The 54,479-nt window shown below is 67.2% G+C and carries 59 protein-coding genes (2 of these 59 cut by a window edge); 29 read left to right on the forward strand and 30 right to left on the reverse strand.

Annotation, left to right across the window (positions count from 1 at the left end; all coding sequences use genetic code 11):
* A protein-coding gene (locus HNO88_RS11455; protein WP_221419978.1) for a class I SAM-dependent methyltransferase crosses the window boundary here: on the forward strand, window positions 1-663 show its 3' portion. It extends 132 nt beyond the left edge of the window; 663 of the gene's 795 nt are visible here — the last part of the coding sequence; its start codon lies beyond the left edge, outside the window; it ends in the stop codon at window positions 661-663.
* Window positions 664-973: 310 nt separating this feature from the next.
* Here HNO88_RS11455 and secA read toward each other — a convergent pair whose 3' ends face one another.
* The 3 genes from secA to HNO88_RS11470 form a co-directional block, all read right to left on the reverse strand.
* Entirely contained in the window at window positions 974-3,712 is a 2,739-nt protein-coding gene (secA, locus tag HNO88_RS11460; protein WP_184245224.1) for a preprotein translocase subunit SecA, read from the reverse strand.
* 97 nt (window positions 3,713-3,809) lie between these two features.
* Window positions 3,810-4,088, reverse strand: coding sequence for a hypothetical protein (locus HNO88_RS11465; RefSeq protein WP_184245226.1), 279 nt, complete (start codon window positions 4,086-4,088; stop codon window positions 3,810-3,812).
* A 63-nt stretch (window positions 4,089-4,151) separates the two neighbouring features.
* Window positions 4,152-4,370: a hypothetical protein gene (locus HNO88_RS11470; protein WP_184245228.1), complete on the reverse strand. Its 219-nt coding sequence runs from the start codon at window positions 4,368-4,370 to the stop codon at window positions 4,152-4,154.
* Window positions 4,371-4,468: 98 nt separating this feature from the next.
* Here HNO88_RS11470 and HNO88_RS11475 point away from each other — a divergent pair, with 98 nt between their 5' ends.
* Entirely contained in the window at window positions 4,469-6,289 is a 1,821-nt protein-coding gene (locus HNO88_RS11475) for a DUF885 domain-containing protein (RefSeq protein ID WP_184245230.1), read from the forward strand.
* A 136-nt stretch (window positions 6,290-6,425) separates the two neighbouring features.
* Here HNO88_RS11475 and HNO88_RS11480 read toward each other — a convergent pair whose 3' ends face one another.
* A complete protein-coding gene (locus HNO88_RS11480) occupies window positions 6,426-8,039 on the reverse strand; it encodes a phosphoenolpyruvate carboxykinase (RefSeq protein WP_376768770.1) in 1,614 nt (537 codons plus the stop codon).
* Window positions 8,040-8,263: 224 nt separating this feature from the next.
* Here HNO88_RS11480 and HNO88_RS11485 point away from each other — a divergent pair, with 224 nt between their 5' ends.
* From HNO88_RS11485 to HNO88_RS11515, 7 genes are read left to right on the forward strand one after another with little or no spacing between them, the layout of a single operon-like run.
* Window positions 8,264-9,034 (forward strand): response regulator transcription factor, encoded by a 771-nt coding sequence (locus HNO88_RS11485; RefSeq protein ID WP_184245234.1) that lies wholly within the window; start codon window positions 8,264-8,266, stop codon window positions 9,032-9,034.
* Complete coding sequence (locus HNO88_RS11490; RefSeq protein ID WP_246381621.1) at window positions 9,027-10,595, forward strand: sensor histidine kinase; 1,569 nt, start codon at window positions 9,027-9,029, stop codon at window positions 10,593-10,595. The genes HNO88_RS11485 and HNO88_RS11490 overlap by 8 nt, the downstream gene beginning before the upstream one ends.
* Entirely contained in the window at window positions 10,592-11,026 is a 435-nt protein-coding gene (locus HNO88_RS11495; RefSeq protein ID WP_312857061.1) for an HPr kinase/phosphorylase, read from the forward strand. The genes HNO88_RS11490 and HNO88_RS11495 overlap by 4 nt, the downstream gene beginning before the upstream one ends.
* A gap of 44 nt (window positions 11,027-11,070) precedes the next feature.
* Window positions 11,071-12,015, forward strand: coding sequence for an RNase adapter RapZ (gene rapZ, locus HNO88_RS11500; protein WP_184245238.1), 945 nt, complete (start codon window positions 11,071-11,073; stop codon window positions 12,013-12,015).
* Window positions 12,016-12,063: 48 nt separating this feature from the next.
* Window positions 12,064-12,468, forward strand: a complete 405-nt coding sequence (locus HNO88_RS11505) for a PTS sugar transporter subunit IIA (protein WP_184245240.1) — start codon at window positions 12,064-12,066, stop codon at window positions 12,466-12,468.
* On the forward strand, window positions 12,465-12,743 hold the full coding sequence (locus HNO88_RS11510; RefSeq protein WP_184245242.1) for an HPr family phosphocarrier protein: 279 nt from the start codon (window positions 12,465-12,467) through the stop codon (window positions 12,741-12,743). The genes HNO88_RS11505 and HNO88_RS11510 overlap by 4 nt, the downstream gene beginning before the upstream one ends.
* Window positions 12,744-12,747: 4 nt before the next feature.
* Window positions 12,748-13,548: a TrmH family RNA methyltransferase gene (locus tag HNO88_RS11515; RefSeq protein WP_184245244.1), complete on the forward strand. Its 801-nt coding sequence runs from the start codon at window positions 12,748-12,750 to the stop codon at window positions 13,546-13,548.
* Between the two features lie 137 nt (window positions 13,549-13,685).
* Here the strand turns inward: HNO88_RS11515 and HNO88_RS11520 are convergent, their stop codons facing one another.
* From HNO88_RS11520 to recR, 3 genes are all read right to left on the reverse strand, one after another.
* Window positions 13,686-15,308, reverse strand: a complete 1,623-nt coding sequence (locus tag HNO88_RS11520; protein ID WP_184245246.1) for a DNA recombination protein RmuC — start codon at window positions 15,306-15,308, stop codon at window positions 13,686-13,688.
* A gap of 79 nt (window positions 15,309-15,387) precedes the next feature.
* Window positions 15,388-15,957, reverse strand: a complete 570-nt coding sequence (def, locus tag HNO88_RS11525; protein ID WP_184245495.1) for a peptide deformylase — start codon at window positions 15,955-15,957, stop codon at window positions 15,388-15,390.
* Between the two features lie 82 nt (window positions 15,958-16,039).
* A complete protein-coding gene (gene recR / locus HNO88_RS11530) occupies window positions 16,040-16,636 on the reverse strand; it encodes a recombination mediator RecR (protein ID WP_184245248.1) in 597 nt (198 codons plus the stop codon).
* Window positions 16,637-16,688: 52 nt separating this feature from the next.
* On the opposite strand from recR, the gene fmt reads away from it, so the two are divergent.
* Complete coding sequence (gene fmt / locus HNO88_RS11535; RefSeq protein WP_184245250.1) at window positions 16,689-17,594, forward strand: methionyl-tRNA formyltransferase; 906 nt, start codon at window positions 16,689-16,691, stop codon at window positions 17,592-17,594.
* Window positions 17,595-17,618: 24 nt separating this feature from the next.
* Here the strand turns inward: fmt and HNO88_RS11540 are convergent, their stop codons facing one another.
* Window positions 17,619-18,158 carry a cupin domain-containing protein gene (locus tag HNO88_RS11540; RefSeq protein ID WP_184245252.1) on the reverse strand — a complete coding sequence of 180 codons (540 nt, stop codon included), beginning with the start codon at window positions 18,156-18,158 and terminating at the stop codon, window positions 17,619-17,621.
* A 100-nt stretch (window positions 18,159-18,258) separates the two neighbouring features.
* Between HNO88_RS11540 and truA the strand changes: the two genes are divergently transcribed.
* A complete protein-coding gene (gene truA, locus HNO88_RS11545) occupies window positions 18,259-19,026 on the forward strand; it encodes a tRNA pseudouridine(38-40) synthase TruA (protein ID WP_184245254.1) in 768 nt (255 codons plus the stop codon).
* A 140-nt stretch (window positions 19,027-19,166) separates the two neighbouring features.
* Window positions 19,167-21,455: a putative bifunctional diguanylate cyclase/phosphodiesterase gene (locus HNO88_RS11550; RefSeq protein WP_184245256.1), complete on the forward strand. Its 2,289-nt coding sequence runs from the start codon at window positions 19,167-19,169 to the stop codon at window positions 21,453-21,455.
* A gap of 260 nt (window positions 21,456-21,715) precedes the next feature.
* On the opposite strand, the gene cobS is transcribed toward HNO88_RS11550, so the two are convergent.
* Together cobS and HNO88_RS11560 are read right to left on the reverse strand one after the other, a co-directional pair.
* The gene (gene cobS / locus HNO88_RS11555; protein ID WP_184245258.1) at window positions 21,716-22,708 is read right to left on the reverse strand and encodes a cobaltochelatase subunit CobS; all 993 of its coding nucleotides are present in this window, start codon (window positions 22,706-22,708) and stop codon (window positions 21,716-21,718) included.
* 58 nt (window positions 22,709-22,766) lie between these two features.
* Window positions 22,767-23,402: a winged helix-turn-helix transcriptional regulator gene (locus HNO88_RS11560; protein ID WP_221419979.1), complete on the reverse strand. Its 636-nt coding sequence runs from the start codon at window positions 23,400-23,402 to the stop codon at window positions 22,767-22,769.
* 177 nt (window positions 23,403-23,579) lie between these two features.
* Between HNO88_RS11560 and HNO88_RS11565 the strand changes: the two genes are divergently transcribed.
* The 8 genes from HNO88_RS11565 to HNO88_RS11600 all read left to right on the forward strand — a co-directional run bounded on the left by HNO88_RS11565 (window position 23,580) and on the right by HNO88_RS11600 (window position 28,624).
* Window positions 23,580-24,008, forward strand: coding sequence for a VOC family protein (locus HNO88_RS11565; RefSeq protein WP_184245262.1), 429 nt, complete (start codon window positions 23,580-23,582; stop codon window positions 24,006-24,008).
* 17 nt (window positions 24,009-24,025) lie between these two features.
* A complete protein-coding gene (locus HNO88_RS11570; protein ID WP_184245264.1) occupies window positions 24,026-24,706 on the forward strand; it encodes a glutathione S-transferase family protein in 681 nt (226 codons plus the stop codon).
* A gap of 1 nt (window position 24,707) precedes the next feature.
* A complete protein-coding gene (locus HNO88_RS23185) occupies window positions 24,708-25,451 on the forward strand; it encodes a DUF1428 domain-containing protein (RefSeq protein ID WP_184245266.1) in 744 nt (247 codons plus the stop codon).
* A 2-nt stretch (window positions 25,452-25,453) separates the two neighbouring features.
* On the forward strand, window positions 25,454-26,254 hold the full coding sequence (locus tag HNO88_RS11580; protein WP_184245268.1) for a VOC family protein: 801 nt from the start codon (window positions 25,454-25,456) through the stop codon (window positions 26,252-26,254).
* Window positions 26,255-26,368: 114 nt separating this feature from the next.
* Window positions 26,369-27,007, forward strand: a complete 639-nt coding sequence (locus HNO88_RS11585; RefSeq protein WP_184245270.1) for a glutathione S-transferase family protein — start codon at window positions 26,369-26,371, stop codon at window positions 27,005-27,007.
* Window positions 27,004-27,492, forward strand: coding sequence for a VOC family protein (locus HNO88_RS11590; protein ID WP_184245272.1), 489 nt, complete (start codon window positions 27,004-27,006; stop codon window positions 27,490-27,492). Before HNO88_RS11585 ends, HNO88_RS11590 begins: the two co-directional genes overlap by 4 nt.
* Entirely contained in the window at window positions 27,489-28,154 is a 666-nt protein-coding gene (locus HNO88_RS11595; RefSeq protein ID WP_184245274.1) for a glutathione S-transferase family protein, read from the forward strand. Before HNO88_RS11590 ends, HNO88_RS11595 begins: the two co-directional genes overlap by 4 nt.
* Window positions 28,155-28,165: 11 nt before the next feature.
* Entirely contained in the window at window positions 28,166-28,624 is a 459-nt protein-coding gene (locus tag HNO88_RS11600; protein WP_184245276.1) for an SRPBCC domain-containing protein, read from the forward strand.
* 22 nt (window positions 28,625-28,646) lie between these two features.
* On the opposite strand, the gene HNO88_RS11605 is transcribed toward HNO88_RS11600, so the two are convergent.
* Window positions 28,647-29,201 (reverse strand): cytochrome b, encoded by a 555-nt coding sequence (locus HNO88_RS11605; RefSeq protein ID WP_184245278.1) that lies wholly within the window; start codon window positions 29,199-29,201, stop codon window positions 28,647-28,649.
* 90 nt (window positions 29,202-29,291) lie between these two features.
* Here HNO88_RS11605 and HNO88_RS11610 point away from each other — a divergent pair, with 90 nt between their 5' ends.
* Window positions 29,292-29,990, forward strand: a complete 699-nt coding sequence (locus tag HNO88_RS11610) for a prolyl hydroxylase family protein (protein ID WP_184245280.1) — start codon at window positions 29,292-29,294, stop codon at window positions 29,988-29,990.
* Between the two features lie 286 nt (window positions 29,991-30,276).
* Here the strand turns inward: HNO88_RS11610 and HNO88_RS11615 are convergent, their stop codons facing one another.
* Both HNO88_RS11615 and HNO88_RS11620 read right to left on the reverse strand, forming a co-directional pair.
* Window positions 30,277-30,789: a DUF1003 domain-containing protein gene (locus HNO88_RS11615; RefSeq protein ID WP_184245282.1), complete on the reverse strand. Its 513-nt coding sequence runs from the start codon at window positions 30,787-30,789 to the stop codon at window positions 30,277-30,279.
* Complete coding sequence (locus HNO88_RS11620; RefSeq protein WP_184245284.1) at window positions 30,764-32,392, reverse strand: lysine--tRNA ligase; 1,629 nt, start codon at window positions 32,390-32,392, stop codon at window positions 30,764-30,766. Before HNO88_RS11620 ends, HNO88_RS11615 begins: the two co-directional genes overlap by 26 nt.
* Window positions 32,393-32,517: 125 nt before the next feature.
* Between HNO88_RS11620 and HNO88_RS11625 the strand changes: the two genes are divergently transcribed.
* Complete coding sequence (locus HNO88_RS11625) at window positions 32,518-33,405, forward strand: mechanosensitive ion channel family protein (RefSeq protein WP_312857062.1); 888 nt, start codon at window positions 32,518-32,520, stop codon at window positions 33,403-33,405.
* A 91-nt stretch (window positions 33,406-33,496) separates the two neighbouring features.
* Here HNO88_RS11625 and HNO88_RS11630 read toward each other — a convergent pair whose 3' ends face one another.
* Together HNO88_RS11630 and HNO88_RS11635 are read right to left on the reverse strand one after the other, a co-directional pair.
* The gene (locus HNO88_RS11630; protein ID WP_184245286.1) at window positions 33,497-33,784 is read right to left on the reverse strand and encodes a DUF2218 domain-containing protein; all 288 of its coding nucleotides are present in this window, start codon (window positions 33,782-33,784) and stop codon (window positions 33,497-33,499) included.
* The gene (locus HNO88_RS11635) at window positions 33,781-34,368 is read right to left on the reverse strand and encodes a PadR family transcriptional regulator (RefSeq protein ID WP_246381625.1); all 588 of its coding nucleotides are present in this window, start codon (window positions 34,366-34,368) and stop codon (window positions 33,781-33,783) included. The genes HNO88_RS11630 and HNO88_RS11635 overlap by 4 nt, the downstream gene beginning before the upstream one ends.
* 909 nt (window positions 34,369-35,277) lie before the next feature.
* Between HNO88_RS11635 and HNO88_RS11640 the strand changes: the two genes are divergently transcribed.
* Together HNO88_RS11640 and HNO88_RS11645 are read left to right on the forward strand one after the other, a co-directional pair.
* Entirely contained in the window at window positions 35,278-38,037 is a 2,760-nt protein-coding gene (locus tag HNO88_RS11640) for an ATP-dependent DNA helicase (protein WP_184245290.1), read from the forward strand.
* A gap of 55 nt (window positions 38,038-38,092) precedes the next feature.
* Window positions 38,093-38,650, forward strand: coding sequence for a SixA phosphatase family protein (locus HNO88_RS11645; protein ID WP_184245292.1), 558 nt, complete (start codon window positions 38,093-38,095; stop codon window positions 38,648-38,650).
* Between the two features lie 10 nt (window positions 38,651-38,660).
* Here HNO88_RS11645 and HNO88_RS11650 read toward each other — a convergent pair whose 3' ends face one another.
* The 5 genes from HNO88_RS11650 to rpmF all read right to left on the reverse strand — a co-directional run bounded on the left by HNO88_RS11650 (window position 38,661) and on the right by rpmF (window position 41,735).
* A complete protein-coding gene (locus HNO88_RS11650) occupies window positions 38,661-39,050 on the reverse strand; it encodes a MerR family transcriptional regulator (protein WP_184245499.1) in 390 nt (129 codons plus the stop codon).
* A gap of 35 nt (window positions 39,051-39,085) precedes the next feature.
* Window positions 39,086-39,382, reverse strand: coding sequence for an integration host factor subunit alpha (locus tag HNO88_RS11655; protein WP_184245501.1), 297 nt, complete (start codon window positions 39,380-39,382; stop codon window positions 39,086-39,088).
* Between the two features lie 111 nt (window positions 39,383-39,493).
* On the reverse strand, window positions 39,494-40,462 hold the full coding sequence (locus HNO88_RS11660) for a beta-ketoacyl-ACP synthase III (protein WP_184245294.1): 969 nt from the start codon (window positions 40,460-40,462) through the stop codon (window positions 39,494-39,496).
* Window positions 40,462-41,523: a phosphate acyltransferase PlsX gene (plsX, locus tag HNO88_RS11665; RefSeq protein ID WP_184245295.1), complete on the reverse strand. Its 1,062-nt coding sequence runs from the start codon at window positions 41,521-41,523 to the stop codon at window positions 40,462-40,464. The genes HNO88_RS11660 and plsX overlap by 1 nt, the downstream gene beginning before the upstream one ends.
* A gap of 32 nt (window positions 41,524-41,555) precedes the next feature.
* Window positions 41,556-41,735 (reverse strand): 50S ribosomal protein L32, encoded by a 180-nt coding sequence (gene rpmF, locus HNO88_RS11670; protein WP_184245297.1) that lies wholly within the window; start codon window positions 41,733-41,735, stop codon window positions 41,556-41,558.
* Window positions 41,736-41,904: 169 nt separating this feature from the next.
* Here rpmF and HNO88_RS11675 point away from each other — a divergent pair, with 169 nt between their 5' ends.
* Window positions 41,905-42,297, forward strand: coding sequence for an MAPEG family protein (locus HNO88_RS11675; protein ID WP_184245299.1), 393 nt, complete (start codon window positions 41,905-41,907; stop codon window positions 42,295-42,297).
* An 11-nt stretch (window positions 42,298-42,308) separates the two neighbouring features.
* On the opposite strand, the gene HNO88_RS11680 is transcribed toward HNO88_RS11675, so the two are convergent.
* Both HNO88_RS11680 and HNO88_RS11685 read right to left on the reverse strand, forming a co-directional pair.
* Entirely contained in the window at window positions 42,309-42,971 is a 663-nt protein-coding gene (locus HNO88_RS11680; RefSeq protein WP_281384010.1) for an MBL fold metallo-hydrolase, read from the reverse strand.
* Between the two features lie 233 nt (window positions 42,972-43,204).
* The gene (locus tag HNO88_RS11685; RefSeq protein WP_184245301.1) at window positions 43,205-43,837 is read right to left on the reverse strand and encodes a S24 family peptidase; all 633 of its coding nucleotides are present in this window, start codon (window positions 43,835-43,837) and stop codon (window positions 43,205-43,207) included.
* 96 nt (window positions 43,838-43,933) lie between these two features.
* Between HNO88_RS11685 and HNO88_RS11690 the strand changes: the two genes are divergently transcribed.
* Window positions 43,934-44,122, forward strand: a complete 189-nt coding sequence (locus tag HNO88_RS11690) for a hypothetical protein (RefSeq protein ID WP_184245303.1) — start codon at window positions 43,934-43,936, stop codon at window positions 44,120-44,122.
* Window positions 44,112-44,657 (forward strand): hypothetical protein, encoded by a 546-nt coding sequence (locus HNO88_RS22300; protein ID WP_246381626.1) that lies wholly within the window; start codon window positions 44,112-44,114, stop codon window positions 44,655-44,657. Before HNO88_RS11690 ends, HNO88_RS22300 begins: the two co-directional genes overlap by 11 nt.
* On the opposite strand, the gene HNO88_RS11700 is transcribed toward HNO88_RS22300, so the two are convergent.
* The 5 genes from HNO88_RS11700 to HNO88_RS11720 all read right to left on the reverse strand — a co-directional run bounded on the left by HNO88_RS11700 (window position 44,603) and on the right by HNO88_RS11720 (window position 48,592).
* Entirely contained in the window at window positions 44,603-45,544 is a 942-nt protein-coding gene (locus HNO88_RS11700; protein WP_184245305.1) for an NAD(P)-dependent oxidoreductase, read from the reverse strand. The genes HNO88_RS22300 and HNO88_RS11700 overlap by 55 nt on opposite strands.
* Window positions 45,545-45,629: 85 nt before the next feature.
* Window positions 45,630-47,066, reverse strand: a complete 1,437-nt coding sequence (gene cysS, locus HNO88_RS11705) for a cysteine--tRNA ligase (RefSeq protein ID WP_184245307.1) — start codon at window positions 47,064-47,066, stop codon at window positions 45,630-45,632.
* Between the two features lie 31 nt (window positions 47,067-47,097).
* The gene (locus HNO88_RS11710; protein ID WP_184245309.1) at window positions 47,098-48,006 is read right to left on the reverse strand and encodes an EamA family transporter; all 909 of its coding nucleotides are present in this window, start codon (window positions 48,004-48,006) and stop codon (window positions 47,098-47,100) included.
* Window positions 48,003-48,344: a type II toxin-antitoxin system PemK/MazF family toxin gene (locus HNO88_RS11715; RefSeq protein ID WP_184245311.1), complete on the reverse strand. Its 342-nt coding sequence runs from the start codon at window positions 48,342-48,344 to the stop codon at window positions 48,003-48,005. The genes HNO88_RS11710 and HNO88_RS11715 overlap by 4 nt, the downstream gene beginning before the upstream one ends.
* Window positions 48,332-48,592, reverse strand: coding sequence for an AbrB/MazE/SpoVT family DNA-binding domain-containing protein (locus HNO88_RS11720; RefSeq protein WP_184245312.1), 261 nt, complete (start codon window positions 48,590-48,592; stop codon window positions 48,332-48,334). The genes HNO88_RS11715 and HNO88_RS11720 overlap by 13 nt, the downstream gene beginning before the upstream one ends.
* A gap of 314 nt (window positions 48,593-48,906) precedes the next feature.
* Here HNO88_RS11720 and HNO88_RS11725 point away from each other — a divergent pair, with 314 nt between their 5' ends.
* Window positions 48,907-49,173, forward strand: a complete 267-nt coding sequence (locus HNO88_RS11725; RefSeq protein WP_184245314.1) for a hypothetical protein — start codon at window positions 48,907-48,909, stop codon at window positions 49,171-49,173.
* 50 nt (window positions 49,174-49,223) lie between these two features.
* Here the strand turns inward: HNO88_RS11725 and cobT are convergent, their stop codons facing one another.
* The 3 genes from cobT to HNO88_RS11740 all read right to left on the reverse strand — a co-directional run bounded on the left by cobT (window position 49,224) and on the right by HNO88_RS11740 (window position 52,824).
* Entirely contained in the window at window positions 49,224-51,038 is a 1,815-nt protein-coding gene (gene cobT / locus HNO88_RS11730; RefSeq protein WP_184245316.1) for a cobaltochelatase subunit CobT, read from the reverse strand.
* Window positions 51,039-51,304: 266 nt separating this feature from the next.
* Window positions 51,305-51,955, reverse strand: coding sequence for a fructose-6-phosphate aldolase (fsa, locus tag HNO88_RS11735; RefSeq protein ID WP_184245318.1), 651 nt, complete (start codon window positions 51,953-51,955; stop codon window positions 51,305-51,307).
* Between the two features lie 122 nt (window positions 51,956-52,077).
* Complete coding sequence (locus HNO88_RS11740; RefSeq protein ID WP_184245320.1) at window positions 52,078-52,824, reverse strand: DUF4197 domain-containing protein; 747 nt, start codon at window positions 52,822-52,824, stop codon at window positions 52,078-52,080.
* 84 nt (window positions 52,825-52,908) lie between these two features.
* Here HNO88_RS11740 and HNO88_RS11745 point away from each other — a divergent pair, with 84 nt between their 5' ends.
* Window positions 52,909-54,479, forward strand: the 5' portion of a protein-coding gene (locus HNO88_RS11745) for a primosomal protein N' (RefSeq protein ID WP_184245505.1). Its footprint extends 607 nt past the window's final position; only the first 1,571 of its 2,178 coding nucleotides appear in the window; the start codon lies at window positions 52,909-52,911; its stop codon lies beyond the right edge, outside the window.

Below are 54,479 nucleotides of genomic sequence, written 5' to 3' on the forward strand. Positions count from 1 at the left end.
GTGCTGGACGTGGGGTGTGGGGCAGGTCAGACAATCCTGCAACTGGCAGACCGAGTTGGCCCGTCCGGTCGGATAATCGGAGTTGATCTAGCTCCCCGCGTGCTGGCCGTTGCGCGCCGAAGAACGGCTCACCTGCCGCAAGTGGAGTTGCTTCAGCAGGATGCCGGTGCCCTCCCGCTGGCCTCGCAAAGTTTGGACCGGGTATTCTCGCGTTTCGGAACGATGTTCTTCACCAGCCCCGTTGCGGCCTTTGCCAACATGCGCAGGATGTTGAGGCCGGGCGGAAGGGTTGCGTTCGTCTGCTGGCGATCAATGCATGAGAACGAACTCGACGTCTTTTGTGTCGAGGCTGCCGGATTGCCGATCAACGTCGACGTGTCGCCGTTCAGCTTTGAGAGTGCCGCCGCTGTTGAGCAGGTGCTTGGTTTGGCAGGGTTCTACGAGATCAAGGTCTCCGCCTACGACGCGCAGATCTCCTGTGGCGACGTAGAGGCAACGTTGAAGGTAGTGACACGCGTCGGCGCGCTGGGGAAAGCACTTCGAGAGAACCCTGCGCTGCTTGCTGACGCCGAAGAGCCGGTGCGCGCGGCCCTGACTGCGCGTGAGCAGAGCGGCTCGGTCCATCTGGGCGCTGCGACGTGGATCGTTGTCGCCACTGCATAATGAACGCTGGCTTCCGGCAGCTTTCCACCCCAAAGCAGCCGTCACCCTGAACTTGTTTCAGGGTCCATCAGGCCGACTGCCGGCACTCTGATCAGCAGACCGCCTTTGCGTCTTGAGCGGGCAGCGTCAGAGCGTCACGGCGCGATGGATGCTGAAACAAGTTCGGCATGACGAGTTTGGTGGAGCACGCCGGCTCCACCCCAGGTCAGACAGAGTCACCCGCAGGTTGCCACCCCGAAAGTGTGCTCTGTGTCGTAACCGGTCCCGGGTCGAGCCCGGGACGACGCCAACCTGCACCGCTGCTCGGATCTCAGCTCAGTGCGCCGTGGCAGTGCTTGTACTTGTTCCCAGACCCACAGGGGCACGGCGCGTTGCGGCTGATCGTCAGGTCGGCATAGGGGTTCTCGCCCGAGGCGCCCGGGCCCACGGCCGCCTGTGGCGCGCTGGCAAGAGCGCCGAACAGCGCGGCCTGACGCGCGGAGCCGTCACCGTCCGCCGAATCGTCGAAGCCGGTCAGCGGATCGATGTGGCCGGTCAGGAAGTCGGGCAATTCCGGCAGGTCCATCGGCTCGGGCATGCGCAGTTCGCTGACCGACAGGATGCGGGTCACGTCCTCGCGGATCGTTTCCAACATGCGCTCGAACAGGCTGAACGCCTCCTGCTTGTACTCGTTGATCGGCGTCTTCTGCGCATAGGCACGCAGGAAGACCACTTGGCGCAGCGCGTCGAGGGTGGCGAGGTGCTCCTTCCAGAAATGGTCGAGCCGATCGAGCAGGATGCTCTTCTCGACCTGGCGCCAGATCGTCGGGTCATCCTGCGACATCTTCGCGGCCATGTGCTCGTCGGCGAGCGCGGCGACACGCTCCTCCACGACCTCGGGATCGACACCGTCTTCCTCGATCCAGGCCTCGATGGGGATCTCGATGCCAAGCACGTCCAGCGCGCGCGCCTTCAGCTGCTCGACGTTCCAGTTCTCCGGATAGGAGTTGGGCGGGCAGGCATCGGCGACGATCGCGTTGACGGTGTCCTGACGCATCTCGACCACGACATCGTCGACCGTCTCGGCATCCATGATGTCCGAGCGTTGCTCGTAGATGACCTTGCGCTGGTCGTTCATCACGTCATCGTACTCGACGACCTGCTTGCGCACTTCGTAGTTGCGCGCCTCGACCTTCTTCTGCGCGGTCTCGATCGCCTTGCTCAGCCACTTCGAACCGATCGCCTCGCCATCGGCGAGATTGCTGTTCATCATGCGCGAGAACAGCGTGTCGGGGCCGAAGATGCGCAGCAGATCGTCCTCCAGGCAGAGGTAGAACTTGGACAGACCCGGATCGCCCTGACGGCCCGAGCGGCCGCGCAGCTGGTTGTCGATGCGGCGGCTCTCATGGCGCTCGGTGCCGATCACGCACAGGCCACCGGCAGCGAGCACTTGCGCCTTCTCGGCCGCGACCTCGGCCTTGATCTTGGACAGGGCTTCGTCGCGCTCAGGCCCCTCGGGCATGTCGCGCAGCTCGTCCTCGACGCGGAACTCGACGTTGCCGCCCAGCTGGATGTCGGTGCCGCGGCCGGCCATGTTGGTGGCGATGGTGACTGCGTTGAGCCGGCCCGCCTGCGCCACGATGTGCGCCTCCATCTCATGGAAGCGCGCGTTGAGCACGTTGTGCTGCACGCCTTCCTTGGTCAGGAAGTCCGACAGCAGCTCCGATTTTTCGATGGAGACGGTGCCGACCAGCACCGGCTGGCCGCTTTCGTAGCGCTCGCGGATCAGTTTTGCGATGGCGGCGAACTTGTCGAGCGTGTTCTTGTAGAACTCGTCCTCCTCGTCGACGCGGCGCACCGGCACGTTGGTCGGGATGGTGACGACGTTGATCTTGTAGATGTCGAAGAACTCGGCCGCTTCGGTCGCCGCGGTGCCGGTCATGCCCGAGAGCTTGGGGTACATGCGGAAGTAATTCTGGAAGGTGATCGAGGCCATGGTCTGGTTCTCGGGCTCGATCTGCACGCCCTCCTTGGCCTCCACCGCCTGGTGCAACCCGTTCGACCAGCGCCGCCCGTCCATCATGCGGCCGGTGAACTCGTCGATGATGACGACCTTGCCGTCTTTCACGATGTAGTCGATGTCGCGCTTGAACATGACCACCGCCTTGAGCGCCTGGTCGAGGTGGTGGACCACCTGCGTGTTCTCGACATCGTAGAGGTTGGAGCCTTCGAGCAGCCCGGCCGCCTCAAGGATGCGCTCGGTCTTCTCGACGCCGTCCTCGGTCAGCGTGACGCTCTTGCTCTTCTCGTCGGTCTCGTAGTCCTCCGGATCGAGCGTCTTCACGATCGCGTCGACCTGCATGTAGAGGTCGCTCTTGTCGTCCGTCGGACCCGAAATGATCAGCGGCGTGCGCGCCTCGTCGATGAGGATCGAGTCCACCTCGTCGACGATCGCGAAGTTGAAGGGCCGCTGCACCATCTGGCTGCGGTCGTGCTTCATGTTGTCGCGCAGGTAGTCGAACCCGAACTCGTTGTTCGTGCCGTAGGTGATGTCGGCCGCGTAAGCCTCGCGCCGCTCGTACTCGTTGAGATTGGGCACGATAACGCCCACCGTCAGGCCGAGGAAGCCGTGGACCTGGCCCATCTGCTCGGCGTCGCGGCGAGCGAGGTAGTCGTTCACCGTGACGATGTGGACGCCCTTGCCCTCCAGCGCGTTGAGGTAGGTGGCGAGCGTCGCCACCAGCGTCTTGCCCTCACCCGTGCGCATCTCCGCGATCTCGCCGCGGTGGAGCACGATGCCGCCGATCATCTGGACGTCGAAGTGGCGCATGCCGAGCACGCGCCTGGCCGCCTCGCGCACCGTGGCGAAGGCCTCGGGCAGGATGTCGTCGAGCGTGCTGCCGGCCGAGAGCTGCTGACGGAACTTCTGCGTCTGCGCGGAAAGCTCGTCGTCGCTCATCGCCGAGATGGTCGGCTCGAAATCGGCGATCTGGCGCACGAGCTTGTCGAGCGACTTGACGTAGCGCTCGTTGGACGAGCCGAAGATGGACTTGACGATGGCCCCAAGCATGGCGGGATTCCTGTAATTTGAAGATGCTGGCGCACGAACGCGCAAGAGGCGCCCACGGTGTCGCGGCGCCGGATCAATCTATGGCAAGCGGTGGCGCTTACTCGCGCGCGCGGTCTATCCCGATGCGCACGCCCACGAAGGCGAGCGTCGGTGCATGCTCCGCACCCTCGTCGTCCGCGACCATGCGGGCATGGCGCCGTCCCGGCTCAGGCAGGCGCGCCAGCTCCACGGGAGCGGCCGGAGCCCTCACGGCAGCAGGTGCGACGATCGCCACGGCCGCCGTCTGCGGCGCGCAGCCACGCGCCTGGGCCGGCGCAAGCTGCGCAGCCAGGCCCGTCAACAGGGCCAGCAAAGTCAGGAACAGGCGGTTCGCCATCGTCGCCGGAGATAGTCGCGGCGCGCCCGGGTGTCCACCACGTGCGACGAAAACGGTGGAGACTTACTTGACCTTCGGCTGCGGTGCCTGCGTCGCAAGCATGTCGCTCGGCACGGACCCGCTCTCCATCGGCACCGTCCAGATCGCCACGTTGAGGACCATGATCGCGGCCAGGATCAGCATGAGCCAGCCCTGCTTGCGCAAGCCGCGGCGAAACATGAACCAGGCGCCGACGACCAGGCCGATGCTGCACAAGACCAGGAGCGAGAGAGCGATATCCATGGCCTTCTCGTTAGCCGCGTGCCGCTGCGAACGCGAGAGGGCTGGACGTTGACTTGACCCTTCGCGGTTCGCATCGTGGCATTATGCAAAAGACCGGTATGACGCGCCGCCTGGCGGTGCAGGCGATCGCCGCGAGCGGTGCCACCCTCTCGCTTCCCTCACAAGTCCTGTCCGCACCTCAGCCTTCCGGCGATGTCGCGGCGCAGCTCGATGCCATGGCCTGGAACCTGCTGGCCCTGAAGCCGGAGAGGGCGACATCGAAGGGCGTCGACAAGGGCGCGCATGCCGCGCTGCGGGGTCGGGTGGAAGATCGCTCGATAGCCGGGCAAAGGTCGATCGCGCGGCAGCTTCGCAAGGACCTGACGTCGTTGGAGCGGATCGACACGACGCGCCTCGACCCGGCGCGGCGCACCGACGTGGAGGTCGTGCGCAGTGCATATGCGACGGCGCTCGACGGCTTCGCCCTGCCCTATGGCGATGTCGCGGTGGGTGATTGGCGGAATGCGCCTTACGTCGTCATCCAGAATGCAGGCGCCTACCTGGACGTGCCGCGCATGCTCGGCGCAGACCAGCCCGTGGCCGATGCGGCCGATCTGGAGGCGTTCCTGGCGCGGCTGGGTGCATTCGGCGAGCAGCTCGACGGCGAGACCGAGCGGACCCGCGCGGCTGCGCAAGCGGGGCTGATCCCGCCGGACTTCCTGCTCGGCAAGACGCTGACGCAGCTGCAGGCGACGCTTGCCGACGCACGCGCTCCTGATGGTGGTACGCTGGTCAAGGCGATCGGGCGGCGCAAGATGGATGTGCCCGGGCGTTGGGAACTACGGGCACGCGAGCTCGTCATTGCGAGGGTGGTGCCGGCGCTGGAGCGGCAGATCGCCGAGATCGAACGCCAGCGCCCGCGTGCCACAAGCGCGCCGGGCATGCGCGAGCGGCCGCACGGCGAAGCCTATTACGCCTGGGCGCTGCGGGCGAGCACGACCACGCGCATGATGCCTGAGGAGATTCACCAGCTCGGCGTGCAGCAATTGGCCGAGATCCACGCGCGGATGGACCCGCTCCTGCGCCAGCTGGGCTATACGTCAGGCACAGTCGCCGAACGGGCGATCGCTTTGCAGCGCGACCCGCGTTTTGCCTATCCGACCGGCGATGCAGGCCGCAAGGCGATCGTCGCCGCCATGGAAGAGCGCTTGGCCTTCATCCGCACCCGCCTGCCTCGCGCCTTCCGCCGCGTGGTCGACGCCAAGGTCGAGATCCGCCGCCTACCCGAAGCCGAGGAAGCCGGCGCACCGCCGGCCTATGGCGGGCCCGGCTCGATCGACGGCTCGATCCCGGGGCGCATCTGGGTAAACTTGGGCGACACGACGATGCACAACAAGGCGAACATCGGCGACCTCGTTTTTCACGAAGGCGTGCCGGGCCACGTGTATCAAGGCAACTACACGCTCTCGCAACCGCTGATCCGCAGCATCCTGGCATTCAACGCCTACTCCGAAGGCTGGGCGCTCTATGCCGAGCAGCTGGCCGATGAACTGGGCGCTTACGACGGCGATCCGGCCGGACAGGTGGGCTACCTCTCGGGCCTGGCATGGCGGGCTGTACGGCTGGTGATCGACACCGGCATTCACGCCAAGGGCTGGTCTCGCGAGCAGGCGCGGCAGGCTTTTGTCCAGGCGACCGGGCTGCCGGTGGCGACAGCGGCGTCGGAGGTGGATCGGTACTGCTCTTGGCCGGGCCAAGCTTGCGGCTACAAGGTGGGGCACAACGAGATCAACCGGCAACGGGACCGAGCCAGGACGGCACTCGGCGCGCGGTATGACCTGCGCGACTTCGACCAGGCGGTGGTCGAGGGCGGCAACGTGCCGCTCGACGTGCTGGCTGGGAACGTCGAGCGCTACATCGCCGGTGCGAAGCAGGTGTGAAACGTGCGTGGTCCCGGGTCGAGCCCGGGACCACGCTGGCCGCCGAACTCTCTGCGCACCCCCAAAAGACAAGCGCCGCAACGTCGAAACGTTGCGGCGCCGTCGCCTCCCCGTCGGGAGGAAACTCGAACCGGGATCAGGCCGCGACGGGAGCTGCCTTGCGGACGCCCTCGTCGACATGCTCTTCGAACTGCTCGAAGTTCTCGATGAACTGCTTGACCAGCGTCTGCGCCGTCTTGTCGTAGGCGACCGGATCGGCCCAGGCGCCGCGCGGGTCGAGCAGCTTGCTGTCGACGCCCGGAACCGCGACCGGAACCTCGAAGCCGAAGTTGGGATCTTCCTTGAACTCGGCCTCGTTCAGGCTGCCATCGAGCGCGGCGTTGAGCAGCGCGCGCGTCGCCTTGATCGGCATGCGCTTGATGCCTTCCATGGTCGCCATGCCGCCCGACCAGCCGGTGTTGACCAGCCAGCACTTAACGCCGCCCTTGGCGATCCGCTCCTTGAGGAGGTTGCCGTAGACCGAGGGGTGGCGCGGCATGAACGGCGCGCCGAAGCAGGTCGAGAAGGTCGCTTCGGGCTCGGTCACGCCGATCTCGGTGCCCGCGACGCGCGCGGTGTAGCCCGAGAGGAAGTGATACATCGCCTGATCGGGCGTAAGACGCGCGATCGGGGGCAGCACGCCATAGGCATCGGCGGTCAGGAAGATCAGGTTAGCCGGCACCGGACCCAGGTTCTTCTCAGAGGCGTTCGGGATGAAGTCGATCGGGTACGAACCGCGGCTGTTCTCGGCCAGCGAGTTGTCGTCGAGATCGATCTTCCGGGTCTCGGGATCGATCACGACGTTCTCCAGCACCGTGCCGAAGCGCTTGGTGGTGGCGAAGATTTCGGGCTCGGCCTCTTCCGACAGGCGGATCATCTTGGCGTAGCAGCCGCCTTCGAAGTTGAACACGGCGGTATCCGACCAGCCATGCTCGTCGTCACCGATCAGAGTGCGGCTGGCGTCGGCCGAGAGCGTGGTCTTGCCGGTGCCCGACAGGCCGAAGAACACGGCGGTCTTGCCGTCGTCACCGATGTTGGCCGAGCAGTGCATCGGCATGACGCCCTTCACCGGCAGCAGGTAATTGAGGATGCCGAAGACGCTCTTCTTCATCTCGCCGGCATAGGAGGTGCCGCCGATCAGGATCAGCTTTTCCGAGAAGTTGACCGCGATCACCGTCTCGGTGCGGCTGCCATGACGCTCAGGGTTGGCGCGGAAGCTGGGCAGGTCGATGATGGTGTATTCGGGCGCGAAGCTGGTCAGCTCCTCGGCCTTGGGGCGCACCAGCAGCGTGCGGATGAACAGGTTGTGCCACGCGAACTCGTTGATCACGCGCACGTTCACGCGGTGCTCGGGCTGCGAACCGCCGAACAGGTCGGCGACGTAGAGCTTGTCCTTCTGGCCGAGCGCCGCGAAGAAATCCTCCTTGAGGTTCGCGAAGTGCTCGGGCGTCATCGGCACGTTGGTCTTGCCCCACCACACGGTGTTCTCGGTCTCGGCGTCACGGACGATGAACTTGTCCTTGGCCGAGCGGCCGGTGTGCTTGCCGGTCTGGACCACGAAGGGGCCATCGGCCGCCAGCATCCCCTCTCCGTTTGCGACGGCATGCTCGACCAGCGGCGCGGTGCCCAGGTTGGCAAAGATCGTCGCGTCGGTCGTGATTCCCTGGCGGTCGAGAGGATAGCTGAGCGATGCAGTCAAGGTCGTCTCCATGATGTTGACGCTCGGGGAAAAGCGCCAGGACGGCGAGTAAATAGAGAATCGTCGTTGCCGATAAGCGGCCCGCCTCATCCCGTCAAATCGACGTGAACTGCGAGCAATGTAGCACATCCATAACGGTGTCGCATCTGTTTACGCACGTTGTCAGTACCCCCCGAAGTGTCTACCGGTCGGACTTGTCCCATTGCCGGACCCTAGCACGCCACTTGCAGGCTAACATGACCACCCCACCACCGAACCAGAACGACATCCAGAACGGAGCAGGCTCATCGCCGCCCCGCCAGCAGACGGTGGCGCTGGTGGATGACGATCGCAACATCCTGACAGCAGTGTCGATCGGCCTGCAGGCGGAAGGCTTCGCCACGCGCGTCTATGCCGATGGCGAGACCGCGCTCAAGGCCTTGCTGGAGAACCCGCCGGACCTTGCCATCTTCGACATCAAGATGCCGCGCATGGATGGGCTGCAGCTGCTCCAGTCACTGCGGGCCCAATCGGCGCTTCCCGTCATCATCCTGACCTCGAAGGACGAGGAACCCGACGAGGCGCTCGGCCTGGCACTGGGCGCGGACGACTACATCACCAAGCCGTTCAGCCAGCGCCTGCTGGTCGCACGTATCCGCGCGATCCTGCGGCGCAGCGAACTGGTGCGCAATCCGCCGGAGGACGCGCCGGGCGACGAGCAAGCCGGCACTATCGGCCGGGGCCGACTGCGACTCGATCCCGCCCGCCACCAGGTCACCTGGAACGACCGGTCGGTGTCGCTGACGGTCACCGAATTCCTCATACTGGAAGCGCTCGCCATGCGCCCGGGCGTGGTCAAGAGCCGCAACCAGCTGATGGACGCGGCCTACAACGACGACGTCTTCGTGGACGACCGCACCATCGACAGCCACATCAAGCGCCTGCGTCGCAAGTTCCGCTCGGTCGATCCCGAGTTCGCCGCGATCGAGACGCTCTATGGTGCCGGCTATTCCTTCGCCGATGGCTGAGGCCCGCCGCAACCATTCGGCGGCCGGACCGCGCTGGTCCTGGCGCATTTCGCTGACGGCCCGCATCCTGGCGGTGAACGTGATCGCGCTTGCCCTGCTCGCCGGCAGCCTGTTCTACATCGACAGCTACCGCCGCGAACTGTTCGCCGAGCGCTTCCGCCTGGCGCGCATCGAGGCGGAGGTGACCGCCGCGGCGCTCGCCGGCCGGACCCTGCCGCAGAAGGGCAAGCTGATGGCGCGCATCGGCACCATGCAGCACCTGCGGCTGCGGCTCTACGATCGCCAGGGCGAGCTCGTCGCCGACAGCTTCGCCCTGGCCCCGCCCTCCTTCGCGTTTGTCGACCCTGCCCGCGACCCACCGCTGCAAAAGGCCGCGCGCGCTCTTGATCGGGCGATGGATTTCGTGCTCGGTGCGCCGCCGATCCCCGCCTATCGGGACCGTGAGGATACCGATGCGCGTGGCTGGCCCGAGATCGGCGAGGCGCTGGCGAGCAGCAGCACGGTATCGAGGCGCCGCGCCGCGCCGGACCGCACGCCGGTCATCACCGCGGCCACCCCGGTCGGCGACAAGGGCGAAGCGCTGCTGGTCACCCGCAATGCGCGCGACATCACCGAGTACGTGCGCGAGGCCCGCCAGACGCTCGCCATCGTCGTGGGCGCGGCGCTGGTGATATCCGTGCTGCTCTCGCTGTTCCTCGCCCGCACGATCGTCGATCCGCTGCGGGCATTGGTGCGCGCCGCCGTCCGCGTGCGCCTGGGTCGCGATCGCAAGGTCATCGTCCCCCGCCTGCCCGATCGCCGCGACGAAATCGGGCTGCTGGCCCGCGCGATCTCCGACATGACCACCGCGCTGCGCCAGCGCATCGATGCGGTCGAAAGCTTCGCTGCCGATGTCGCCCACGAGCTGAAAAATCCGCTCGCCTCGCTGCGCAGCTCGATCGAGAACCTGGAGCGAGTGGCCGACCCCGAGCTGCGCCGCCAGTTGCTCGCCATTGCCAGTGACGACGTGCGCCGGGTCGACTTCCTGATCACCGAGATCGCCGACGCCAGCCGCATCGACGCGGAGCTCAGCCGCACCACCTTCGAACCGGTGGACATGCTGCGCCTCGTGCTCGCCATCGTCGCCGAGCGTGACACGCGCGGGGCCAATGGCGCGTGTCGCGTGATCGTCTCTCGCGAAGGCGACGCCGACATGGTGGTGCCCGGCGATCCGGCGCGACTGGAGCGCGTGCTGCACAACCTGCTCGACAACGCGGTGTCCTTCTCGCAAGCCGGTGGAGCGATCGAGATCGAGCTGGCGCAAGTCGGCGAACGGATCGTCGTTTCGGTGTCCGACCACGGGCCGGGCATTCCCAGCGCCGCGCGCGAGAAGGTGTTCGAGCGCTTCCATTCGCTGCGCCCATCCGGCGAGGAGTTCGGCCGGCACAGCGGGCTCGGCCTCGCCATCGCGCGCACGGTGGTGGAGGCGCACTTCGGCCGGTTGATCGCGACGTCGCGTGCGGACGGCAGGCCCGGCGCGCGGCTGGAGCTGGTGCTGCCGCCTTGGCGAGAGCGGCCGTGATCGCGCACGTCGCCACCGTGGTTGCCATCGAGGGCCGCGGCGTGATGATCGAGGGCGCGCCGGGCTCCGGCAAGTCTGCCCTGGCGCTCGCTCTGATCGATCGCGGCGCTTTTCTGGTGGGCGATGACGGCGTGATGCTGGAGGCGACCGAAACGGCGGTGATCGCGCGGCCGCACCCGCGTACGCGCGGACTGCTTGAAATCCGCAACCTGGGCCTGGTGCCCGTGGCGGTCTGCGAGCAGGTCGAAGTGACGCTCGTCATACGGCTCGATCCGCAAGCCCCGCGGTTCGTCGAGGCCGCGCATTCGGTCGAGCGCATCGGCGTTGCACTGCCCTGCATCGCCTTGTGGCCGGATCCGTCGCCACCCGTGCTCAAGGTCGAGCAGGCGCTGAGGCTCTATGGGCGGCCGATGCCGGTATTTTGGACGTAAGCGCCCTTTTCATTCCTCTGCGCGAAGCGCAAAGCACGGTTTCCATGTCCGACGAGTCGACACGCCAGGTACCTGAGGAACCCCGCCAGCGCTTGATGCTCGTGACCGGGATGTTGGGGGCGGGCAAGACCACCGCACTGCGCGTTCTTGAGGATCTCGGCTGGGAGACGGTCGACAACTTCCCCATCCGGCTGCTGGATCGCCTGATCGAGACGCCGCAAGCCGGCCGCAGCGACATGCGCGGGCCCATCGCGATCGGCTTCGATTCGCGCACCCGCGGCTTCGATCCGCAAGGCATAATCCGCAAGGTCAAGGAACTGGGCGCACGCGCGGACCTGGAGATCACGACGCTGTTCCTCGATTGCTCGAGCAAGGAGCTGGAGCGGCGCTACAACGAGACGCGCCGCCGCCATCCGCTCGCGGCGGACACGCCGGTGGATGCCGGCATCCGTGCCGAGCGCGAGCTGCTGGCGCCCTTGCGGCGCTGGGCCGACATAATGGTCGATACCAGCGAGTTCACCAGCAACGACCTGCAGCGCGCCATGCGCGAGCGCTTCGGTGACGCCGATGCGCAGGAGCTCACGGTAACCGTCTCCAGCTTCGGCTTCTCGCGCGGAATGCCGCCGGTCGCCGACCTGGTGTTCGACATGCGGTTCCTCGACAATCCGCACTGGGACCCGATGTTGCGTCCGCTCACCGGCGAGGATGCGCCGGTCGGAGAGCATATCCGCACGGATCCCGCCTTCGACGAAGCTTTCGTGCGCATTCGCGACCTGCTGCTGCTGTTGCTCCCACGCTACAGGGCACAAGGAAAAGCATACGTGCACATCGCATTCGGCTGTACCGGCGGGAGACACCGCTCGGTCTTCACCGCGCGAGAGATCGCGGCGGCCTTGCGTGAGCATGGATTTTCGCCCACATTGCTGCACCGCAACCTGGGCGCACGTGCCGCCGATCTTCTGGAAGGAAGCCCGCGGCGTGAAGAATAGATACGAGATCACCGTGCGGTCGCAGCATTTCCGGAGCATTTGGTTTTCATGATCGGCATGATCCTCGTCACTCATGGCGATCTGGCCGTCGAGTTCGTCAGGGCCATGGAGCACGTGGTCGGCGCGCAGACGGCGGTGGCGACCGTCTGCATCGGCCCCAGCGACGACATGGAACAGCGTCGGCGCGAGATCGCCGGCAAGATCCGTGGCGTCGATTCCGGTGAAGGCGTGGTCGTGCTGACCGACCTGTTCGGCGGCACTCCGTCGAACCTCGCGATCTCGCTGATGGAAGCGGGCAAAGTCGAAGTGATCGCCGGCATCAACCTGCCGATGCTGATCCGGCTCGCCAAGGCGCGCCGATGCATGTCGGTGCGCGAAGCCGCTTCGGCCGCGCGCGACGCCGGCCGCAACTACATCACCATCGCCTCCGAATACCTGGGCCAGGACGCATGATCGCCTGCCGCGAGTCCGTACCGATCATCAACCAGCGCGGGCTTCATGCGCGGGCGAGCGCCAAGTTCGTCAACATGGTCAGCGAGCTTCCGGCTTCGTGCTCGGTCACCGTCAGCAAGGACGGCATCGAAGCTGCGGGGGGCTCGATCCTGGGCCTGATGATGCTGGGTGCGGCCAAGGGCGACACGATCGAGATCGCCGTTGCGGGCGAAGGCGCCGAGGCCGCGCTCGAGCAACTCGCCGCCCTCGTCAAGGACGGCTTCGGCGAGGACTGATCCCTTGCGTCGCACGATAACCGGCTTCTCCAACCCGACGGTCAAGTTCCTGCGCTCCCTGCGCGAGAAGAAGCACCGGCGGCGCGAGGGCAAGTTCCTGGCCGAAGGCCTGCGCCTGCTGACGGACGCGCGCGCGAGCGGGGTGGTTCCAGAGATCCTGGCCATGGCCAGCGGTCGTCCCGCGCATCCCTTGCTCGACGAGCTCGAGGCCGCGGTGAGTGCAGCCAACGGCGACGTTATCGAGATGGACGAGGATATCCTCGCCAAGGTCACGGGCAAGGAGAACCCGCAGGCGGTCGCCGGCGTGTTCGCCGAGTTCGACACCAGCCTCGCGCGGCTCGATCGCAGCGCATCGCCGATCTGGCTGGTGGCGCAGGCTCTGCGCGATCCCGGCAACCTCGGCACCATGCTGCGCACCGGCGACGCCGTTGGCGCGGGTGGACTGATCCTGATCGACGATTGCGCCGACCCGTTCTCGGTCGAAGCCGTGCGCGCCAGCATGGGCGCGATCTTCACCCAGCACCTGGCCATCGCCCGGTGGGAGGAGTTCCTGCCCTGGCTGCGCGACGGTGCCGGGCAGTTGGTTGCCGCCTCGTTGCGCGAACCGACGGACTATCGGGCGGCGCACTATGAGGCGCCTTGCTTCCTGCTCGTCGGCAACGAGTCGCAAGGGCTGCCGGAGGCCTACGAAGCCGAGTGCGACTTGCGCGTCACCATCCCGATGCGCGGCCGGGCCGACAGCCTGAATGCGGCCGTCGCGGGTGCGGTGCTGGCCTACGAAGCGCTGGCAAAGCTGGAAGCCTGACATCGACCCGGGCTTGACCCGGGTCCGGTTTCGGCATGCAAGCACGTTATCGTCAGGGCGCGCGTATGGGCGAGAGGGCGTGAGATGCCGAAACCGGACCCGGGTCAAGCCCGGGTCGACGCCTTGGCAATCTGCCTCTACTCCGCCGCCTCGACCGCATCGTCGTTGACCGGTGCGGCAAGTGCCTCCGCGCCATAGCGCGGCGCGGATTCGATCGGCGGCACTTCGTCGATCTCGTTCTTGCCGATTTCGATGTGCTTGTCGCGCAGACGGCGGCCCGAGGAGAGGACGTTGCGCTCGAAGCTGCCGACGAACTTGTTGTAATTGGTCACCGCGGATTCAAGCCCCGCGCCGACACGCTTCATGTGGTTCGCGGCGACGGCAAGCCGGTCGTAGAGCTCGCCGCCCATGCGGCCGATCTCGCGAGCTTCGCGCGCAAGCCCATCCTGGCGCCAGACCTGAGCCACCGTGCGCGCGATCGCCACGAGGTTGGTCGGCGTGGCGAGCAGCACCTTGTTGCGGAAGGCGAAGTCCCACAGTTCGGGATCGTGTTCGAGCGCGGCGGCGACGAAGTGCTCGCCCGGCACGAACATCACCACGTAGTCGGGCGCATCCTCGAACTGGCTCTGGTAGCTCTTGGCGCCGAGCGTCTGGACATGGTTGCGCATGGAGGCAACGTGCGCGCGCATGGCCAGGTTGCGCGTCGCGTCATCCTGCGCCTCGAACGCCTCCTGATACGCGTTGAGCGACACCTTGGCGTCGATCACCAGCCGCTTCTGACCCGGAATGTTGACGATGGCATCCGGCCGGAGGCGGCCGTCTTCCGTCTCGATCGAGTGCTCGGTTACGAAGTCGGTGTGCTCGCTAAGGCCGCACTGCTCGAGCAAGTTGCGCAACTGCTGCTCACCCCAGCGACCACGCGCCTTGGGTGCATTGCGCAGCGAATTGCCGAGCCGCGCCGCCTCGGCCCGCACTTGCTCCTGCCCCTCGCGCATGGACTGGATCAAGCCGGCGAGCTGCCCGAACGAATCGACGCGCTTGGCTTCGAGCTGACCGACTTGCTCCTCGTAGGACTTGAGCCGTGCATTCACCGGCGCCAGCAGGGTCGACAGCCGCTCGGCACTGGCTTTCTCGCTCTCCTCGAAACGGGCGCCGGCGCGATTGAGGAACGCCTGCTGCGCATCCGCCAGCACCTTGGCGCCGGCATTCTCGAACTCCTTGCGCAACAGCTCTTGCGCCTCGATCAGCAGGCGCTTCTGCTCGTCGAAGTTGGCCGTCTTCTCCTGCAGCGCGGCAAGTTCGGTCGAGAGCCGGCGTTGCTCGGCCAGATGCGTTTCCAGTTGCCGGACGTGCTCGGCCTGCGCCTTCTGCGAAGCCGCCGCGTGCTCGGTCCGCAACCGGTCCAGCACTGCGGTCAGCTCCGCGCGCGTGGCTTCGAGCGCCCGCCCATGATCGCCGCGAATGCGCTCCAGCAAGGCCACATGCTCGCCATGCGTGCGCTCCAGAACTGCGGCATGTTCGCGCCGGGTCTGATCGAGTGCGTCGGCGAGCGCGTCGGCCCGACTGGCCCGCTCGCTCGCTCCGGCAAGCTCGGTGATGGCGCGCCTGAACCTCTCGTCCAGCTCGCGCGCCTCCGCATCCCGCGCGGCGTGCCGCTCTCGCCACTGCACCGCCGGTCGTGAACCGAAGAACCAACCTGCGAACGTCCCGGCACCCAGGCCGAGAAGCAGAGCGACGATCGTGAGCATGGCGGGATCCATCCACCATGCGTATCAGGAACGAAGAGAGAACGTCAAGCCCGCGCGGATTTCATCCACAGTGCGCCGGAAACTCGCGGGATCAGGCCGCCTTGCGCAGCTTTTCCAGCTTCTTGAGCGCCATCTGACGCTTGAGGCGGCTGAGGTGGTCGATGAAGAGTATGCCTTCGAGGTGGTCCATCTCGTGCTGCAGGCAGATCGCCATCATGCCCTCCAGCGCTTCCTCGTGCGTGTTGCCGTCGAGGTCCTGCCACCGCGCGCGGATGCGGGCGGGACGCTCCACATCGGCGTAGATCTCGGGAACCGAGAGGCAGCCTTCGTTGTAGACGATGATCTCGTCCGAGGGATCGAGAATCTCGGGGTTAATGAAGACGTGCGGCTCGCGCTTGGTCGGCTGGTGCGTGTGATGGTGGCCACCGTGCGAATGGCACACTTCGGGCTCGGCATCGGGATCGTCGGGCTGCAGGTCGATAACGAGCACGCGCAGCGGCACGCCGACCTGGATGGCCGCCAGGCCGATCCCCGGCGCGTCGTACATGGTCTCGAACATGTCGGCGACGAGCGTCTTGAGCTCGTCGTCGAAGCGCTCGACAGGCATGGAGACCTGCTTGAGGCGCGGGTCGGGGATTTCGATGATCTCGCGAATAGCCATGTGCGCAAGATAGTCGGCGATGGCCGATTTCGCAACTTTAGGAATGGCGATCACCAGGATCGGGATAGCAACATCGCGTCCCTCAGGCGACCGGGCGCCTCGCCCGGATCGCTTGTGCCAGGGTGCCCTCGTCGAGGTAATCGAGTTCGCCACCCACCGGAAGACCATGCGCCAGCTGGGTGATCCGCACCGGGAACGCCTCCAGCCGCTCGGCGAGGTAATGCGCGGTGGTCTGCCCTTCCAGGGTGGCATTCATCGCCAGAACCACCTCGTCGACGCCGCCCTGCTCGACACGGGCGAGCAGGCGATCGATGGCGAGGTCCTCGGGCCGGACGCCGTCGAGCGCGGACAGCCGGCCGCCGAGCACGTGATACTTGCCGGTGAACAGGCGCGCGCGATCGAGGGCCCACAAGTCCGCGACTTCCTCCACCACGCAGAGCGCTCGCATGTCGCGGCGCGGGTCGGCACAGATCGCGCAGGGGTCGTGCGTGTCGATGTTGCCGCACACCTCGCACTCGACCAAGGCACCCTGCACCGCGCCCAGCGCGTCCAGCAGCTGTACCAGCGCCGTCTCGCGCCGCTTGATCAGCCAGAGCACCGCCCGCCGGGCCGAGCGCGGGCCCAGGCCGGGCAGGCGCGACAGCGCGGCGGTCAATGTCTCGATCTCTTGCGATGCCATCGCATGGGAGATAGGGGTTGCGCCCCTCCCGCGGCAAGAACAAACCGGACACATGCGCATCATCTTCATGGGAACGCCCGAGTTCGCGGTGCCGGCGCTGGTCGCGCTGGTCGAAGCGGGACACGAGGTGGTCGCCGCATACACGCAGCCGCCGCGGCCCGGCGGGCGTCGTGGGCGCGAGCTGACCCCCTCGCCGGTTCAGCGCGAGGCGGAGGTGCGCGGGATCGCGGTGCGCCATCCCGCTTCGCTCAAGGGCGCGGACGAGCAAGCCGGGCTGGCGGCGCTGGATGCGGACATCGCGGTGGTCGCCGCCTACGGGTTGATCCTGCCGCAGGCGGTACTCGATGCGCCCCGCCTCGGCTGCCTCAACATCCACGCCTCGATCCTGCCGCGCTGGCGCGGGGCGGCGCCGATCCAGCGCGCAATCATGGCCGGCGATCCGACGACTGGCGTCACCATCATGCAGATGGAGGCGGGGCTCGACACAGGACCAATGCTGGCGACGCTGCGCACCACGATCGATCGCAAGACCGCGGGCGAGCTGACGCAGGAACTGGCGGAGCGAGGCGCCCAGCTGCTGGTCGGCACCTTGCGCGACCTGAAGTCTCATCGCGCGGTGAGGCAGCCGGAGGACGGGGTCACGTACGCGAAGAAGATCGACAAGGCCGAGGCGCGGCTCTACTTCACCGCCAGCGCCGAGCAGGTCGAGCGCCAGGTGCGCGCCTTCGCGCCTGCGCCGGGGGCGTTCTTCGAGCTCGACGGCGAGCGCTACAAGGTGCTGGCAGCCGAGGTGGTCGAAGGCGCGGGCAAGCCCGGGACCGTGATCGACGATGCGCTGACGATCGCCTGCGGATCGGGCGCGGTGCGGCCGGTGACGGTGCAACGTGCCGGGCGTCCGGCGATGGCCACGGCGGAGTTGCTGCGCGGAAGGCCCGTCGCGGTCGGAACCGTGCTTTAGCGCGCGCGCCGCGGCTGCAGGGGCTTACACCTTCTCCGGCATCTTGCGCACCGGCGGTGGCTCGGCGGCCCAGCGTTCGCGTGAGTCGATCATTTCGGCGGCAGTCTTTTCCCAGGCGGCGGCGGGCTTGTCCTTGAGGCGGATCTCGAAGCTGTCGGTCGCGCGAAACTCGATCACTTCGGCCCCCTCCGGCCCCGCGGTGTAGCCGTAGGGCACGTCGCTGCCGACGTAGAAGCCGTCACCCGCCACCAGCGTCTCGTTGCCGAGATGGATGCTGCCGGCGACCACGTAATAGAGGCAGTCGCAGTCGTGGCTGTGGAGCGGCAGCGGGAAGCCGCTCTTGAGCCACAGGCGCGCCAGGCTCATGCCGGGGCGGCGATAGGGCACGTCGACCTGTTCGCCGCCGCTCTCCAGCATCTGCGGGAACTGCGCCAGGGTGGCGAGCATGTTGGGAGTTTCGCCCACCGGTGTCATGCACTGGCACTCGCTGAGCGAAGGCGCCGCGCTGCCGCGGAAGATCTCGAAGCGTGGGCGGGCGTCGGGAGTATCGGGGGCGTCGGACATGGCAGGACCTCTCGTGACAGGCCGTCATCGTGCCACCCTGCCCGCGCGCGGCCAAGCCCTGGTTTGCGCCGGGTGATGCGCTTCTGTAACGGCGACCGCGATGACCCGCTTCGCATTGACCCTGGAGTTCGACGGCGCGCCCTTCATGGGCCTGCAGCGCCAGGCGCACGGCCCCTCGGTGCAGCAGACCGTGGAGGAGGCGGTGCAGGCGGTCACCGGCGAGCAAGTGGTGATGCACGCCGCCGGGCGCACCGACGCGGGCGTTCACGCCACCGGGATGCGCGCGCACGTCGACGTGGTGAAGGAGATCGCTCCGTTCCGGCTGATGGAAGCGATCAATGCGCTCATGCGGCCCGCCCCGGTCGCGGTGCTCGCCTGCGAGGTGGTCCCGGACGACTGGCATGCGCGGTTCTCGTGCGTCGGACGCGCCTATGAGTACCGCATCGTCAATCGCCGCGCGCCGCTGACGCTGGAGCGCGGCAAGGCCTGGCTCGTGCCCCAGCCGCTCGATGCCGAGGCCATGGACCGGGCGGCGCAGGCGCTGGTCGGGCTGCACGATTTCACCACCTTCCGCTCGGTCCATTGCCAGGCGCGCAGCCCGATCAAGACCGTTGATCGGCTGGCGGTGCGGCGTGAGGGCGAGCGCGTGCTGATAGAGGCCGCCGCACGCAGTTTCCTGCATCATCAGGTGCGCTCGATGGTGGGTTGCCTGGCGCTCGTCGGCATGGGCCGCTGGGAGGAAGCGCGCCTGGCCGACGCCCTGGCGGCGCGCGATCGTAACCGGCTCGGCCTCAATGCTCCGCCCGACGGGCTGACCTTCGTCAGCGCCACGTATTCCTCCGGACCGGAACATACGGAGCTCGCGTGAAGCGAATTGCTCATCCTAATCAGCGATTCGTTAACAGCGGAGTGACAATCCCGTTCTCCGCCTGAAGTCCGGCGCACGCCGGAACCGCGAGTGGCCCGTCGATGCTTGCAGCAAGGCCTTTCCTGACCCGGCTTCGCGCTATGCGGCTGCTGCGTCCGGATCTGATCCGGCACGAGGTGGCACCTCGCGATGCGGACTGGTTCGCGCGCTCGCGGATCAAGCAGTTCGCCCGCTTCCCTTGGTTGGTCGGCGACGCCGCACGCGGGTTGTTCGCGCTGTGGCTGCTGATGCCGGCGCCGGACATAGTGATCGTGCTGACACTCGCCAGCCTGATCGTCGTGTGGCTGGGCGAGCTGATCCTGCGCCGTGCGCTCGCGACGCCGATCGCCGATACGGAGTGGAGACTGACCCAGATCCGGTGTTTCCTGCTCCTGCGCGGTCTGGTCTGGGCGCTGATCGCCGGCGCCATGGTGCGCTATGCCGGCCCGAACATCGGCATTGTCGTGTCGTTCTCGCTCGGCGCGCTGCTGTTCGATCTGTTGTTCATGCTCTCGCTGCCGGTGACCGGGCTTGCGGCCGGCACCATGCTGGTGCTGGGGATGGCCGCAGGGCTCCTCGGCGTGCCTGGTGCCAACGCCGGCGTGCTCGCTCTCGTGACCCTTGGTATGGTCGCGGCGCTGCGTTTTGCACTGTTCAACCTCTACTACCTGTTCGCGACACGCCAGCTGCGCACGCGGCGCCTGGGCACGGCGAACGAGACGATCCGCTCGCTGCTCAGCCAGTATGACGAACACGGCGCCGACGCCCTGGTCGAGGTCGATCGCGAGGGGCAACTGGTCCGTCCTTCGCCGCGCCTGTGCGAGTTGCTGGGCAAGCAGGACGGTGAGCTACAGGGCACGCCGATCTCCAACCTGTTCGAGCCGGGGCGGGACCGCAGCGCCCTCCTTGCGGCCATCAGCCGGCGGCATCAGTTCCGCAACATGCTGGTGCCGCTGCGCATTCGTGGCGAGCGGCATTGGTGGTCGATCTCGGGCTGCGCCGTGCTCGATGCCGAGGGACAGGAAGAAGGCTTTCGCTGCTTCGCGCAGGACGTGACCGAGCAGCGCGCCAACGAAGAGCGCATCCGCATCATGGCCATGCGCGACAACCTGACCGGCCTCGTCAACCGCGCGATCTTCACCGATCGCCTGGCCGAGGTCCTCGCCGGATGCTCGAGCGACGCGCAGGCGGGCGTCCTATTTCTGGACCTCGATTCCTTCAAGCTGGTCAACGATACCTATGGTCATGCCGCGGGCGATACCGTGCTGATCGAGGCTGCGCGCCGGCTGGAGGGCCTGCTCGGGCCCAACATGCTGGCCGCGCGCCTCGGGGGTGACGAGTTCGCGGTGCTGGCCTGGGACGTGACCGCGCCCGAGGTCCTGACCGACCTGGGCAAGGCCGTCGTGGTCGAGCTTTCCAAGCCGATCGTGCGCGACGACATGATCCTGCCCTGCGGCGCCAGCGTCGGCCTGGCGCTCGCGCCCGAGCACGGCGAGGACGGCGTGACACTCCTGCGCGCCGCCGATCTCGCGCTATACGAGGCGAAATCGCGCGGCCGCGGAGTCAGCGTGCTGTTCCATCCCCAGCTGCTGCGCGACCTGCAGGAACGCCGCGAGCTGGAGATGAACTTGCGCGTTGCGCTGGAACGCGGCGAGTTCGAGGTGTGGTACCAGCCGCTGCTCGACATCGCCTCGCGCCGCACGGTCGGCTACGAGGCACTGCTGCGCTGGAACCATCCCAAGCGCGGCATCGTCGAGCCTTCGCAGTTCATCCCGCTCGCCGAGGAAGCGGGCCTCATCGCCAACATCGGCGAGTGGGCGCTGCGCGAGGCGCTGAGCGAGGCGGCGACCTGGCATGAGGAGCTGACCATCGCCGTCAACGTCTCGCCCGCGCAGATGCGCGGCGAGGCCCTGCTCGGCCAGGTGGTGAGTGCCCTGGCGAACAGCGGCGTCGCGCCGGAGCGGCTGGAGCTGGAAATCACCGAGACATTGCTGATGGAGGATTGCGAGATGCACTTGCGCACCCTCCACCGCCTGCGGGCGCTGGGCGTGCGCATCGCGCTCGACGATTTCGGAACCGGGTACTCGTCCCTCAACTACTTGCGCCGGTTTCCCTTCGACAAGCTGAAAGTCGACCGCTCGTTCGTGAGCGACATCGTCGAGGAAACCGAAAGCGGCGCCATCGTCGAGACGGTGCTGAACCTTGCCCGCAAGTTCGACATGAAGACCACGGCCGAGGGGATCGAATCCGAGGCACAGCTGGCCAAGCTCAACGCGATGGGTTGCAGCCAGGCGCAAGGCTTCCTGTTTGATCGCCCCCTCCCGCCCAGGATGATCCCGGCGGCGCATCGCAAGGCCGGTGGCCGCATGCCGCGGTTGCAGATGGCCTGAGCTTGAGCTTGATCGGTCGCCTCGCTCTAACCGTCTGGATGAGCCACCACCTGATCGACCTTACAAGTTGACGAGCCCCTCCTCCGTTCGTGTCGAGCGAAGTCGAGACACTCTGGCGCCGCGCTCCCGTGTCTCGACTTCGCTCGACACGAACGGAGGGCGGTCTTCAAACGAGCTTGTTTGCGCCAGCCCGCACCTCTTCGTCGCTCGCGGATCCGTTCCCGACCCAAGCCAGGAACGAAGCCGCTGGCAAGGCCGCCTCAGGCCTTGGCGACGACGCTCTCGGGCAGTTCCGTCCCGAACACGCGCTGGTAGTATTCGGCCACGAGCATCCGCTCGGTCTCGTCGCACTTGTTCAGGAACGAGAGGCGGAAGGCGAAGCCCGCGTCCTTGAAAATCGCGGTGTTCTGGGCCCAGGTGATCACCGTGCGTGGGCTCATGACGGTCGAGATGTCGCCGTTGATGAAGCCCTGGCGCGAAAGCTCGGCCACCTTGACCATGTCGGCGATGGTCTTGGCATCGACGCCCTTGACCTTCTTGCCGACGATCTCGGTCTCGGTCTTCTCGGGCAGGTAGTTGAGGCCGACGACGATGTTCCACCGGTCCATCTGGCCCTGGTTGATCGCCTGGGTGCCGTGATAGAGCCCCGAGGTGTCGCCCAAGCCGACGGTGTTGGCCGTGGCGAACAGGCGGAAGTTCGGATTTGGACGGATCACGCGGTTCTGGTCGAGCAGGGTCAGCTTGCCTTCCGTCTCCAGCACGCGCTGGATCACGAACATCACGTCGGGGCGGCCGGCGTCGTACTCGTCGAACACCAGGGCGACCGGGTGCTGCAGCGCCCAGGGCAGCAGGCCTTCGCGGAACTCGGTGACCTGCAACCCGTCGCGCAGCACGATGGCGTCGCGGCCGATCAGGTCGATGCGGCTGATGTGCGCATCGAGGTTGATGCGGATGCAGGGCCACTTGAGACGCGCGGCGACCTGCTCGATGTGAGTCGACTTGCCGGTGCCGTGATAGCCCTGCACCATCACGCGGCGGTTGAACGCGAAGCCGGCCAGGATCGCCAGCGTGGTGTCCGGATCGAAGACGTAGCTTTCGTCCAGGTCGGGCACGCGCTCGTCGGCCTGGGAGAAGGCGGGAACCTTCATGTCGATATCGATGCCGAAGGTTTCGCGCACGTCGACCTCGATGTCGGGTGCGGCGAGGATCGTGGCGTCGCGGCTGTCGGCCTGCAGGTTCGGAAGGTCTGTCATCGCCTGCAACCGCTAATCGAGCCGGCGCTGCGCTGCAACAGCGATTGCGGGCGAAATCCTAAGCTTGCTTGTCCGGCGGTGGCGGGCGCTTGGCCGGCAGGTGGAAGCAGGCGATGAACCGCTCCGCCAGCGCGCGAGCGCCTTCCACCTCCAGCGCCAGGCCCGGGGCATCGAGCGGTTGCTTGCCGTAGAAGGCCCGCAGATAGGCGATCCCCTTGGCCGCGCGGAAGACGAGGTCCGCCGCTGCCCTTTCGGGCGGCGCGCGCATGATGCGCAGTTCTGCGCCGCTCAGCTCCGCGTCGAACCGGTCGGCACCGACTTCGAAGCGGACCGTCGCTTCCATTCCGCGCGCCGCATCCCGATCGAGCATGGTGCGAAACGAGAGCATCAGCGAGACCGGCGTCAGCGGCAGTTGCGGGTCGTGTTCGGGCGATTGCACCGACCACCGGCCCAGCTCCTGCATGACCGGCTCTAGCGCCAGGCCCCAGGGCGTCAGCACATAGAGTTTCGCCGGGGTCGGCGCCGGCAATGTGGTGCGCGTGACGATCCCCACCGCCTCCAGGCTCGCTAGTCGCTCGGTGAGCACCTTGGCGCTGATCCCGGGCAGGCTGGCGCGGATGTCACTGAAGCGTCGCCCGCCCAGCATAAGCTCCCGGATGACCGGCAGCGCCCAGCGCTCACCGATGAGTTCCATCGCGAAAGCGGCACCGCAGGCATCGTCGTACCACTTCCCATGCTGTTTGCGATCAACGTCAGTATCTTTTTGCAACCCCATGGTTGCCTTTTGTAACTATCGTGGCAGGTTCCTGCAAGACCGAGTCGACAGCCGCTCAGCGGTTGGCAGCACTTCGGAGATGACAGGAGAGATGCGATGAGCCGGATGATCTTCGTGAACCTGCCCGTGGAAGATCTCGGCCGGGCTCGCCGCTTCTACGAAAGCCTGGGCTTTACCAACAATCCGCAGTTCAGCGACGGAACCGCGGCCTGCATGGTGTGGTCGGACGCGATCTACGTGATGATCCTGACGCACGCGAAGTGGGCGACGTTCACCACCCGCCCCATTCCCGATCGCGGCTCCAGCGAAGTGGCGCTGTGCCTGACCTTCGACAGTCGCGACGAGGTGAACGCGCTTGTGGAAGCCGCCGGCGCCGCGGGCGGCACGGTCGACATCAACCCGCCCGAGGAGCACGACTTCATGATGACGCGCAGCCTGCTCGACCCTGATGGCCACGTTTGGGAACTGACTTGGATGGATCCGGCGATGGCCTCTGGCGAGCAGCCGGCGCAAGCGGACGCCTGACACCAAGGAGAGAGACGATGCCGATCGATCCCCAAGCAACCATCGAGATCACCGCTTTCGATTGGGTCCCCCCGTTCGCGCAAGGCTACGTCCGCGACTTGCGTCCGCGCTGGGCGTGCGAGGAGATGGACCTGGCCTATCGCGAGCGGCTGATCAGCGCGGTCGACCGGCCCGAGTGGTACTTCCGCGACCAGCCCTGGGGCCAGGTTCCCACCTTGCGCGATGGCGACCTGACCGTTTTCGAAAGCGGCGCCACTCTGGTCCATCTGGGGGAGAAAGGCGGGCTGCTGCCGCTTGCCGGACAGGCCCGTGCCGCAGCGCTCAGCTGGATCTTCGCCGCATACAACAGCATCGAGCCCTACGTGTTCGAGTGGGCCAACGTCGCGATCTTCTCCAAGAAGCAGGAGTGGGCCGCGCTGCGCAAGCCCTCGCTCATGGCGGACCTGGGCGGTCGGCTCGACCGGCTGCAGGATGCGCTGGGCGACCGCGAGTGGCTGGGCGAGGCGTTCTCGGTCGCCGACATAGCCATGGTCACCGTGCTGCGCGGTGCGGATGACTCCGGCCTGCTCGAAGAGCGCCCCGCCCTCGCCGCCTATGTCCAGCGGGGCGTGTCGCGGCCTGCCTTCCAGACTGCCCTCGCCGCGCAGCTCGCGGCGTTTTCCGACGAGATGCCCTCACGCAAGAGCCAGGAGGCCTGACATGCCCTACTACGACGGTTTCGTGATCCCGGTCCCGACCGCGGCCAGGGACAAGTTCATCGCGCATGCGCGCACCATCGACGCGATCTTCATCGAGCACGGTGCGACGCGCGTGGTCGAGTGCTGGGGCGACGATGTCGCGCACGGCAAGGTGACCGATTTCTACGGCGCCGTGGATGCGCGCGAGGACGAGACGATCGCCTTCTCCTGGATCGAGTGGCCAGACCGGGAGACGCGCGACAAGGGCATGGCCGCCACCATGGCCGCCGACAATCCCGATCCTCGCGCGGATCCTGCCCGCAACCCGATGCCGTTCGATGGCGCCCGCATGATCTTCGGCGGGTTCGACGCGATGGTCGTAAAGGGCGATCACACCGCACTGCCTTATGTGCAGGGCTTCATGGTCCCGGTGCCCACCGCCAAACGCGACATCTACGCGAAGATGGCGGCCGAGGCCTGGGACATGTTCGCCGGATATGGCGCGCAAGCCGTGCTCGAAGCCTGGGGCGACGACGTGCCGCACGGCAAGGTGACCGACTTCTACCGCGGCGTGAAGGCGACCGAGGAGGAGAGCGTGGTCTTCTCCTACATGATCTGGCCGTCCAGGGACGCATGCCAGGAAGCCTCGCGCAAGATGCAGGAGGCGGAGATGCCGACCGACTTCGAGATACCGTTCGATGGCATGCGGATGGTGTGGGGCGGCTTCGAGCCGGTCGTCGTGCTGGAAGCAAAGGCGGGAGACTGACGATGGGCAACGCAGCAGGCAGCTTCATCTGGTACGAACTGATGACCAGCGACGCCGCCGGTGCCGCGGCCTTCTACGGCCCGGTGGTCGGATGGAAGATCGCGGCCCACTCCGACCCCGCAGCGGGCGGCGTCGACTACCGCATGATCGTGCGTGACGATGGCGGCATGGCCGGCGGCGTGCTGACGCTGCCGCCCGAGATGCTGGCTGGCGGGGCACAGCCCTGCTGGATGCCCTACTTCCACGCGCCCGACGTAGACGCACAAGTCGCCGCGATCGAGGCCCAGGGTGGCAAGGTGCAGATGCCGGCGACCGACCTGCCGGTCGGACGCATCGCCATGGTGGCGGACCCGCAAGGCGTGCCGATCTACCTGATGAACCCGACTCCGCCGGCCGGCAGTCCAGAGGCGAGCAGCGACGTCTTCGACGAGGCAGCCGCTCAGCGGGTGCGCTGGAACGAGCTTTCGAGCCCGGATCTGGACGCTTCTCTGAAGTTCTACGGCGAGCAGTTCGGCTTCACCTTCGACGAGCGCATGCCGATGGGACCGATGGGCGACTACTGCTTCATCGGCCACCACGGCCGAACGCTGGGCGGGATCATGCAGCGGCAGGACCCGCAGCAGCCCGCCGCCTGGCTCCTCTACTTCGGCGTTCCCTCGATCGCCGAGGCCAAACGCACGGTAGAGGCCCAGGGCGGGCAGATCGTCATGGGACCGATGGAAGTGCCCGGCGGCGAGTGGGTGGTCGTCGGCATCGACCCGCAGGGCGCGATGTTCGGCCTCGTCGGAGCACAGGGCGCGTAGGCGAGACGAGTGAGCAGGGCGAGCGAGCGTGTTGGCGCTTGACGGGCGCAGTATGTTCCATGAATGTTCCGGACATGCGCCAGGCGCCGGGCCGGGCACGAGGGGAGACGATGCATGGCTGACTACACCTTCTACACCAACCCGATGTCCCGCGGGCAGATCGCGCGCTGGGCGCTCCACGAAGTCGGCGCGGACTATGAGCAAGTGCTGGTCGACTGGCAGGACAAGCCCGCCGCGTTCCTCGATGCCAATCCCATGGGCAAGGTGCCGACGATCGTCCACCATGCCGCGGACGGCGACCGCGTGGTGACCGAAGCGGCGGCGATCTGCCTCTACCTCGCCGAAATGCATCCCGAAGCGAGCCTGCTGCCCAACGAGGCCGAGACGGCCAGCTACTTGCGCTGGACCTTCTTCGCCTCGGGGCCGATCGAGCAGTGCATCACCTCGCGCGCGCTGAAGTTCGAGCCGAGCCCGGACCAGGAGATGATGGCCGGCTGGGGCAGCTTCGAACGCACGATGACCACGCTCGACCGGTTCCTGGCAAGCCGAACGTCCGATCGTCCCTGGATCTGCGGCGAGCGCTTCACCATGGCGGACGTCTATCTGGGCAGCTCGGTCGACTGGGGCATGACCTTCGGCATCCTGCCGCCCAAGGAAAGCTTCGTCGCCTATGCCGAGCGCATCCAGGCGCGGCCGGCCTACAAGGCGGCAAAGGCCGTCGACAACGAGCTGATCGAGAGGATGCGCAAATGAGCGGGAAGAACCGGGTCTGCCTCTGGTACGATGGCGGCGCGCAGGAAGCCGCGGAGTTCTACGCCGCGACCCTTCCCGACACGCGGGTGACCAAGGTCATCCGCGCTCCGGCCGACGTCCCCGACGGCGCCGAGGGCGAAGTGCTGGTGGTCGAGTTCACGTGCCTGGGCATACCCGCGCTCGGCCTGAACGGTGGTCCCGCGTTCCGGCACACCGAGGCGTTCTCGTTTCAGGTCATCACCGAGGACCAGGAAGAGACCGACCGCTACTGGGATGCGATCGTCGGCAACGGCGGCCAGGAAAGCCAGTGCGGCTGGTGCAAGGACAAGTGGGGCGTATCCTGGCAGATCACCCCGCGCCAGCTGATGGCGATCTACGACGATCCCGATCCCGCCGCGACGAAGCGCGCATTCGACGCGATGCAGTCGATGCGCAAGATCGACATCGCCGCGATCGAAGCCGCGCGTGCAGGACACGCGGCATGAGCGAGTCGGCGCGGCTGGCGCTCTATGGCCATCCGTTCTCCAGCTACACGTGGAAAGTGCAGATCGCGCTGCATGCAAACGACCTCGACTACGACTTGCGCGTACTCGGCCCGGACCATCCCGAGCATCTCGCGGTGGTCCGGTCCGCCGGTCCGCTGAGCAAGTTCCCCGTGCTGCAGGACGGTGACACGCTGCTGCTCGAGGCGAGCTCAATCATCGAATACATCGCCCGGCACTATGCGCCGAGCGGGTCGCTGATCCCCGACGACCAGGACGCCGCGATCGGCATGCGCATGCTCGACCGGGTGTTCGACAACTACGTCATGGCGCCGATGCAGGACGTGGTGAACGAGTATTTGCGCGATCGTGACAATCCCGACGCCGTGCGCGTCGCCGAAGCCCGGGCCAGACTGGAGCAGGCCTATGCCTGGCTCGACGACTGGCTGCGGGACTATGACCGGGGCGAGCAAGTGACGCTGATCGAATGCGCCGCCGCGCCCTCGCTGTTCTACGCCGAGTGGGTGCTGCCGATCGCGCCCGAGTTCCGCCGCCTGCGCGCCTGGCGGGCCCATCTGCTGCGGCTGCCGGCAGTCTCGCGCTGCGTCGAGGCCGCCCGCCCTTACCGCGCCGGGTTTCCGCTCGGCGCTCCCGATCGCGATTGAAGGAGCTGACCATGTCCGCGACGAGCCACGAACTGACGATCACCCGCTTCATCGCCGCCCCTCCTGCGAAGGTGTGGGAGGTCATGGCCGAACGCCAGTGCGAATGGTGGTGCCCGACGCCTTGGCGCGCCGAAGTGGATCGCCAGGATCGCCGCGCGGGTGGCGCCTGCCGCATGACGATGTACGGACCGGACGGCGAAGTCATCCCGCAGGACGGTATCTACCTCGCGTATGAAGAAGGCCGGCGATTCGTCACCACCGATGCAATCGTGGGCGACTTCGAGCCGGCCGGGCCGTTCATGATCGGCATCTGGGAAGTCGCCCCCGAAGGTGACGGCACCCGCTACACCGCACGCGCGCGGCACTGGACCGAAGAGGCGAAGACCCAGCACGCCGAGATGGGCTTCGAGGAGGGGTGGAGCGCATGTGCGGCGCAGCTTGCCCAGATCTGCGAGCGGGAGGCCGGCTGAGAGCTGCGGTCCGTTGCCGCCGTTACGCCCGCGGGGCGCGCAGGAACGGGATCATCCGCCCCAAGGTCCGGTCGCGATCCACGAACTGGTGCTTGAGTGCGCCAAGGACGTGAAGGGCGAGCAGCACCAGCATCAGCGTTCCCAGCTTTTCGTGCACGGTGAAGAAGGTGCTGGACGCGGCTTCACTCGTCGGCACCGGCAGCGCGGGCACTCGGAACAGTCCGAAGACGCTGACCGGCCCGCCCCCCGACACCATCGACCAGCCGGTCAGCGGGATGCCGATCATGGCGAAGTAGAACAGCGCGTGCACGCCCCGCGCCAGCGCTCGCTCCCAGGGTTGCTGCGTGCGCTGGAACGGCGGCGGGCGGTGCGTCACACGCCACAAGATGCGCGCCACCGTCAGGATCAGCACGGTAATCCCGATCGACTTGTGGTTCGCCATGATCTGCATGCGCTCGGCCTTGGGCATGTCCTCGGCCACCCAGACCGCGATGAAGTTCAGCACGATCAGCACGGCGATCAGCCAGTGCAGGATCATGGCGACACGGCTGTAGCGGCGAGCTGGCTGGCTTATCATACATCAACACCTGCCCGATGCGGCCGCCAAGGACAAGCTGGCCCGCAAATCGCTTGTCATTGCAGGCGCCTGGGCTAGCACGGGCGGGCCATGGTCCAGCCCGACCCGATCGACGAACACGCCGAGCGCAGCCGCCCTGCTCCCGACCGCCGCGCGCTTGCCGCGATCGGCGACAAGGTCCGGGCACGGCTGGCGGCGGACCCGACCGTCTACCGCGTGCCTGTCGAGCGGGCCGAGATCTTCGCCGTGGGCGACTTTCTCGATGCGCACGAATGCGAGCACGTGATGCGACTGATCGACGAGGTCGCCCGCCCCTCCGACATCACCCGCGACGCCGAACCCGATTTCCGCACCAGCTACTCGGGCGACGTGCCCCAGTCAGACCCGGTGGTGCGCGCGGTCGAGCGGCGGCTATACGATCTGCTGGGCATCGACCTTGCCTGGGGCGAGACGGTTCAGGGCCAGCGCTACACCGTGGGCCAGCAGTTCAAGGAACACTGCGACTGGTTCGACACCACGCAAGGCTACTGGCGTGCCGAGGGCCAGCTGGGTGGGCAGCGCAGCTGGACGGCGATGGTCTACCTCAACACCGTGGAGGCCGGCGGCGTCACCGAGTTCACCCGTCTGGGCGTGACCATCCCGCCGCAAGCCGGCGCGCTCCTGCTGTGGAACAACAACCGGCCCGACGGACGGGTGAACTGGGACACCCTGCATGCCGCGCTCCCGGTTGAGCGGGGCGTGAAGTACGTGATTACCAAGTGGTTCCGCTCGCGGCGCTGGGGCGCTTGAGCTGCTTCCAGGTCCTCCCCTGCAAGGGGAGGGGGACCGCCGCCGCAGGCGGTGGTGGAGGGGTGTAACCGCCTTAAGGAGTGCTCGACCGAGAGGGTTACACCCCTCCGTCACGCGCTACGCGCGCGCCACCCCCCCTTCCAGGGGAGGATCTCTGAAAAGATCACCCATCCTCGCCTTCACCCAGCTTGCCGGCAGGCGCCCAAGCCCCCAACCAACTTCGGCTAGCGAGCACGCTCGCAAGCCTGCGTATCCTTCCCCCGACCCGGGGGAAGGCAGCTTTTCGTCACCCCTCGTCGCCCTCACCCAGCTTGTCGAGCAGGCGGTCGAAGCGGCGATGAAGGCGGATGATCTCCAGCTGGGTGCGCAAGTTCACCTCGTAGTCGTGCCGCGCGGCGATGCGGTCCTTCTGCGACTGCCGGTTCTGGCTCATCATGATCACCGGGGCCTGGATCGCCGCCAGCATCGAGAGCATCAGGTTGAGGAAGATGTACGGGTAGGCATCGAAGGGATGCAGCCCGAGGTCTTCCAGGATGCGGCTGTTGACCAGCATCCAGCTGACCAGCACCACGCCGAAGCCGACGATGAAGCTCCAGCTGCCGCCGACCGCGGCGACCCTGTCGGCCAGGCGCTGCCCCCACGTCGCATGCAGCGCCGCCTCTTCCTGCGCATCCAGGTCCTCGATCTGGCCCGAGGCGATCCGCTCCAGCACGCGGCGCTCCTCGGCATCGACCTGGTCGATCGTGCGCCCGAGCAGCTCGGTGCAGAGCTCCTCAGCTGTCTTGGGGGCTTTGCGCATGCTGAAGGGCCTCGGCGATGAGCTTGCGGGTCTCGGGAATGCCGTAAAGCGCGATGAAGCTGCCCATGCGTGGCCCCTGCGAGGAGCCGAGCAGGGTTTCGTAAAGCGCCTTGAACCAATCTCGCAGGTTCTCGAAACCGAACTCCTCGCGCTTGCCGATCTCGTAGACGGCGTTCTGCAGGTCCTCGGCCGAGGCATCCGGCGCAGCGGCCAGCTCGGCATCCAGCGCCTTCAGTGCCGCCGCCTCGTTCGCCGCGGGTGCGCGGCGCTTCAGGGTCGGCGCAATGTAGTCGCGGTTAGTGGCAAGCGCCGCGGCGACCAGCGCCTCGAGCTCGGGATGCGCCTCGGGCGTCGCGTCGGCGACGTAGTTGGCGAGGTATGACCAGACCTGGTCCGCCGTCGCGTCCGCGCCGAGCACGCCCACCAGGTTGAGCAGCAGCCCGAAGGTCACCGGAAGCGTGTCGCCGGCCCCCGCCTGCTGGCCATTGGCGCGCAGCAAGTGCCACACCGGATTGCCCAGCTGCTTGTCCAGCTCCTGCGCCGCCAGGTTGCCGCGGAACTGCCAGTACTCGTCCACCGCCTTGGGGATCACGCCGATGTGCAACTGCTTGGCGCTCTTGGGCTCGCGGAACAGGTAGAAGCCAAGCGACTCCTCGGTGCCGTAGGTCAGCCACTGCTCGATGGTGAGGCCGTTGCCCTTGGACTTGGAGATCTTCTCGCCGTTCTCATCCAGGAACAGTTCGTAGATCAGCCCCTCCGGTCGACGGCCGCCGAGGATCTGCGCGATCTTGCCGGATTGCGTGACCGAGTCGGTCAGGTCCTTGCCGCACATCTCGTAGTCGACGCCCAGGTCCACCCAGCGCATCGCCCAGTCGACCTTCCACTGCAGCTTGGCCTGGCCGCCGAACACCGACTGCTCGACGCGAGTGCCGTCCTCGTCGGTGAAGGCGATCATGCCGGTCGCGGGATCGAGCACTTCGACCGGCACCTGCAGCACGAGGCCGGTGGTCGGCGAAACCGGCAGCACCGGCGAGTAGGTGCGGCGACGCTCCTCGCGCAGGGTCGGCAGCATGACCCCCATGATCGCATCGAAGTGCGTCAGCACATTGGCGAGCGCACGGTCGAAGCCGCCGGAGTTGTAGCGGTCGCTCGCCGAAACGAACTCGTAGTCGAACCCGAAGCGATCGAGGAAATCGCGCAACATCGCGTTGTTGTGGTGCGCGAAGCTTTCATGCGTGCCGAACGGATCGGGTATGCGGCTGAGCGGCTTGCCCAGATGCTCGCGCAGCACGTCGCCGTTGGGCACGTTGTCGGGCACCTTGCGCAGTCCGTCCATGTCGTCGGAGAACGCCACCAGCCGCGTCGGCGCACCACCTGTCAGCACCTCGTAGGCGCGGCGCACCAGGGTCGTGCGCAGCACCTCCTGGAACGTGCCGATATGCGGCAGGCCCGAGGGACCGTAGCCGGTTTCGAACAGCACCGGAGCCCCGCCTGGCTTGCCCTCGGGATAGCGCTTGAGGAGCTTGCGCGCCTCCTCGAACGGCCAGGCCTTGGACTTCAGAGCGGCGTCGATCAGGCCCCGGTTTTGGTCAGTATCTGTCATGGTTCCCGCCCTTTCGCGGGAAAGCGCCCGCGCTGCAAGCGCGAAGCTGGCGCGTGGCCGAGGGGAACCACGCTGGCCGGGGGCTGTTCCATAGAGCTTGAACACAGCCACAAGCGGTCGCTTTCGTGAATTATATCGCCACCTTACACAACCAGGTCGAGCGCATGGCGCGCGGCTTCGTGCAGATGCTGCCGCAGCTGGGCATCGCGCTCATCATTCTGATGGTCACCTGGATCTTCGCCAAGTTCGCCGTCCGCATCGCCGATCGGCTGACGAAGCACACGCACATCCGCGAGGACCTGAAGCAGCTCGTCGACACGCTGGTGCGGCTCGCGATCTGGATCATCGGCGTGGTGATCGCGCTGACGGTCGCCATTCCCAGCTTCACGCCGGCCAGCGCCTTCGCCGGCCTGGGTGTCGGCGCACTGGCGATCGGCTTCGCATTCCAGGACATCTTCGAGAACTTCCTGGCCGGCGTGCTCATCATGCTGCGCGAGAAGATGCGCATCGGAGACCTGATCGAGTGCGAGGGCATCGTCGGCAAGGTCGAGCGCATCACCTTGCGCGAGACGCATGTACGCCAGCTTTCCAACGAGCTGACGATCGTGCCCAACTCCAAGCTGTTCAAGAACCCCGTCAAGATCCTGACCGACGACGTGATGCGCCGCGACGAGATCATGGTCGGCGTCGGCTACGACTGCGACCTCGAAGAGGCGCAGCGGCTGATCCAGGCCGCGGTCGAAGGCTTGGACAACATCGTCCACGAAAAGCCGGTGCTGGTGGTCGCGCGTACCTTCGGGGCCAGTTCGGTGGATCTGCTGGTGCAATGGTGGGCGCCGACCGGCAAGACCGACATCCGCCTGACGCGCAACAGCGTCGTCCTGGCGGTGAAGAAGGCGCTCGATGCGGCGGGGATCGAGATCCCCTACCCCTATGTCACGAACACCTTCAAGGAGCCGCTGCGGATCGGGCGGATCGCCGCGGCCCCGGAACCCGAGCGCGAGACGGTCTAACCCACCCAGTCGCCCCCACGCAGGCGGGAACGACGGGGTGGGGTTTTGCAGGTACCATCGGCGGCTCTGCCGAGTCTGGCCGACGTCCGCCTTACTTCCAGGCCCATTCGTATGTCATGGGCGCTTCTCGGAACGCGAACCGGTCGAGGTGCTGGGCCACCACGTCCTTCAGCCGATCGACCTGCTCGCGATCCTCGCCGCGAACGATGACGTCGATCGCCTCGGCGTCCGCCTTCATCGTCGCCACCGCGCCGTCGAAAGTCACCACGCCGGTGTCACCCTCGATCTCGACCGGCAGCTTATGCGACCAGTGCTTGCATAGTTGCTGGACATATTTGCCTCCACTCGTGGTGGGCACGCGGGCTTCGACCTGGGTCATGGTTCGATCCTTTCGATCTTGCGGGCTGCCTCGTCGATGATCTCGGCGATGGCGAGCACGGTGTCGCGGCTGACGCCCTCTTGCGAGAGACGGTCGAACAGCGCGGTCTTCATGGAATGCATGGCGCGACGCACGGGCGCCGGGTCGGTCTTCTCCCGCGCCTGCGCCAGCGCCTCGAGGCGCGCGCGGAGCGTGGCGACGATATCGGACTGATCGGCAAGCTGGCGGCGGCCCTCCTCGGTCGCCTCGTACGACTTGCGGCTACCCTCGGCCGCGCCGGCGGCGATCACCCCTTGCTCCTCCATGTAGGTCAGCGCCGGGTACACGACGCCGGGACTTGGCGCGTATTCGCCGCCCGAGAGCGTCTCGATCTCCTTGATGAGATCGTAGCCATGGCGCGGCTGCTCGGAGAGGAGTGCGAGCAGCAGCGTCTGCAGCTCCGCCTGGTCGAACAAGCGGCGACGCCGCCCTTCTCCACGACCTCCGCGCGGTCCGCCGGGTCCGAATGGCCCGGGAAAGCCGGCCCCGGCCCCGCCGCCGAACCCCTTGCCGAACGGTCCTCGCCCGAACTCGCCGGCGAACATGCGCTCGCCAGATGAAACGCATCGGTGGCCGCGTGCACGACCGTGTTCCGATGCGTGTGGTGAATGTCTCATAGTAATTCCTTGATCCTTCATGATTGCTTCAAGATATATCTTATAGTGGTGAATGCAAGAGGAGGTTTGTCACCGATCGTCGCAAGATGGGGCTGCGGCTGTCCCTCCCCGGCACGGGGAGGGGGACCGCGCGAAGCGTGGTGGAGGGGAGTCTCGGCATCTCCAGACCTTGCCGGCAAGCACGGGTAAGGACGCGAGTCCCCACCACCCCTCGCTGCGCGAGCGGTCCCCCTCCCCGGTCCGGGGAGGACAAGGTGCGCTCAGATCCTCCCCTGCAAGGGGAGGTGGCGCGCCTGCAAGGCGTGACGGAGGGGCGTCCCCGCTGGTGGAGTGCGCGACCGAGAGGGTTACACCCCTCCACCACCGCCTGCGGCGGCGGTCCCCCTCCCCTTGCAGGGGAGGATCTGGAAGGCACGGCTGATCCCCCGCTGGCGAGTGCGGGATAACGCCGGGTGAGATCGCGACGTCGGACGTAAGCGGCCGGCGCAGCCCTGGCGCGACAGGGTTGGCTCGCAGCTTCCAGTATTGCGAACGTCCGGCGTGGGAAGGCGTAAGCGCCACCGGATCGGCCCTGATACGCGAAGCGCCGGCGAGACGGGCTCGCAGCTTGCCGCCGGCCTCTCGGGTGAACGAGAGCAAAGGCTTCGCATGGTTGCAGACGCCCGTCGAAAGCGCCGGCCGCAGGTGGTGCGGGCAAGAGCGACAGGCCTGAAAGCCGCTCGTCTGCATCCGAACTGCGAGGCCAAGTAACCGATGTGGTTCTAGATGTCAAGCTTTCACCTCCAGGGCGCGCCTCCGCTGTTTACTTTTCGTTCCGCAAACCCCATCGTCTTGCCGATGGCTCCGCTCGCCCTTCCCGCGCTCCACGCGAGCCATGCCGGATCGTGGCTGCGCGATGCGGGCGGCACCACGCGCACGGTCGGCAAGGGCGAGGCCGTCATGGCCGTGGCGGACACGCCGCACCTGATCCTCAACGCACCGCTGGTGGCCACTCGACTGGGCTATCCGGACCTGTCCGGCCTCGACCTGCTCGAACTCTATGCCTTCATCCACCCGGCGCGGTTCGTGGTGCCCACACCCAAGGGCCTGGCGCACGCCCTCTCGCTGGAGGAGCCGGCCGACGACGCGCAAGTGCCGCGCCTGCTGCAGGAAGCCGCGGGCGTGCTGCTCGCCACGTGCGAGGACCCGGCCTGGGCCGAGCGCGAAGGCGCGTGGAGCGCGCTGCAGTCGCTCACCCGGCTCCGTTGGCCGTGGACCGGCCCGCTCGCCCACCGCATCCCCCGGCCCGAGCGGGCCGAGCGCTGGCTCTTTTCCAAGCTGCCGGAGTGGGAGGATGCCGGCGAACTGCCGCAGCCGCGTCAGGTGCAGATCGACGAGGCGGGCACCCTCTCCCGCCTCTCGCAGCTGACCGGATCCGCCGCCGAGCAGCGCACCGGCCAGCGCGACTATGCGGCGCGCGCCGCGGGTGCCTTCTCGCCGCGGCTCAAGTCCGGGCAGCCGCATCTGCTGCTGGCACAGGCCGGCACCGGGATCGGCAAGACGCTGGGCTATCTCGCGCCTGCGTCGCTGTGGACCGAGCAGTCGGGCGGCACCGTCTGGGTGTCCACCTTCACCAAGGCCTTGCAGCGCCAGCTGCGCCAGGAGAGCCGCCGCGCCTGGCCGGAACGACGGGCCGACGGCTCGCAGCCGGTGGTGGTGCGCAAGGGTCGCGAGAACTACTTGTGCCTGCTCAACCTGGAGGACGCGCTGCAAGGCGGTTTTGCCGGGCGCGCGGCGATCCTGGCGCACCTGGTCGCGCGCTGGGCGGCCTATACGCAGGACGGCGACATGATCGGCGGCGACTTGCCCGGCTGGTTGGGCACGCTGTTCCGCAAGCGCGGCATCGCGGCGCTGACCGATCAGCGCGGCGAGTGCGTCTATGCCGGCTGCCCGCACTACCGCAAATGCTTCATCGAACGCGCGGCGCGGGCGAGCGCGCGGGCCGATCTCGTGATCGGCAACCATGCGCTGGTCATGGTCAACGCCGCGCGCGGACGCGATCCCGCCGCCCGCCCGACCCGGATCGTCTTCGACGAGGGTCATCACGTGTTCGACGCCGCCGACTCGACCTTCGCCGCCGCGCTCACCGGCGCCGAGGCGATCGAGCTGCGCCGCTGGGTGATCGGGCCGGAGAAGGCCTCGCGCGGGCGCCGGCGCGGACTTGCCGCGAGGCTGGCCGACGTCGCCAGCTATGACGAGGCGGGCGGCCGCGCGATCGCCGCCGCGCGCGATGCCGCCGAGGCGCTGCCTTCCGATGGCTGGCTGCAGCGCCTGGTCGAAGGCGCGCCTTCCGGACCGCTGGAAGACCTGCTCGCCGCGGTCCGCGCCACCGTCTACGCACGCGACGAAAGCGGCGGCACCGAGGCGGGGTATGGCCTGGAAACCGAGGCGGCTGGGCTAGAAGGCCCGTTCGTCGAGTTCGCGCAGGCCGCGCGCGCTGCGCTGTCAGAGCTGCGCCAGCCCCTCATCCGCATCGGCACTCGGCTCGAAGCCTTGCTAGAGGAACCACCAGACTGGCTCGACGGCCAGGGCCGCCAGCGGATCGAGGGCGCGCGCCATTCGCTCGGCTGGCGCGTGGACTTGCTCGCCGCCTGGGAGGCGCTGCTGGAGCGGCTCGGTGGCGCCGCCGATCCCGAATTCGTCGACTGGCTTTCGATCGAGCGCAGCGAAGCGCGCGAGTTCGATGTCGGCATCCACCGGCGCTGGCTCGATCCGATGAAGCCGTTCGCGCGCACCGTGCTCGAGCCCGCCCACGGCGTGGTCATGACCTCCGCCACGCTGACCGATCGCACCGGGCGCGAGGAGGAGGACTGGGCGGCAGCGATCCGGCGCAGCGGCGCGCCGCATATCGGCGTCGCTCCGCAGATCTCCGCGCATCAAAGCCCGTTCAACTATGCCGGCCAGGCCGAAGTGCTGATCGTCACCGACGTCCCGCGCGGCGACATCCCCGCGCTCGCCGGTGCGTATGGGCGGCTGATTGAAGCCTCGGGCGGCGGCGTGCTCGGGCTGTTCACGGCCATTCGCCGCCTGCGCGCGGTGCACGGCCGCATCGCCGATCGCCTCGCGCGTGGGGGCCTGCCGCTCTACGCTCAGCATGTCGATCCGATCGACACCGGCACGCTGGTCGACATCTTTCGCGACGACCCCAAGGCCTCGCTGCTCGGTACCGACGCGCTGCGCGACGGGGTCGACGTGCCTGGCCGCTCGCTGCGGCTGGTGGTGATGGAGCAGGTGCCCTGGCCCCGGCCGACCATTCTCCACCGCGCCCGCCGCCTGGCCGCGGGATCCGACGCCGGCAGCAAGGGCGGCGGCGCGCAGTCCTATGACGACGGCATCATACGCGCGCGGCTGGCGCAGGCGTTCGGACGGTTGATCCGCAGCAAGGACGATCGCGGGCACTTCGTCGTGCTGTCGTCCGCCTTCCCCTCGCGCCTGCTGACCGCCTTCCCGGCCTGCACGCCGATCCATCGCGTCACGCTGGACGAGGCCTTGCAACGTGTCGCCGCTCATGGTCAGGAGCCCACCATGATCGAGACCGACGCCAAGCACGACGCATGAGCACCTGCAGGTACGCCCTCATCGTCATGCGTATCGCTCTGGCAGGAGCGCCGTCATGAAGACGCTCGGCCTGTTCCGCCACGCCAAGTCGGACTGGAACGACGCGCGGCTGCGCGACTTCGACCGGCCGCTCAACAAGCGCGGGCGCGAGGGCGCGGGGTTGATGGGACTGCACATCCGCGACTACGGCGTGCTATGGCGCCGCATCATCGCCTCGCCGGCGGTGCGGGTGACGCAGACGATCGAGCTTGCCGCCGAGGCCGCGGGCCAAGTGCCGCCCCTCAACTGGGACCGGCGGATATATCTGGCGAGTTCCCCGACGCTGATGGAGCTCTTGCGCGAGCAGCATAGCGACCAGGACGGCGGCCCGCCGACGATCCTGATGGTGGGCCACAATCCGGGCCTGGAAGACCTGATCTTCGATCTGGTGCCCGACGATGGCTCCAGCCCCTTGCGCGACATGATCGAGGACAAGTTCCCGACCGCGGCGTTCGCCGTCCTGGAGCTCGACATCGAGGATTGGCGGGACATCGACGATGGCTGCGCTCGCCTGGTCCACGTGATGCGCCCGCGCGACCTGGATCCCAGGCTGGGACCGAGCCTGGAGGATTGATCCTGCGCGCTTAGCTCTGTGCCAGAGCCTCGGCGAGATCGGCCCGGATCATCTTGAGTTCGTCGGTGATGGAAGGCGAGTCCGCCTGCTTGGCGTCGGCGGCCGGCTCCGGCAGCGGAAGCGCGGCCTGTGCCGGCTTGCTGCCGACCGCTTCCAGGAACTGGCGAGCACCGCGCAAGGTAAAGCCCTCGCGATGCACCAGCCGGTCGATCTCGGCGATCAGGGCGATGTCCTCGGGCCTGTAGTAGCGACGTCCGCCGCTGCGTTTGAGCGGGCGGAGCATGGGGAACTGCTCTTCCCAATAGCGCAGCACATGCTGGCGCACGCCCAGCGCACGCGTCACTTCGCCGATCGTGCGCAAGGCGCCGGGCGCCTTGCCGTCATCGAATTGGGTTTCCATCGTGCGCGCTCCCCGCTTGCCGTCGTCGGTATCGATCACGAAGCGGCGATGCGATCCTTGAGCATCTGGCTGGCGCGGAAGGTCATGACCCGGCGGGGGGTAATCGGCACTTCGACGCCGGTCTTGGGATTGCGCCCCACCCGCTCGCCCTTGTCGCGCAACAGGAACGTGCCGAAGCCGGAAATCTTGACGTTCTCCCCTGAGGAGAGCGCCTCGCACATGTGGGCGAGGATCGATTCGACCATCGCCAGCGACTCGGCCCGGGACAGCCCGAGCCTGCTGTGAATGGCCTCGGCAATAGCCGCGCGCGTAAGCGTCTCCGTCGAGCGCATCGTCACCCTACCTTGTTCCGCAAGTATCCCCGCGCGGACCATAGGTTTTTCCTAGAGGAAATCAACAAATGTACACCGCCTTGTGTACAAAAGTACGCAAATAGCCGAGGCCTACATGCGCACGAGGCTGGCACCCCAGGTGAAACCGCCGCCCATGGCCTCCAGCATGACCAGCTGCCCCGGCTTGATCCGCCCATCCCGCACCGCGGCGTCGAGCGCCAGGGGGACCGAGGCCGCCGAAGTGTTGGCGTGGCGATCCACCGTTACGACCACCTTGTCCGGCGACATGCCGAGCTTGCGTGCGGTCGCATCGAGGATGCGTGCGTTGGCCTGATGCGGCACCAGCCAGTCGATGTCGCTGGTCTGCAGCCCTGCCTCCTCGATCACCTCGCGCAGCACTTCGGCAAGGTTGACCACTGCATGACGGAAGACCTCGCGGCCCTTCATGCGCAGCTTGCCGACCGTGCCGGTGGTGGACACGCCGCCGTCGACGTAAAGCAGTTCGTTGTGGGTGCCATCGGCATGGAGCTTGGTGGCGATCACGCCGCGCGGCGCCTCGCCGCTCTCCTCGCGAGCCTCCAGCACCACGGCCCCTGCGCCATCGCCGAACAGCACGCACGTCGTGCGATCCTCCCAGTCGAGGATGCGGCTGAAGGTTTCCGAGCCGATCACCAGGGCACGCCGGGCCATCCCTGCGCGCAGCATCGAATCGGCCACGCCCATGGCGTAGAGGAAGCCCGAGCACACGGCGGCCACGTCGAACGCGACACCGCCGTGGCAGCCCAGGTTGTGCTGGACGATCGTGGCGGTGGCCGGGAAGGTCTGGTCGGGCGTCGCCGTCGCGAGCACGATCAGATCGACGTCCCTGGCCTCCAGCCCCGCGGCCGCGATCGCCGCGCGCGATGCGTCGGTCGCCAGCGTGGCGGTGGTCTCGTCGGCTTGCGCGATGTGGCGCTGGCGAATGCCGGTGCGCTCTACGATCCACTCATCGGTGGTATCCACGCGCGCCGCCAGCTCGGCGTTGGTGAGCACCGTGCGCGGCAGCGCGGATCCAGTGCCGATGACGACCGAACGGCGCATCAGGCGCGCTCCTCCATGGGGCCGCGCATGCGCAGCGAGTCTGCGCCGACGCGTGCGAGATCGGCAGTGATGCGGTGGGTCACGTCTTCTTCCAGCAACCGCGCGGTCACCGCCACCGCATTGGCGACACCCGCGACGTTGGCGCTGCCGTGGCTTTTCACGACGATGCCGTTGAGGCCGAGAAACACCGCGCCGTTGTGATTGTTGGGATCGAGGTGATGCTTGAGCAGCTCGGTCGCCGGCCTGGAGACCAGGAAGCCCACCTTGGATCGCAGCGAGCTGGAGAAGCTGCGCCGCAGCAGGTCGCCCACGAAACGTGCGGTGCCTTCGATCGCCTTGAGCGCGATGTTGCCGGAAAAGCCATCGGTCACCACCACGTCGACATCGCCCCGGCAGACCTTGTCCGCCTCGGTAAATCCGTCGAAGGAGATCGAAAGGTCGGCCGCAGCCGCCTTGAGCACGTTGGCCGCCTCACGCAGCTCTTCAGTGCCCTTGGTCTCTTCCGTGCCGATGTTGAGCAGGCGCACGCGCGGCGCCTCGCGCTCGGTGACCACGCGGGCATAGGCGGCGCCCATGATCGCGAACTGCACGAGGTTGCGGGTGTCGCACTCGGTATTGGCGCCAAGGTCGAGCATGACGACATCGTTGTCGCCAAGCGTGGGCAACAGCGCGGCGAGCGCGGGCCGATCGATCCCCGGCATCGTGCGAAGCGCGAGCTTGGCCATCGCCATCAACGCGCCGGTGTTGCCCGCGCTGACCGCGGCACCGGCATCGCCGGTCTTCACCGCGTTGATAGCCAGCCCCATCGAGGTGCTCTTGGCGCGGCGGATCGCCTGGCTCGGCTTGTCCTCGCCGCTGATCACGCCTTCGGTGTGAAGGATCTCGGACGAAGCCCGCAAGTTCGGGTGCGTTTCGAGCGCGGCCTTGATCCGCGGCTCGTCGCCCACAAGCAGGAACTTGAAGCGGTCGTGACGGCGACGCGCGAGCGCGGCACCTTCGACCATCACGCGCACGCCTTCGTCACCGCCCATCGCATCAATGGCGATACGCGGCAGACTCATCGCAACCCTCCAGACCTAGAAAGCGTCAGGTCTTAAGCTTCGACCGCGACGATTTCACGGCCGTTGTAGTGGCCGCAGGCCGTGCAGAGGTGATGCGGGCGCTTCAGCTCACCGCAGTTGGTGCACTCGGCGAAGGCTTCAACCTTGAGCGCGTCGTGGCTGCGGCGCATGCCACGGCGTGAAGGCGAAGTCTTTCTTTTAGGGACAGCCATTTCGGCACCTGTTCCTGGAGATCTGTGTTTCTGTCAAAAAGGCCGCCGAGACCGTATGGACCGGCGGCTTTGCGAAGGCGCGCCTATACCCGATTTCGCGCGAGTTGCAAGCCGTTCCCGGCTGCCCCATGCTTCATCTCGCACGAGATGAACTCGGGAGAGGACTGCCTTGATTCTACAGACCACGCTCAGCCTGGCCGCAGCAGCCGCGATCATCAACCTGTGGCTGGCGATCCGCACCGGCAAGCTGCGCTTCGACAGCAAGGTCCTGCACGGGGACGGCGGCAAGCCGATGCTGCAGCAACGCATGCGAGCGCAGGCCAACTTCGTCGAGTACACGCCCTTCGTGCTGATCCTGATCGCAGCCATCGAGCTGACCGGCAAGGGCGGCACATGGCTGGCGGTCGTCGGCTCGATCTACATGCTGGCGCGGGTGGCGCACGGGTTCGGCATGGACCGCACCGATTCGAACCCCCTGCGGGCAGGCGGGTTCATCGTGACCGTCCTGACGCTGGCGGGATTGTCGGCGGTGGCGGTGACGATCGCGCTCGGCGGCATGTAAGCCACGCCCGGTCAGGCCAGGGCGGCGTCTCCGACGAAGGGGTTGGATCGCCGCTCGTCGCCGAAGGTGCTGATCGGGCCGTGCCCCGGAACGAACGTAGTTTCGTCGCCCAGGGGCCAGAGCCGGCCGGTGATCGAATCGAGCAGGGTCTGCAAGTCGCCGCGCGGGAAGTCGGTGCGGCCGATCGAGCCCTGGAACAGCACGTCGCCGACCATGGCGAAGCGCGAGGGTGCGTGATGGAACACCACGTGGCCCGGCGTGTGCCCCGGGCAGTGGTAGACGTCCAGGGTGAGGTCGCCCACGGTGACCTGGTCGCCGTTGTCCAGCCAGCGGTCCGGCTCGAAGCTGTGCGCCTCCATGTTCCAGCGCGGGCCGTCGTCATCGAGCTGGGCGATCCAGAAGCGGTCCTCCTCGTGCGGCCCCTCGATCGGCACGCCGAGTTCCCTGGCGAGTTCGCCAGCCATGCCGCAGTGGTCGAGATGGCCGTGGGTGACGAGCACCTTTTCCAGCGTGACGCCCGTCTTGGCGAGCGCGGCCTTGAGCTTGTCGAGGTCGCCGCCCGGGTCGACCAGCGCGCCCTTCATGGTGGCGGTGCACCAGATCAGGCTGCAGTTCTGCTGCAGCGGGGTCACGGGCAGGATCGCCACGCGCATCGGCGGTTGGGGCTGGGTCATCCCGGCGAGATGGCTGGAGCGGCGGGCGATTGCAATGCCCGGATCCTCGCGCGGCGCATGCCTGTCCTCCCCGATGCGGGGAGGTGGCAGACGCGAAGCGGCTGACGGAGGGGACTCTCTGCATGGCGAAGCGCTGGAGGCGCGTGCCAGCCGGCGGCGCGTAACGGCGCGAGTCCCCTCCACCATCAGCTACGCTGGCGGTCCCCCTCCCCGGATCGGGGAGGGCAACGTGCCTACAAACGTCCACTCTTCCACACCACGCGGCCGATCACGTCGACATCGCCGAGCGCGCATTCGATCGGGCGGTACGCGCCATTGTCGCTCAACAGCGCGACGTGACCGGCGCGGCGGACCTCCAGCCGCTTGACCAGGAGTGCGCCGTCGAAGCGAACCACGTGGATGCCTTCGCGCAAGGTGCCGGGGCTCGCCTCGACCAGGATCTCGTCGCCATCGCGCAAGGTCGGCTCCATCGAATCACCGCGCACGGCAATGGCCGAGAGCCGGTGAGGCTGCAGCCCCTGGTCGCGCAGCCAGCGCGGCGAGAAGCGGAAGCTGCCGATCGCATCCTCCCCTTCAACCGACGTGCCCGGACCGGCCGAAGCCTCGAGAGGCAGCCGCGGTATGTCAACCCACGCGTCCGCGTCGAAGGATTTTTCCTGCGCCGCACCCAGCTCCGCCTCGGGCACGCCGAAGAACCGTGCAAGCACCGCACGGTCGTTCTCCTCCAGCTTGCGAGGGCTGCCCTTGCGGACGAACTGCTGGAGATAGCTGGCATTCTTGCCGATCAGCCGCGACAGCTGCGATAGACTGACGCGCCGTTCCTCAGCCAGGGCAAGCAATCGGGAGCGAGTGGCGTCCAGTTCCATGTGGACAACTTAGTGCAAGAAATTTCCTAGACAAGTAGGATTTCACTTGGAACAAAGGGCGAACTGAGTTCGAGTCCAGCACGGTGGAGGCCGCAGATGATCCTGTCCCAGGTGGAACGCTTCCTGCGCGCCACGGGCATGCCATGGACCCGGTTCGGCCGCCTGGCCGCGGGCGATCCGCGGCTGGTCGCCGACATGCGCAACGGCCGCGTTCCTCGACCTTCGATGGAAGCACGACTGGAACAATTCATGAACACGTACAAAGAGGAACACCATGTTCGTTGAACCCACCCGACACTGCCCGATGATCGAGACGCTCCGCCGTGACGGTGCGCGCGGGCCGTGGCTCATGCTGCTGAGCGAACTGCTCACCCTTTCCGGTCCGCTGGCGCAACTGGTCCGCCATGCCGAGCGACCCTGGTCGAGCAGCACCTTCAGCGGCGCGCGGCACGAGTTCGCGCTGACGTTCGAAGGGGCGGAAGCGGTCGCGGCGGGCGAGCACCTGATCGCCGCCCTGCCCGACCATGAGTTCCGCTTGCGTGGCAGCCTCGTCGCCGACGCGGGCGTTACCTCTGTAGAGCACAGTCTGGTCGATGGACCGCGCATGGCGTTGGGGATCGAGCTGCTGGTGCTGGACGAGGGTTGTAGGACATCGTCGTCCCGGGCTCGACCCGGGACCGGTTCCGCCATGTCGCGGCTTTGTCGTGGTACGCAAAGCACTCGAAATGTCGGGACCGGACCCGGATCGAGTCCGGGTCGACGGTTTCAATATCCCGCCTGCAGATCGACCACGTGCTCCATCGGCTCGCCGGCAAGATAACGGTCGAGGTTGCCGAGAAACCGCTCCGCGCCTTTCTGGAAGATCGTCTCCTGCGATCGACCGGACAGGTGCATGGAGATGTGGACGTTCTCGCGAGCCCATAGCGGGTGCTCGGGCGGCAGCGGTTCTGGATCGGTCACGTCCAGGAACGCGCCGCCCAAGTGGCCGCTGTCGATCGCGGCCAGCAGCGCTTCGGTCTCGATCACCTCGCCGCGCGCGAAGTTCATGATCACCGCGCCCGGCTTCATGGCCGCGAACTCGGCCGCGCCGATCATACCGTGAGTGTCGGGGGTGGAGGGTACGGCGACGATCACCCAGTCGAAATCAGCCAGCCGAGATCGCCACTCGTCGACGCGCAGAGTACCCGGCGCGCCGCTGCGGCGCACTTCGGTCACGCCCACGTCGAAGACGCGCAGCAACTGGCCGATCCGGCCTCCGATGGCACCTGCGCCCACGATCAGCGCGGACGTGCCGGCCAGCTCGCGGCGCCCCGGCGGCTCGTGCAGCCACTCATGCCGGTCCTGCGCGCGCACGACTTCGCGATAGCCTTTCACGATCGTCAACATGCCGAGCAGCGCATATTCGGCAATGGTGCCCGCATGCAGCCCGGCGCCGTTGGTCAGCACGGTGCCGCGCTGCGCCATGAGATCGAGCGGCAAGTGGTTGATCCCCGCCGCCACCGTATTGAGCCAACGCAGGCGCGGTGCCTCGCGCACGGCTTGCGCCACGTTCACGCCCTCGCGGAACACGTCGATCCAGGCGATCTCGGCTTGGGCCATGAGCGGGGGCAGTTCGTCGAACGTCTCGAACCAGTGCGCGTCGATCCCGGCCGGCAGGCGGCCTTCGATGAACGGGCGTGCGGTCTCGGTGAAGACGGCGAAGGTCATGCGGGCGAACTCATGGCGATTGAACGGACCAAGGCCGGCCGAGTTGCGAGCTTCGTCACGGGCTCGACCCGGGCAACGTGGGCCTTCACCCCAGCTTCCACTCCCAGCCGAGCGGATCGCCGTCCATCACCTCGACGCCCTCGGCCGCGAGTTCGTCCCGAAGCGCGTCGGACGCGGCGAAGTCCTTTTCGGCACGCGCTGCCTTGCGCCGTTCGAGCGTGGCCTCGATCTCTGCCTCGGTGATCCGCGCCGCAGTGGGCCGCAGCCGCAAGTCGGCGCGTATCTTGCCGAACAGGTCGAGGCCGAGCACCGCGTCCATGCGCTCGACCACCGCGCGCTTGGCGCCGGCATCCACCTTCTTGGCCGCGAGCACGTCCTCCAGCGCGGTCAAGGCGATCGCGGTATTGAGATCGTCCGCGATCGCCGCCTCGAATGTCTCCAGCATCGGCGCGAGCTTCGGGTGCACGTCGTCCGACGGCGCTGCATCGCGCAGGCGCTCGCTCGCCATCAGCATGCGCTTGAGCCGGGTGAGCGCCGCGCCGAGGTTCTCCCACGAGAATTCCAGCTCGCTGCGATAATGCGCCTGGAGGCACATCAGCCGGTAGGCGAGCGGGTGATAGCCGCGATCAATCAGCAATTGCAGGCGCAGGAACTCGCCCGAGGACTTGCTCATCTTGCCGCTGCGCTCGACCAGGAAGTTGTTGTGCATCCACACCCGCGCGCCCGAGTTCGCCGGCACGTCGAGAGCGCCTGCGCAGCAGAACGCCTGGTTCTGCGCGATCTCGTTGGGGTGGTGGATCTCGCGGTGGTCGATGCCGCCGGTGTGGATGTCGAAGGGGAAACCCAGCAAGTCGCCCGACATGACCGAGCATTCCAGATGCCAGCCCGGCGCACCCCGGCCCCAGGGAGAGTCCCACTCCATCTGGCGCGTCTCGCCCGGCGGGGTCTTGCGCCAGATGGCGAAGTCGGCGGCGTTGCGCTTGCCCGCTACGGGATCGATGCGGCTCTCGCCCTCGTCCGTCACCAGTCGCGCCAGGCGGCCGTAGTCAGCCACAGTCGACACGTCGAAGTAGAGGCCGCTGTCCAGCTCGTAGCAGTGCCGGTCGGCGATGCTCTTCGCGAAGTCGATCATCTGCGGCACGTAGTCGGTGGCGATCGACCACTTGGCCGGCTGGCGCACGTTGAGCGCGGCGATGTCCGCCCAGTACGCCTCGGTATAATGGCGCGCGATGTCCCAGATGGATTGCGCCTGGGTCCGCGCCATCTTCTCCATCTTGTCCTCGCCGGCATCGGCGTCGTCGGTCAGGTGGCCGACGTCGGTGATGTTGATGACGTGGGTGAGCGCGTAGCCCTGGTGGCTCAGCGTTCGCCCCAGCACGTCGGCGAAGACGTAGGCGCGCATGTTGCCGATATGGGGATAGTTGTAGACCGTCGGCCCGCAGCTGTAGACGCGCGCCTCTCCGGGATGGACGGGCTCGAACGGCTCGAGGGCGCGGGTCAGGCTGTTGTAGAGCTTCAGCATGGCGGCCGACTGACGCGCACACGCCCTCCCGTCAAGTTCCGTGCGCGAGCAGCAACAGCGCCACGCCCAGGGTGATCAGCGCGAAGCCGCCCGCTTCGCGCGGCGACAGCCACTTGCCCGAGACTCGCCGCGCGATCAGCGCCACGATCGGCATCTCGATCAGCCCCAGCGTGCGCACATTCGCCGCGATCGTCAGCGAAAACGCGATGAACCAGCCCGCCGAAGCCAGTGCGCCCAGCGCGCCCGCGCCCAGGCTCGTGCGCCAGTGCCGCAGCGACGCGGCCAGCGGCGCCGCCCCGCGAAAGGCGAACCACGCCAGCAGCATGCCCGATTGCATCGCGAGGGAAACCACCAGCATGACCAGGCTGCGGACCAGGAACGAACCGGTCGGCACGCCATCGATCCCCGCGCGAAAGGCGATGGCGGACAAGCCGAACAGCGCCCCGCTGGCCACGCCGATCAGGACCGGACGCGCTTCGCCCAGACGCTGCGTCCCATCGCCCGGCCGCAGCGAGGCCAGCACCACGCCGACCGTTACGACGACGACCGCGAACCAGCCGAGCGGCGACAGCCGGTCGCCGATCAGGACAAGCCCGAGCAGCGCGACCGTCACCGGCTCTGTCTTGATACACGCGTAGGCGACACCGAAATCGCGCCGCGCCATGACTTCCAGCATCAACGCGGTCGCGCCGATCTGGCTCGCCGCCCCCAGCAGCATCCAGCCGACCGCCCCGCCTGTCGCCACGGGCAACGCCTCGCCCGAAACCTTCAGGTAGGCGAGCAGGAGCAGCACGGCGAACGGTAGTCCATAGACGAACCGCACTTGCGTCGCGCCCAACGTGCCGATCTCCTTCACCAGCCCGGACTGCAACGCATTGCGCAAGACCTGCGCCGTCGCCGCCAGCAGCGTGAAAGGCACCCAGAGGTAGGGGGAGATCACTCCTCGAACATCTCGCGCAGGACAGAGAGCGCTGCGGCCAGCGTCGAATCGTCCACGGTCCCGACGCGCCGGATCAGACGATGCCTGTCGGTCGTCCGCAATTGTTCGGCGAGGAGGAAGCCTTCCTTCTTGCCGAAGGTGGTAGGCACGCGAAACGGCGCAGGCCGGCTGCCGCTGGTCATCGGCATCACGGTCACGGTATCGAGATGACGGTTCATGCTGTCAGGCGAGACGATCAGGCAAGGTCGGGTCTTCTGGATTTCACGCCCGATCGTCGGATCGAGTTCGGTCAGCCAGACTTCGCCGCGCAGCGCGACCGGAAGCCTCACCACTCCCATTCATCATCGAAATCGGACGGCATATCGAGCCACTCGCGCTCTTCCTCGGTCAAGCCCGCGGCGCCAATGGCTTTGGCCCCCTCCTCCCAACCCTCGCGCACCTTGCGCTTGACGGGTTCGAGGATGACCTTGCCGTCTTCCAGGCGTACGTCGATCTTGGCGCCGAGCGGTAGCTTGAGCTGGTCGAGGATCGCCTTGGGAATGATCGCCCCGGCCGAGTTGCCCATCTTGCGGAGTGAGGTTTGCATGGGCGTGTGTTAGCACAATGTAAGCACAGAGACTAGACCGGGTGAGAGGAGGCTCGTTGCGGATGACGCGAATGGATCTCAAGCGCGCCACATCCAACTCGTCATGCTGAACTTGTTTCAGCATCCATCGCGCCGTGACGCTTTGAGGTGGCCGATCAAGACGCGGAGGCGGTTTGCCGATCAGAGTTCCGAGCAGTCGGCCTGATGGACCCTGAAACAAGTTCAGGGTGACGGCAGCTATTGGTGGAAAGCGGAACGGCGGCTCTCGGGAACAACATGTTGGAAAGCTGCTTCAGTCACTGCATAAGGAGGGCATGCCAGTAACGCTGCTCTCCCTACCCAATGGCAACTCGTCGCTGGAGTTCGCATCGGATGAAATCGAAGCGGTGCGGCAAGCCATTCTTGATCTGTTCGGGGAGGCGGCCAGTGAGCCGCATGTCACTTACTCTGCGCTGGCGTTCGGCGGTGAGAAGTTCCTATTTCAAAACGAGTGGGATGACCCGTGCCTAATCGCTTCCACGGAAGAAGGTAGCCACCTGCTCCTTCAGATCGAACAGCGACTTTTGGAAAAGACGCCATAGCCATTCTACGTCTTCGTTTGGGCGTAAGTCGACCTTCCATCCCGCCAGCCTCACTCCTCCTCGAACAGCCCCGCCAACTGCTCGATCATCGTGCCGCCCAGTTGCTCGACGTCCATGATCGTCACCGCACGCCGATAATACCGCGTCACGTCATGGCCGATGCCGATCGCCACCAGCTGCACCGGTGACTGCCGCTCGATCCAGTCGATCACGCGGCGCAGGTGGGCTTCGAGGTAGCCGGCGCTGTTGACGCTCAGCGTCGAGTCGTCGACCGGGGCGCCGTCGGAGATGACCATCAGGATGCGGCGGTCTTCCTGGCGGGCGAGCATGCGGCTGTGCGCCCAGAGCAGCGCCTCGCCGTCGATGTTCTCCTTCAACAGGCCCTCGCGCATCATCAGGCCCAGGTTCTTGCGGGCGCGGCGCCAGGGTTCATCGGCCTTCTTGTAGACGATGTGGCGCAGGTCGTTGAGGCGGCCGGGGTGCTGCGGCTTGCCATTGGCCAGCCAGGCCTCGCGGCTCTGGCCGCCCTTCCAGGCGCGGGTGGTGAAGCCCAGTATCTCGACCTTGACGCCGCAGCGCTCCAGCGTGCGGGCGAGCACGTCGGCGCTGATCGCGGCGATGCTGATCGGGCGTCCGCGCATGGAGCCCGAGTTATCGATCAGCATGGTGACGACGGTGTCCTTGAACTCCACGTCGCGCTCGATCTTGTAGCTGAGCGATGAGCCGGGCGAGACGACCACCCGCGCGAGGCGTGCGGCATCGAGCATGCCCTCTTCCTGGTCGAAGTCCCACGAGCGGTTCTGCTGCGCCATCAGGCGGCGCTGCAGGCGATTGGCCAGCCGCGTGACGATGCCCTGCAGGCCCTTCAGCTGCGCGTCGAGGTACGCGCGCAGGCGGGTCAGTTCCTCCTCGTCGCACAAGTCGTGGGCGACGACGACCTCGTCGAACGCCTCGGTGAAGACCTTGTAGTCGAAGCTGTCGGGAATGTCGGTCCAGGGACGGTTGGGGCGTACGGGCAGCATGCCCTCCTCGCCCTCTTCGCCGTCCTGGCCCTCTTCCATGTCGTCGGAGGATTCGCCCTCGGCCTCGCTGTCGCCTTCGTCCTGGCCCTCGCTCGGCTCGGCGGCGACTTCGGACGGCTGCTGCTCATCGCCTTTGTCGTCGCCGGTCTGGTCTTCCTCCGTCTCCTCGTCGCCGTCCATGTCGTCGGCATCGTCGGGCTGCTCGGGAAGCTGCTCGGTGCGGGTGAGCTCCAGGTGCTGGAGCATGTCGAGCGAGAGCGACTGGAAGGCCTTCTGATCGTCGAGCGAGCCGGCCAGCGCCTCGAAATCGTCGCCCGCGCGCTCCTCGATCCAGCGGCGGACCATGTCGACCCCGGCCTGCGCCTTGGCGGGCACTTCCTGACCCGTGAGCCGCTCACGCAGGAGGAGCGCCAGCGCGGCCTGCATCGGCACTTCGTCGGCATTGCCGGCACGCGTGATCGGGTCCGATCCCATGCGCTGGTTGAGCGCCGCGTCCAGATTGTCGCGCATGCCGGCGAACTTGTTGGAGCCCAGCGCCTCGTAGCGGACCAGCTCCACCGCGTCGTAGCAGGCGCGGGCCGAGGGTTCCAACGGCGCGTTGCGCTGGTGCAGCCGCTCGTCATGATGGCGCAGCTTCAGCGCGAAGCTGTCGGCAAATCCGCGCGCCTGCATCGCCGCGGCTCGGGGCAGCGAGCGGCCCGGCATCGGCACGCGGAAGGTCTGCCCGGTGGAGCTGGGCGCATCGGCGGTCCAGTTGACCTCCACCTCGGCGTCATGCGCGATGGCGCGGCTGGCGCCGGTGAGGACGGACTTGAAGCGATCTGCGGGGGATTCGTCGGACATGATGCGTCAAACGCTAGACGGGTGGGGGCGGTGCCAGCAAGTTAAACGACCAAAGCCTTCACACACTTCGTCATTCCCGCGAACGCGGGAATCCATCTCCCGAGTTTGCGCATGAACCGGCGGTCGGCACGATCCGGTGCTCGGCGGTTAGCGCAATCGACGCACTCGCGGCCGGGTCAAACGACAGATCAGGAGATGGATCCCCGCTTTCGCGGGGATGACGAAGAGAGGGAATGGGTAGCGAAGCTGATCTATCGCCTGTCAGCTCAGATCGACTGCCCGGTCTTCGCCCAGTCCGCCAGGAACCCCTCGATGCCCTTGTCGGTCAGCACGTGCTTGAACAGGTTGTGGATCACCGCGGGCGGCGCGGTCATCACGTCGGCGCCGATCCTGGCGCATTCCAGCACGTGGACCGGATGGCGGATCGAGGCGGCGAGGATTTCGGTCTCGAAGGCGTAGTTGTCGTAGATCAGGCGGATGTCGCGGATCAGGTCGAGGCCATCGAAGCCGTTGTCGTCATGGCGGCCGACGAAGGGGGAGATGAAGCTTGCGCCCGCCTTGGCGGCGAGCAGCGCCTGGTTGGCCGAGAAGCACAGGGTGACGTTCACCAGCGTGCCTTCGCTCGTCAGCTTCTTGCAGGTCTTGAGGCCGTCGACGGTGAGCGGCACCTTGATGCAGACGTTGTCGGCGATCTTGCGCAGGATCTCGGCCTCGCGCATCATCCCGGCATGGTCGAGCGCGACCACTTCGGCGCTGACCGGACCGTCGACCAGTCCGCAGATCTCCTTGGTCACTTCCATGAAGTCGCGACCCGACTTGGCGATCAGCGACGGGTTGGTGGTGACGCCATCGAGCAGGCCGGTCTCGGCAAGCTCGGCGATTTCCCTGGTATCTGCGGTGTCGACGAAGAACTTCATGTGCGCGGCTTCCCGTAAAGCTTGGCTGGGCCCGTAAGGCGTGTTCGGTCGCGCCTATACGGAAGCCGGCTGTACGGGGCTAGGGGGCAGTTGGCGGGCGTCGACAGCTGCCCCCCGGAGTTTCACCCCGCGAAGGCGCGCGCCAGCAGCGGATCGCCACCCTTGGCCGGATCCCTGCGGATCGCCGATTCCTCGCCGCCGATCTCGTACCAGATGGCGTTGTCGGCGCCGAGCGCCAGCGCATGCGCGGCATCGGCCAGGTTCACGTCCTTGAGCGCGGCGACGGCCTGGCTCACGATCGGATCGTCGGTGGCGCGCAGCAGGCGTTCCAGCGCCGGGATCATCGCGTTGACCAGCGTCGGCCCGACCTTGGCGCGCAAGTAGCTGGTGCCCGCGGTAGCCTCGCCGTGCACGATCGCGTCCGGATTGTCGAAGGCGAGGGTGCGGATCGCACCTTCCACTTGCGGCGCGGCGGCGCGGGCGCCGTCCTCGGCGATGACGTTGAGGCGATGGAGCAACTGCTCGCGGAACTTGGGCTGGCGCAGCACGCCGGGCATGCCCTTGGCGGAACGGCCGAACAGCACCGGCATGTTGATGCGTGCGACGGCGCTGTTCCAGAACCCATCGGGCGCGGTCAGGCGGGCGAAGGCATTGCGGCTCGACAGCTCGAGCAAGCGGCGCGCGACCTCGGCCGAGTTGGCAGCAGGGCCGCCGACGCTGCGGGCCGAGCCGGCACTGGCCGAACCCAGGCCCGTACCGGCAGTGCAGCCCGACACCAGGACAAGGCCGGCGAGCGTCGCCCCGGCGCTCAGGAACCCGCGCCTGCCCAGCGGCGTGCGTGCGTCGAAAGTCAAACCAACCTCATTCATGCCCCAAGTCCTTCACGTGCGTTTCCCCTGATGCCTATATGCGCGACGATGCCAGCCGCCATGCCCCAAAATGCCATCGCACCGATAGAGCGCGTTCGCCTGCTCGTTTTCAATGCCGTGCTCAATGTTCTCGACTACCGCGTTCCGCCCGGAATGACGGTCGAGCCGGGCACGGTCGTCGTCGCGCCGCTCGGCCCCCGCCAGATCCTGGGCATCGTCTGGGAGGCGGAACGCCTGAACGGTGCGGAAGTGCCGGACACGAAGCTGCGCGCGATCCTGGAAGTGCTGCCGGTGCCGCCCATTCCGGCACAGTTGCGGCGGCTGATCGAGTGGACGGCGGATTACTACTGCGCCTCGATGCAGAGCGTGGCGCGCATGGCGCTGGCCAGCAGCGCGGCGCTGCGGGGCGGCGGCACCACGACCGAGTACCGACTCACCGGCGAGGAACCGGCGAGGCTGACACCGCAACGCGCCGCCGCGCTGGATGCCTTGCAGGGCGAACAAGGCTCGATCCGCGAATTGGCCGAACTCGCCAGCGTGTCCGAAGGCGTACTGCGCGGCATGGTCGGGGCGGGGCTGCTGGAGCCAGTGGTAGTCGATTGCGACCGGCCCTACCCGCCCGCCCTGCCCGACTTCGCCGAGCCGGAGCTGAACCCGGGCCAGCGCGAGGCGGCGGACACCTTCGTCGCTGCAGTGCGCGACGGCGGCTTCGCGCCCTTCCTGCTCGACGGCGTGACCGGATCGGGCAAGACCGAAACCTACTTCGAGGCGGTCGCCGAAGCGCTGCGCAATGGCCGCCAGGTGCTGGTGCTGCTGCCCGAAATCGCGCTGACCGAGAACTTCCTGCGCCGCTTCGAGCAGCGCTTCGGCGTGCCGCCGCTCCTGTGGCACTCGTCGCTGAAGTCCAGCGAGCGGCGTCGGGCCTGGCGCGCGATCGTTCATGGGCCAGAGAACGGGGGGGCTCAAGTGGTGGTCGGCGCGCGATCGGCGCTGTTCCTGCCTTACGCGAAGCTCGGCCTGATCGTGGTGGACGAAGCCCACGAAGTCTCGTTCAAGCAGGACGATGGTGTGCGCTACAACGCGCGCGACGTGGCGGTGATCCGAGCCCGGTTCGAGGGCGTGCCGGTGATCCTCGCCAGCGCCACGCCGGCGCTCGAATCGCTGCAGCTGGCGGAGGCGGGCGTCTACACCCGCATCGAACTGCCCGATCGCTTCGGTGGCGCGCAACTGCCCGAAGTGAAGATCGTCGACTTGCGCACCGAAGCGCCGGAGCGCGGCCGCTGGCTCGCGCCTCGCCTGGTGGAGGAGATGAAGGCACGGCTGGCACGCGGCGAACAATCCCTGCTGTTCCTCAACCGCCGGGGCTATGCGCCGCTGACGCTGTGCCGGCATTGCGGCCACCGCTTCCAGTGTCCCAACTGCACCGCCTGGCTGGTCGAACATCGCTTCTCCAGCCGGCTCGCCTGCCATCATTGCGGGCACGAGACGCCGGTGCCCGAACTCTGCCCCGAGTGCGGCACCGCCGATTGCCTCGTCGCCTGCGGGCCTGGCGTGGAGCGTATCGCCGACGAGGTTGGCGAACTGCTGCCGGATGCGCGAGTGGCCGTCGTCACCTCGGACACGCTGAACTCGCGCGAGGCGGTGGGACGCTTTGT

It is taken from the genome of Novosphingobium chloroacetimidivorans, assembly GCF_014204535.1.
In the GTDB taxonomy this organism is placed as follows: Bacteria; Pseudomonadota; Alphaproteobacteria; order Sphingomonadales; family Sphingomonadaceae; genus Novosphingobium; species Novosphingobium chloroacetimidivorans.

Coding starts and splice junctions, on each gene's coding strand:
- HNO88_RS11610 (WP_184245280.1), top strand. CDS start 29,292: ATGGTCCAGCCCGACCCGATCGACGAACACGCCGAGCGCAGCCGCCCT.
- HNO88_RS11480 (WP_376768770.1), bottom strand. CDS start 8,039: ATGGAGACGACCTTGACTGCATCGCTCAGCTATCCTCTCGACCGCCAG.
- HNO88_RS11580 (WP_184245268.1), top strand. CDS start 25,454: ATGGGCAACGCAGCAGGCAGCTTCATCTGGTACGAACTGATGACCAGC.
- HNO88_RS11590 (WP_184245272.1), top strand. CDS start 27,004: ATGAGCGGGAAGAACCGGGTCTGCCTCTGGTACGATGGCGGCGCGCAG.
- HNO88_RS11465 (WP_184245226.1), bottom strand. CDS start 4,088: ATGGCGAACCGCCTGTTCCTGACTTTGCTGGCCCTGTTGACGGGCCTG.
- HNO88_RS11485 (WP_184245234.1), top strand. CDS start 8,264: ATGACCACCCCACCACCGAACCAGAACGACATCCAGAACGGAGCAGGC.
- HNO88_RS11585 (WP_184245270.1), top strand. CDS start 26,369: ATGGCTGACTACACCTTCTACACCAACCCGATGTCCCGCGGGCAGATC.
- HNO88_RS11655 (WP_184245501.1), bottom strand. CDS start 39,382: ATGCGCTCGACGGAGACGCTTACGCGCGCGGCTATTGCCGAGGCCATT.
- HNO88_RS11685 (WP_184245301.1), bottom strand. CDS start 43,837: ATGGAACTGGACGCCACTCGCTCCCGATTGCTTGCCCTGGCTGAGGAA.
- HNO88_RS11650 (WP_184245499.1), bottom strand. CDS start 39,050: ATGGAAACCCAATTCGATGACGGCAAGGCGCCCGGCGCCTTGCGCACG.
- HNO88_RS11640 (WP_184245290.1), top strand. CDS start 35,278: ATGGCTCCGCTCGCCCTTCCCGCGCTCCACGCGAGCCATGCCGGATCG.
- HNO88_RS11700 (WP_184245305.1), bottom strand. CDS start 45,544: ATGACCTTCGCCGTCTTCACCGAGACCGCACGCCCGTTCATCGAAGGC.
- HNO88_RS11540 (WP_184245252.1), bottom strand. CDS start 18,158: ATGTCCGACGCCCCCGATACTCCCGACGCCCGCCCACGCTTCGAGATC.
- HNO88_RS11660 (WP_184245294.1), bottom strand. CDS start 40,462: ATGCGCCGTTCGGTCGTCATCGGCACTGGATCCGCGCTGCCGCGCACG.
- HNO88_RS11605 (WP_184245278.1), bottom strand. CDS start 29,201: ATGATAAGCCAGCCAGCTCGCCGCTACAGCCGTGTCGCCATGATCCTG.
- cysS (WP_184245307.1), bottom strand. CDS start 47,066: ATGCTGAAGCTCTACAACAGCCTGACCCGCGCCCTCGAGCCGTTCGAG.
- HNO88_RS23185 (WP_184245266.1), top strand. CDS start 24,708: ATGCCCTACTACGACGGTTTCGTGATCCCGGTCCCGACCGCGGCCAGG.
- HNO88_RS11565 (WP_184245262.1), top strand. CDS start 23,580: ATGAGCCGGATGATCTTCGTGAACCTGCCCGTGGAAGATCTCGGCCGG.
- fsa (WP_184245318.1), bottom strand. CDS start 51,955: ATGAAGTTCTTCGTCGACACCGCAGATACCAGGGAAATCGCCGAGCTT.
- HNO88_RS11680 (WP_281384010.1), bottom strand. CDS start 42,971: ATGACCCAGCCCCAACCGCCGATGCGCGTGGCGATCCTGCCCGTGACC.
- HNO88_RS11570 (WP_184245264.1), top strand. CDS start 24,026: ATGCCGATCGATCCCCAAGCAACCATCGAGATCACCGCTTTCGATTGG.
- rapZ (WP_184245238.1), top strand. CDS start 11,071: ATGTCCGACGAGTCGACACGCCAGGTACCTGAGGAACCCCGCCAGCGC.
- plsX (WP_184245295.1), bottom strand. CDS start 41,523: ATGAGTCTGCCGCGTATCGCCATTGATGCGATGGGCGGTGACGAAGGC.
- HNO88_RS11645 (WP_184245292.1), top strand. CDS start 38,093: ATGAAGACGCTCGGCCTGTTCCGCCACGCCAAGTCGGACTGGAACGAC.
- HNO88_RS11560 (WP_221419979.1), bottom strand. CDS start 23,402: ATGGAACTCATCGGTGAGCGCTGGGCGCTGCCGGTCATCCGGGAGCTT.
- HNO88_RS11635 (WP_246381625.1), bottom strand. CDS start 34,368: ATGTTCGCCGGCGAGTTCGGGCGAGGACCGTTCGGCAAGGGGTTCGGC.
- HNO88_RS11510 (WP_184245242.1), top strand. CDS start 12,465: ATGATCGCCTGCCGCGAGTCCGTACCGATCATCAACCAGCGCGGGCTT.
- HNO88_RS11725 (WP_184245314.1), top strand. CDS start 48,907: ATGCCAGTAACGCTGCTCTCCCTACCCAATGGCAACTCGTCGCTGGAG.
- HNO88_RS11620 (WP_184245284.1), bottom strand. CDS start 32,392: ATGACAGATACTGACCAAAACCGGGGCCTGATCGACGCCGCTCTGAAG.
- cobS (WP_184245258.1), bottom strand. CDS start 22,708: ATGACAGACCTTCCGAACCTGCAGGCCGACAGCCGCGACGCCACGATC.
- recR (WP_184245248.1), bottom strand. CDS start 16,636: ATGGCATCGCAAGAGATCGAGACATTGACCGCCGCGCTGTCGCGCCTG.
- fmt (WP_184245250.1), top strand. CDS start 16,689: ATGCGCATCATCTTCATGGGAACGCCCGAGTTCGCGGTGCCGGCGCTG.
- secA (WP_184245224.1), bottom strand. CDS start 3,712: ATGCTTGGGGCCATCGTCAAGTCCATCTTCGGCTCGTCCAACGAGCGC.
- HNO88_RS11520 (WP_184245246.1), bottom strand. CDS start 15,308: ATGGATCCCGCCATGCTCACGATCGTCGCTCTGCTTCTCGGCCTGGGT.
- HNO88_RS11715 (WP_184245311.1), bottom strand. CDS start 48,344: ATGGGAGTGGTGAGGCTTCCGGTCGCGCTGCGCGGCGAAGTCTGGCTG.
- truA (WP_184245254.1), top strand. CDS start 18,259: ATGACCCGCTTCGCATTGACCCTGGAGTTCGACGGCGCGCCCTTCATG.
- HNO88_RS11615 (WP_184245282.1), bottom strand. CDS start 30,789: ATGCGCAAAGCCCCCAAGACAGCTGAGGAGCTCTGCACCGAGCTGCTC.
- HNO88_RS22300 (WP_246381626.1), top strand. CDS start 44,112: ATGTTCGTTGAACCCACCCGACACTGCCCGATGATCGAGACGCTCCGC.
- HNO88_RS11690 (WP_184245303.1), top strand. CDS start 43,934: ATGATCCTGTCCCAGGTGGAACGCTTCCTGCGCGCCACGGGCATGCCA.
- cobT (WP_184245316.1), bottom strand. CDS start 51,038: ATGTCCGACGAATCCCCCGCAGATCGCTTCAAGTCCGTCCTCACCGGC.
- HNO88_RS11630 (WP_184245286.1), bottom strand. CDS start 33,784: ATGACCCAGGTCGAAGCCCGCGTGCCCACCACGAGTGGAGGCAAATAT.
- rpmF (WP_184245297.1), bottom strand. CDS start 41,735: ATGGCTGTCCCTAAAAGAAAGACTTCGCCTTCACGCCGTGGCATGCGC.
- HNO88_RS11720 (WP_184245312.1), bottom strand. CDS start 48,592: ATGCAAACCTCACTCCGCAAGATGGGCAACTCGGCCGGGGCGATCATT.
- def (WP_184245495.1), bottom strand. CDS start 15,957: ATGGCTATTCGCGAGATCATCGAAATCCCCGACCCGCGCCTCAAGCAG.
- HNO88_RS11475 (WP_184245230.1), top strand. CDS start 4,469: ATGACGCGCCGCCTGGCGGTGCAGGCGATCGCCGCGAGCGGTGCCACC.
- HNO88_RS11600 (WP_184245276.1), top strand. CDS start 28,166: ATGTCCGCGACGAGCCACGAACTGACGATCACCCGCTTCATCGCCGCC.
- HNO88_RS11490 (WP_246381621.1), top strand. CDS start 9,027: ATGGCTGAGGCCCGCCGCAACCATTCGGCGGCCGGACCGCGCTGGTCC.
- HNO88_RS11550 (WP_184245256.1), top strand. CDS start 19,167: ATGCGGCTGCTGCGTCCGGATCTGATCCGGCACGAGGTGGCACCTCGC.
- HNO88_RS11740 (WP_184245320.1), bottom strand. CDS start 52,824: ATGAATGAGGTTGGTTTGACTTTCGACGCACGCACGCCGCTGGGCAGG.
- HNO88_RS11505 (WP_184245240.1), top strand. CDS start 12,064: ATGATCGGCATGATCCTCGTCACTCATGGCGATCTGGCCGTCGAGTTC.
- HNO88_RS11470 (WP_184245228.1), bottom strand. CDS start 4,370: ATGGATATCGCTCTCTCGCTCCTGGTCTTGTGCAGCATCGGCCTGGTC.
- HNO88_RS11595 (WP_184245274.1), top strand. CDS start 27,489: ATGAGCGAGTCGGCGCGGCTGGCGCTCTATGGCCATCCGTTCTCCAGC.